Source organism: Pelagibacterium mangrovi, assembly GCF_036662815.1.
Classification (GTDB): Bacteria; Pseudomonadota; Alphaproteobacteria; order Rhizobiales; family Devosiaceae; genus Pelagibacterium; species Pelagibacterium mangrovi.
Map to the genome: position 1 here is coordinate 343083 of NZ_JBAFXA010000001.1, position 57671 is coordinate 400753.

Consider the following 57671-nt stretch of genomic DNA (forward strand, 5'->3'; position numbering starts at 1 on the left):
GAATGGCGATCAGGGCGACATAGAGAATACTTGTCCCAATCACCACGCCCCATGTGGCGGCGGCACCGAAGAAATCCCGGGTCCAGCCCAGGAGCACGCCGACCAGCCAGGAGAAGATGACGATCCCCGCCGCGGTCATGCCGAACAAGGCGGCGCTCATCAGCTTGGAGCGATATTGCTTGCGCGGCAAGCCTTTGAGGTTGTGCTTACGAGCTTCGATATCGACGACGTAAAACAGCGAGATATAGGTGAGCAATGCCGGAATGATGGCGTGCTGGACGACCTGGGCATAGGAGATGCCGACATATTCGGCGATAAGGAAGGCCGCCGCGCCCATGACGGGAGGCAGGATCTGGCCGTTGACCGAGGCGGAAACCTCGATGGCGCCTGCCTTAACCGCGGGATAGCCGACCCGTTTCATCAAGGGGATGGTAAAGGTGCCGGTGGTCACCACATTGGCGACCGAGGACCCCGAAATCAGCCCCGTCGCGGCCGAACCCAGTACGGCCGCTTTTGCCGGGCCGCCGCGGAAATGGCCGAGCATGGCGAAGGCCACCTTGATAAAATAATTTCCAGCTCCAGCCTTCTCAAGAAGCGAGCCGAAAAGAACAAACAAGAAGACAAACGCGGTGGATACACCCAGCGCGACACCAAACACGCCTTCAGAGGTCAGCCAGTATTGCGTCGCGGCGCGGGAGACCGACGCGCCCCGGTGGGCCAGAAGATCGGGAAGATAGGGGCCGAAAAAGGCGTAGCCCAAAAACAGGATGCCCACGATGGGCAGGGCGAGGCCCAGCGAGCGGCGGGCGGCTTCCAAAAGCAGCAGCATCCCCACCACGGCGACGCCGAGATCGAGCGGCGTGGGCAAGCCGGGGCGGCGGGCCAGGTCGGCCTGGAAAACGAAGATATAGGCCGAACAGGCCGCCGCGATCAGGCCCAATGTCCATTCATACCAGGGCACGTAGTCGCGCGGAGACTTCTTGGTTGCCGGATAGGCGGCAAAGACCAAGAACAGCGCAAAGGCCAAATGGATGGCACGCGCTTCGGTGGCGTTGAAAACCCCGATGCGAAGCTGATAGGGCAGGGGCGAAGCGTACCAGAGTTGGAACAGCGCCCAGAGCAGGGGCACCACGAACAGTACGATCTGTGCCGGACGGCTGCGCGGGGCGCGGCCACCGGTGTCGGACTCGGCGACGAGTCTGGCAAGTTCATCGGAACTGGCAGCACTTATCGCTTCTGGAGATGATGCCGCGTTGGTCATAAATTGCCCCGTATGCCCCGAAATCATTCAAGTTGTTTGGTTTGGCAAAAACGCGGCGCCCAATTTTCGGACGCCGCGCATGTTCAGATAATCGGAATAGCCGTTAGAGCCAGCCGCGTTCCTGATAGTAGCGTTCGGCGCCCGGATGCAGCGGAGCCGAAAGCCCGTCGACAATCATGTTTTCTTCGGAGAGATTGGCGAGGGCAGGGTGGAGCGCTTTGAAGGCGTCGAAGTTTTCAAATACAGCGCTGACCAGCGCGTAAACGGCATCTTCGGATGTGTCTTCGGACACGGCCAGAGCCGCGAGAACGCCGAAGGTTTGGACGTCGTTCTCATTGTTCTGATAGGTGCCGCCCGGAATGGTGGCCGCTGCGTAGTAGGGGTTTTCCTCGATCAAGGCGTCGATGTAATCGCCCTCGATGGAAACGATCTGCGCGCCGCAGGTCGTGGTGGGATCGGCGATATTGGCCGAAGGGTGACCAACGCCATAGAAGAACGCGTCGATCTGGTTGTCGCAGAGCGCCGGGCCATGCTCGTCGGGGCGCAGTTCGGAGGTCAGGGCAAAATCGTCGCGCGACATGCCGGCCCCTTCAAGGATGATGTCCATCGACGTCTGGGTGCCGGAACCGGGGGCTCCGATATTGACGCGTTTCCCGGCGAGGTCCTCGAAGCTTTCGATGCCCGCATCAGCGCGCGCGACGAGCGTAAAGGGCTCGGGGTGCAGCGAGAACACGGCCCGCATGCCATCCCAGGCGCCCTGATCGGCGAAATCGACTTCACCATTGACCGCGTAATACATGACGTCGGATTGGGTTACGCCGAAATCGAGCTCGCCCTGGCGGATGGCGTTGAGGTTATAGACCGAAGCGGCAGTGGATTCGACCGAGCAGCGGAAGCCGTGTTCGCTGCGGGTTTCATTCATGAGACGGCAGATCGCGCCTCCGGCTGCGTAGTAAACGCCGGTCACGCCGCCTGTGCCGATGGTGATGAACTGGTTTTGAGCCGATGCGGTTGCCGGTAGCGCCATGATGGCCAGCGAAGCGAGAAGCAGTTTTTTCATAATGGAGTTCCCTTTTTCTGCTTGGTTTGGTTTTGAGGTGAGCTTTGTGCCCTGTTTTTGTTGATTGTCTTGGGCGGAGAGTACGGCGTCGAGCGAGATTGGGGCGGGCGGGAAGCCGCGCTCATCTCAGACATTGTACTCCAGAGACGCGACAGGGCAGGATTGATATTTGTCCGGTCGCGAATGGCAATTATCGACAATGGAATCGCCCATGCCGCCCCACCGATGGGCACCAGATCGGAGTGTTGTGCATCCACCGTACTTTGGGGCAGCCAGGCAACGCCATGCCCGGCCGCTGCCATGTTGGCCAAAGCGTCGGCCATGTCGTTTTCCATGATCACCTTGCGATTGCCTATGCCGCCGGCCCGCTCGATAACCATTTCGACCAGACGGGCAAAATAAACGCCGTTGGTGTACATCAGAAGCGGAAGGGCGGCGCTGTCATGCCAGGGCAGAGCGTAGCCTTCGTTCTCGGCGAGCGACCGGTCGACGTAAGGGCGCAGTACGTCCGCCCCAATGGCCACCGATTCCAGATGGTCGAGATCGCCCAATATGGGCTGATGGTCGGCCTGAAAGCAGATCATGAGGTCGTTCGCGCCCGAAAGCATGCTCAGTCCCAGATCGTGCACATTGCCAACGGTGATAGCGGCCTCGAGCGGCAATCGGCCGGTCCAGTCCGCCCACCATCCCGGCAGTCGCGAGGTCACCAGGGCGTAGGGCATTGCGAGACGGATGCGATCGGTTCGCCCGATCGGGGAAAATTCGGCCACATTGCTGCGCAACTGCAACATGTCGGACAGGACACGGCTGGCGGTGAGTTTGAAGTCCTCCCCGGCCGGCGTCAGGCGCGTAGGCAGGATGGTCCTGTCGATAAGCGACACGCCGAGCCAGGCTTCGAGCTGCTGGATACGACGACTGAAGGCGGCCTGCGAGGTGTTGCGAACAGCGGCGGCACGGGTGAAATTTCCCGTTTCCGCGACCGCAAGAAAGTCCTCTAGCCACTTCAGTTCCAATCCCCCACCTCTCGGCTCCTCCCGCTGCCTCCGCAGCCGATACGGGTACCGTAAGGGTACCCGCTCCTCAATTGCAAATAATAGGTGCTCTTTTCACCATATTGTCCAATGCAAAAAACGCATTGGACAATATGGTGTGGCTGTCCCACCCTCCAGCGTGTCTTTTGCGCGCCGGGGGAGAACGCAATTGTGCAAGTCGCCAGTCTATACACCGCCGTAACTTTATATGGGCGAACGCGCCGGGGCGGTTTCACAGTGTTTTGTTTGAGATGATGAGGAGAAGAACATGATTGTGAAAACAAGCATTCCGGTGGCCGTTCTTACTTGCGCGCTGCTCACATCCACGGCTGGAAGCGCTATTGGCCAGGATAGTGCAAACGCGGCCGTTGATGTGATCATCGAAGGCGGCTTCGTGTTCGACGGAACGGGCGCGCCTTGGATGAGAGCCGATGTGGCGATCGCGGGCGATCGGATCGTGGCCGTGGGGAGGCTTGGCGAGATGGAGGCCGATCGCAGGATCGATGCCAGCGGGCTTTACGTTGCTCCGGGCTTTATCGATGCCCACACCCATGCCGGCGAAGGGTTGGCGACGGCGGAATTATCGCATGGCCAGCCTTTGCTCGCCCAGGGGCTCACGACCGTTTTCGTCAATCCCGATGGCGGCGGGCCGGTCGATCTGGCCGCGCAGCGCAATGATTTCCTTACGCACGGCATCGGGCTCAATATCGGCCAGATGGTGCCGCACAATTCGGTGCGTCGAGCCGTGATGGGCGATGTGGATGCCCACGCCGATGAGGTGCAAATCGAAGATATGCGTGAATTGGTCCGGGCAGGGATGGAGGAGGGCGCCTTCGGGTTGTCGAGCGGGCTGTTTTACGCGCCCGGTTCGTTCGCCGACATATCCGAAGTTGTGGAATTGGCGAAAGTCGCCGGCGAATATGGTGGCCTCTATACCAGCCACATCCGGGACGAAAGCGATTACACCATCGGGCTTATCGCGGCCGTCGAGGAGGTCATCCATGTGGCCCGCGAAGCCGATGTTGCTGGCATCGTCACCCACGTCAAGGCTCTAGGCCCGCGCGTTTGGGGTTATTCGCAGGCGGTGATCCATCGCATCGAAATGGCCCGGGCCGAAGGCGTCGAAATGTGGGTCGATCAATATCCATACGATGCGTCCGCCACCGGGCTTTCCTCGGCGCTGATCCCACGCTGGGCGATGGATGGCGGCACGGATGCAATGCTCGAACGTTTCGACGATGCCGGCGTGATGGCCGATATGGAGCCCGAGATTGCCGAAAATCTCGAACGCCGGGGCGGCGCCGACCGCATCCAGATCCGCACGTTTGCTCCCGACACTTCGGTCGAAGGCATGCTGTTGAGCGATATTGCCGAAGATCGTGGACTTGACCCGATCGACACCACCATTGCGATGCTTCAGGAAGCCGAAGGCAGCGTCGGCATCGTCTCATACAACATGCACGCTTCCGATATCGAAGCTTTCATGGTTCAGCCCTGGCGCATGACGGCGTCGGATGGTGATCTGGTGCCCATGGACGAGGGCGTTCCTCATCCGCGCAGCTATGGCACCTTCCCGCGCATGCTCGCCCACTATTCACGTGATCTCGAGGTCGTTCCCCTTTCGACGGCGATCCATTCGATGACCGGCCTGCCCGCGACAGTCCATAGGCTCGACGATCGCGGCTTCCTATTCCCAGACATGATGGCTGACATCGTGGTGTTCGATCTCGCCGCGCTCGACGACGTTGCCGAGTTCACCGATCCCCACCAGCTTGCCGAAGGAATCGACTATCTCTTCGTCAACGGGGAGATGGCCATAGACGGCGGCGAATTTACCGATGTCCTGAGTGGGCGTGTTCTCAACCGCAACGGCGAGGATTATGTGAGACCGTAAGCTCCGCCGCCGGATCAACATCACCCGCCCGGCTCGTGATGGCCGGGCGGGTTTTTCAATAGGGCCATAGTTACCCCAAAAGCTTTGGAGAAAAACTTGAATATCATCGTTATCGGTGGCGGCGTCGTGGGCATGAGCACGGCCTGGCGACTGGCGCAGGACGGGCATCGGGTCACTGTCGTGGACAAGGCTGACGAACCCGGACGCGGGACCAGCTTCGCCAATGCCGGCCAGTTGAGCTATTCCTACGTCGCGCCGCTGGCCGATGGGACGATCTGGGGTCAGTTGCCCAAGCTTTTGACAGACCCCAACTCTCCGGTGCGGTTCCGTCCGGGCTTCGATGTGTTCCAATATCGCTGGCTTTTGTCCTTTCTTGCCGCCTGCACCAGCACCAAGGCCACCCAGACGATGGATCGATTGGGCGCGCTCGCCAATCTGTCGCGAACCGTCCTGCATGGGTCGCCTGCTCTCAAGGCCAGCGAGTTCGCCTGGACGAGGACCGGCAAGATCGTGGTCTATTCGAGCCAGAAGAGCTTCGATCACGCCCGGGCGCAGGCCGAGCATCAGCGCGAGGAGGGTGTCGACAGACGCATTTTGGGCCCTGCGGAAAGCCTGGAGGTCGAACCCGCCCTCAAATCGATCGCCCATCGCCTCGTGGGCGGGCTTTTTTCGCCCGCCGATGAAGCCGGCGATGCTTACCTCTTTTCGAAGGTCCTCGGCGGGCTCTTGAGCGAGAACGAAGGAGGGTCCCATTTCCTGGGAGAATCCGAGGTGACCGGTTTCTCGCGCCGGAACGGCCGCATCGTTTCGGTGGAGACCAACCGTGGGACGCTCGATGCCGACGCGGTCGTGATCGCAGCGGGCATTCAGGCGAGAGCGCTGGGGCAGATGGTTGGGATCGATCTGCCTATCTATCCGCTCAAGGGCTATAGCGCGACTGCGCCCATTCGCGACGAGCATGCCGCACCCGGCGTCAGCGTCACCGATGCGGCGCGAAAGGTCGTCTATGCACGTATCGGGAATGCGCTCCGCCTTGCGGGGGCGGCCGATCTTGTCGGGCCCTCACTCGATCTCGACAAGCGGAGAGTATCGAGCCTGATCGACGGCGCCATCGCCGATTTTCCAGAGGCTGCGGATTGGCAGGGCGCCCGGCTCTGGGCAGGACTGCGCCCGGCCACACCGACTGGACTTCCCATCATCGGACGCATGGGAGCTGACAATCTTTTCGTCAATGTGGGGCACGGTGCGCTCGGCTTTACACTGGCGCTGGGGGCCGGAGAAGTTCTCGCGGCGGAGATCAGCGGACGGAGTGCGCCGATCGAGCCGGGATAATGCGTTTTAGATGCCCGCGTCATTGCCCCGACAGCAGAATGGCGGTCCGCGTGCGGCTGGTTAAGCCGAGATTTTTGAGCACTTCGGACATGTGATAGATGGTGTTATCTCCGAACCTAGGCAATCCCGCCGGCTTTGGGGCATCAATTTCGACGTCGCAAAGCCTGGCGAACGCCGCTTTAAGCTATCATCGCGAATGCCATGCGGACGCCCCTTTGGCATCGGCTTTGGCACGAGCGATAATGCAACGCATATTGCGTAAGCCAAAACTTCGAACACCGTGCGCAAACCTTGCTCCGATCCTGAGGCAATCCGACTGCGAGCCGGGCAGGCGCGCTCGAGGAGACCATGAACGGACCCGGCCACGCGCGCGGACAATAAATGCGCGGTATCGGTTTCACCAACCCTCGGGGTCCGCGCCTACGTCAAAGTCGTCCGCCGGGCGGTCATCGTCATCCTCCGCCGGATCGCTCTCGAAATTCTGCTCGAAAGCGGTATCGGGCGCGGGGTCGTCGTCATAGCCTGCGTCGCCATCGGACATCTCGACAGAAAAAGGATCGTCGTCGCCAGGAAAGCCGGTCGAGCCATAGGTATCGATGGGCTGGCTGCCCGGCGCGGTGGATCGGTCGGAGCACGGTCCAAGCTCTTCGATCACGCTCGATATGTCGGCGCGCAACAGGTCAGCAAGGGCGTTTTCGCGGGCCAACCCCTCTTCGGGCAGTTTTGCTGCGAACAGATGATCGAGATGGTGGCGATAGAGCGCCACCAGGTCGGCAACGGCCGAAACTTGACCGTGTGTCTCCCCGGAGGCATCCGCATAGCCAAACGCTGTTGCCGAGAAGAAAATACGTTCGTCACCGGCCCCGAGCGCAGCCTGAACGAGGAGGTGCGCCAGGGTGGGTGTCGCCGTGCGGTCGATCAGCAGTGGCGTCCGTCTGCGCTCCCTTCCGCCATAGAGCGGCGCTTGCCGCCCCCAGTGCGGCAGCAAGAGGGTGATCGCGTCGGGTTGCACCTGGTCGTTGCTGCGCCCTTTGCCGCCGACATCCGTCACAGCGCTATCGATCTCCGCGGAACTGCCCACAAGCGTTGTTGGCTGGTCGTGCCCCTGGGCGCGGCGCGCAAAGGCAAGGCGGGCGGCAGCGTCCGCGAAACTGCGCGCATGACCGCGCCCCAAAATGTCTGTCAGCGCACGCAATTCCCGATCAACGGGTGCTTCCCACGACGGGCGAATTGGAAGCAGGCTGGAGGCAAGCGCATGAAGTTTCGCACGGGCCGCAATCCGATCGATGACGGCATTGCGCGCAAACGGCAACGAATGAGGGCGCCGGACCATCAGGATCCGGCAATCCTCCCGCGTGGCAATCTCGAAAAGCGTTTCTAGGTGCTCCAAGCTCAGTTGATCCGGGCGATCGAGAATGACGATCGAACCGGCTTCCACTTTCTTGCGCATCTGGACCGGAATGACAAAGCGCGCTTTCCGCCGTCCGAGTGGCGCCAGTGTCATGGACTGGTGACCGATGTGAATGGGCTGGCAGCCCGCGTGTTCGATGATCTCGTTGAGCGCCGGCAGAATGGACCCGAACTCGCCGGTTTCAACAACGACCAGACGATGGCCGTGAGCGAGGAGATCGGTGATCGGCGGCACGAATTCGGAATCACGCCCGAGACGGATGACGAGTTTTCCGACCGTATCGGCAGCCAGGACCGGTTCGGAACGAGATGCCGTCAGGGTCCGGGCATGGTCATCTATGCGGCGGGCTTGTTCCAGGCGTGCCTGCGTCGAAAACAGCGGCGTTGGTGTGCCGGTCACTGGATCACGTAGCGGGACCGCATCGATGCTGTCGAGAAATTGCTGTGACCGGCTGGCAAGGGCGACCCCCTTGAGATCGAGATAGCGCGATAGGAGATCGGCGACGCCAGCGCGGGTGAAGACAGCTTCCTGCAGCACAGGCGCTTGTTCCAGCGTCCGGGTATTGCGCGCTTCGATCTCAGCGTTGACGCGCGGCCAGCGCTGACCGTTCGGCGCCTCGCCGCGCTCGATATCGCCCTGCAGTAAGGCAAGGGCGCGAGCGGGGCCGATATGGCGTCCGGTATTGGGCGCCTGGAGCCGCACCCTGGTCTCCGCGCCCGCCATGGCCAGGGCGTGGTCGAGAAAGCGGGTCCAGATTTGCCGCCAAGGGGTGGCGCAGATCACTGTTCGGTTTCTGCCGACGCCACGGACAAGTGGTTCGAGGTCGGTACAGCGTTTGGCATCAAGGCCGTTCGGTCCGAGAGTCTTGGGCGTAATCAGGATATGAACATGCGGCCACGATGAGACCGTGTCGATCACCTCGGCGACCGCCGGTCCATCCGCGCTTTCGACTCGGTCGGTTTCCGCGGCTGCGGCGTCTGGATCGTGCGCAGCATGGATCGCATAGGTAGCACCCAGCCCGTTTGAGGCGATCATCGCGTCACAGAAGCACGTCACCAACTGCTCGGCATCCTTGAGCGGTAAAATTGAAAATACCGGAAGTGCCAATACCAGCTCCGCACCGAGGATCGAATCCTTGCGCGGCGCCCGATCCTCGACCTCGCGCCAGAGCGTAAGGTCCCGAAGCCTGTCCGGTGTGCCCAAGGGCGCTATAGTAATCGGTCCGCGGGCAAGATCGGTTCGAGCCGCATAAGCGCCTGCACGCGCGATGTAGCGATATCGCTCGACCGCACTCTGCCCGGCACTACGGCCCAGAAGATGCATGCGAGCAAAGCCGATGGTCATGGGCGCTCCATGTTTCGCAGTTCGATATCTCGTATCGCACTGCAAAGCGAACGAAGCGTAACGGTTTCCCTAAAAACCGAATGACCAATGGCTGACCTGCGAATCGCGATGACTCACGCGGGTAACCCGAAGCCGGTTTTACGCCAACAGTTTAGCAATTGCGATTCGTGATTATTTTCCCTTGTTCGAGCGAGAATCTGAGTCAGCCTAGATGTGCGCCGAATTTTGAGATTCGGAATTTCAACAGGGTTTGGAAGGTTATCCACATGAGTATAAGGTGGGGTTTTGGGGCTCTTCGTCCGAATGAAAACGATGCGGCATCTAAGGCGGACATGCTTGCGGCTAAGGTTGAGGCGAAAGCCCGGAAGCTCGAAATGCAACAGGCTGGTCACAAACGCGCGCGCCGGAATGCCCAATATGAATATCACAACAGCTTGCGGGTGCTGAAAACGCGCGTTGGGGCGTATGCCGTCGAACACGGTCTGGTGGTCCTGAGCGAAGCCGAGTTGGAAGGCGCATTCGTCGATCTCAAGAACCGCATGACGGACGCTGAGATTCTTGCCGACTGGGCCGAAAGTGGTGAGCGCGCTGCTGCCGAGCGCGCTAAAGCCAGCCGCGCTAAGACGAAGTTCTTTGTTGGTTTGCGTGAGCCCGTGTCCGAGAAGTTTCGTGATGGCCTGCTGGCGATGGGCTTCCGTTTTTCGACGCGGTCGGCCCGGTACGCCACGATCGTGGCTGCCGAAATTCCTGACGGGCTGATTGATCTGGCGATGGCTAACGGTCAGGCGGTCTGGACGCTCGATGAGAACGCCGACAAGGCCTTCCTTTACCAGGCCGATGTTGAAGAGCGTGCGAAAGTCATCAACGAAGAGGGCCGACAGACGACTGAAGCGGCTCAGCCCACGATGTTCAGTGGCCGCATGCGCAATACCAAGACGCCGCTCCGGCCGGCATCGTGCGAAGATGAGGATCCGGACGTGGACATTCAGACTTCGGAACGGGCAAGTTAGCCGCCTTTGCGACGTCACCTCGACGCGAACTATTGAAGAAGAGACAGGCTTGGGCGAAGCATGCGGGCGCGGCACGGCGGACCCTAACGGGTCCGCCTTCCTTTTGTTAGAATCGAGTGGCGGGGATTAGCCGCCACCCAGCGGGTAGAAGTGGCTTGGCGGACGGTGCAATTGCGGCACAGCACGATCCCTAACCAGAACCGTATGGGGTCGCGCGGATGGCAACATAAATAAGGTCAGCGTTGAGCATCTTTGATGCGTATCGCGATCACTGCGGCGATCTTTCTTGCAACCATCGGTCTCAGGCCATATTCGCATCCCACATCGGGTCTACTGGACTATGATCCAACGATATGGTTGGAGGGACTGGTGACCAAATCGTTCGCCGTTCCTTCATCAGTCTGGATTGATCTCATATGACACCAATATCCCCGGCTTTGCCAGAGACTCTGAAAGACGCCACCATAGCGGTGATCGGTTTAGGCTATGTCGGACTTCCGCTGGCTGTCGAATTCGGCAAGCGCCGGAATGTCATCGGATTTGATATCAACTCTCGGCGTATCGAGGAGTTGAGCGCCGGTGAGGATCGGACGCTTGAGGTGGAGGAACACGAACTGCGCAGCGCGAAAGCGTTGACGTTTTCATCGGACCCCGCCGAACTAATGAAGGCCAGCGTCTTCATCGTCACCGTGCCGACCCCAATTGATGTCACTAAGCGCCCCGACCTCACGCCGCTCATTAAGGCCAGCGAGACGGTCGGTAAGGTTCTCAAAAGCGGCGACATCGTAATTTATGAGTCGACCGTCTATCCCGGAGCCACAGAGGAAGATTGCGTTCCCGTGCTTGAACGGGTCTCCGGCCTTGCCTTCAATCGAGACTTTTTCGCTGGCTATAGCCCCGAGCGGATCAACCCGGGCGACAAGGCGCACCGATTGCCCGATATAAAAAAGGTCACGTCCGGCTCGCTCCCCCAAATAGGAAAGCTGGTCGACGGCCTCTATGCCGAGATCATCACCGCCGGCACGCATATGGCCCCTTCGATAAAGGTGGCCGAGGCCGCCAAGGTAATTGAAAACACACAGCGCGACCTTAACATCGCGCTTGTGAACGAACTGGCGATCATCTTCAACCGACTCGATATCGATACCCAGGCCGTGCTCGAGGCGGCCGGCACCAAGTGGAATTTCCTGCCCTTCCGTCCCGGCCTGGTGGGAGGCCATTGCATCGGGGTCGACCCCTATTATCTCACGCAGAAGGCCCAATCAGTCGGCTATCATCCGGAAGTGATTCTCGCAGGCCGCCGGCTCAACGACGGGATGGGCGCTTATGTCGTCTCTCAACTGGTCAAGAAGATGCTCAAGGAGCGCATTCACGTCGAAGGCTCCCGCATTCTAGTAATGGGCTTCACCTTCAAGGAAAATTGCCCTGACGTGCGAAATACCCGGGTGATAGACATCTTGCGCGAATTGGGCGACTACAACGCCCTCGTGGATGTCTACGACCCTTGGATCTCAGCTGCTGAGGCGGAGCACGAATACAGCATCAAGCCCATCAGCCAGCCCGACGCCGGGACCTATGACGCCATCATCGTTGCCGTCGGGCATCACCAGTTCGTCGAGATGGGGACTGAGGCGATAAGGCGTCTGGGCAAGCCCAATCATGTGCTCTACGACATCAAGTACATTCTGCCCCAAGATCAGAGCGATCTGCGCCTCTAACCCGCACGGAGAGTACCGTCCTCATGAAAATTCTCGTCACTGGCACGGCCGGCTTCATCGGGTTCCACGTCGCGCAAAAGCTCATCGCGCGCGGCGACGAGGTGGTGGGTTTCGATGTCGTCAACGATTATTACGACGTCGACCTTAAGGAAAAACGCCTCGCCATTCTCGATGAACTGGGTGCACGACAAGGGGCCAGCTACACCTTCATCCGCGCCGATCTCGCCGATCAGGCGGCAGTCAACGCTGTTTTCGCCCAGCACAAATTCGATCGCGTGATCCACTTGGCGGCTCAGGCCGGGGTGCGGTATTCGCTCGAGAATCCGCACTCCTATGTGCAGTCCAACATCGTCGCCTTCACCAATATCATCGAAGCGTGCCGCTATCATTCCGTCAGGCATCTCACCTATGCTTCGACGTCCTCGGTTTATGGCGCCAACACCAAAATGCCGTTTTCCGAGCGTCAAGGTGTGGATCACCCGCTGCAGTTCTATGCAGCCACCAAGCGCGCAAACGAATTGATGGCCCACTCCTACTCACACCTCTTCGGCCTGCCCACCACGGGTTTGCGGTTCTTCACCGTCTATGGCCCCTGGGGGCGGCCCGACATGGCGCTGTTCAAGTTCACGCGCAACATTCTGGCGGGCGAGCCGATCGATGTGTTCAACCACGGCAATCACACCCGCGATTTCACCTATGTCGATGATATCGCCGAGGGGGTGATCAGAACCTCCGACCACGTGGCCGGGCCCAACCCCGATTGGGATTCGGGCACCCCCGATCCGGCGACATCCAACGCACCGTTCCGGATTTTCAACATCGGCAATTCCTCGCCAGTCAAGCTCTCGCAATATATCGAGGCGTTGGAAGAGGCGCTGGGCAAGAAAGCTATCCGCAACCTGCTGCCCCTTCAGCCCGGCGATGTGCCCGATACCTTCTCGGATACGACCGAGCTGATCAAAGCTACCGGCTATGCCCCCCAAACCCCCGTGAAAGAGGGCGTCGCGCGGTTCGTGGAATGGTATCTTCATCATTATGAAGGGAACTCGACGTCCCGCTAGGGATATTCGTTCAGTCGACGCCCCTTCTAGCCCCATTTGCTTCAGGGTTCATCGGCATTGGCCCCACAACCAAGGATACTCAGCTATGTCGTTAATTGGCGGCGAGGGCGAGAACTTATTCTGTCAGGCAGAAGAAAATGCATTCCGACTCTGATGAATCGGCTCGAGTACATGACTGGAGACACCGGTGCATAAATTTGTTCGTTCCGCCTCGTTGCTCATTCTGTCGGGATTTGTCGCCCAAGTGCTGCAGTTTGTCGGGACAATCTTTTTGGCGCAGATTTACGACCCCAATGCTTACGGCAATCTAACTCTTGTTGTGAACTGGGCCTCTGTGTTCGCCGTTGCCTGCAGCCTCCAATTGCACATAGCATTGCATATCGCCCAGTCCGATAGTAAAGCGCGCGAGATTATGGGGACTGTGCTGATCACTGTCCCTGCAGTGGCTGTTCCTACAGGAATCGCTGCACATCTTTTTGCGCAGGACGTTCTTGTGCTCGCCATCATTATGGGAGCCGCATTGGCGCTTTCAAACATTGGTCGTTCAGCACAGTCAAGAAGGTCAGCAAACCTGAGTATCGCCGGCCTGTCTATCGGACGCGCGGCCGTCGCTGTAGTGGCGCAGTTTTGTTTTCGCTCGATTGGCCAGGGGGGGCTTGTACTGGGATTGCTTGTGGCAGAAGTTACTGCTGCATTCGTGTTTATTACACTATCGCTGAAGGGGGGGGGGCGCCCAGGTCGAGCACCTATTGCGAGGGTAATACTGCAAAACCGAAACTTCACGATTTGGGGAGTGATGCAGGAGCTTGTTTCGATAGGCGTAGTTCTTCTGCCATTCCTCATCTGCAGTCTTATTTATGACACAGATATAGTTGGGCACTACGGTATCACCTATCGCCTGTTATGGGCCCCGGCGGTAATACTCTCCTTTGGCTTCGGCCTTGTTTTCCTAACGGAAGTAGGCCGGCGTCCCGAACGATTTCGCGAGATTCTCGCCGAACTGCATTTCCGTAAGCTAGTGCTATTGATGATTGTGGCAGCGTTATCGTCTATTTTATGGATGCCGTTATTGTTTCATTTAATCCTTGGTAGCAAATGGGATCTTGCCGCGAGCATGAGCCCGGCGGTGACGATCGCCGCAACTAGCTTTCTCGCTTCAGCCCCTTATCGGCAATTGTATCGCGTTCATGAGAAGCAGCGACTTCAGCTGTGCATTGACATAGGAACCATGATGCTGATTGCAATGACCTGGATACTGCAGACGCTAGATCCTGTTGCGTGGGTAAATGTGATCTGTGGAATTGTCGTCATGCAGAATTCATTGATGATCGCTTTTGCACGCAGCTTTCAACGGGGATGACGCTTCACTTCCCGTTTAAGAACCGCGATCAGATTGGAGAAGCGTTCTGAATGATCACCGTATTTGCGAAGCATTGCCCGCCCGGAGGTGATCAGACTTTGGCGCAACCCTTCGTCAAAGGCCAGCGCCTGGATTGCACGAACTACCGAATTAGGATCATGTGCATCGACATAAAGAGCGGCCTCTCCGCTAATCTCTCTCGCCCACGGCCGATCCGCAGAGATATGAGGCCGTCCCGTTGCGAACGCCTCAAGCGACGTTACTGAAAACGTCTCAAGTACGCTCAGTGAGAGGACAATATCACTCTGGGCGAATACCTTCGCCGCATCTGCGTAGTTATAGGTTCCCAGTGTCCTCACTCGCTCAGCAATCCCAAGTCGGCTCGCCTTCTCTGCGATCGCCGCCCATTCAGGGCTACCCGGATCTAAGGTCAGGAGAAATTCTACCCTGCGCTCATCCGGCATGTCACCGCAAGCCAACGCGATTGTCGGCACGTGATCTAATAGCTTGTGTGGATAGGCCATAGCCGGAACCAACACCTTCAGTGGATTGCTGAAGAATGGGGGGGCGACGTTTAAGAAGCTCTCTGAATCAAACGCGTTCGAAACCACTGCTGTGTGATCTATCGGATAGCGCAGCCGACGACAAAAACAGTCTCGGGCGGTAAGCGTTTGAAAGATGAGCCGGTCAGCCTTCCGGGCATAATATGATTGATAAACAATCTTTAACGCATCAGGCAGCCATCGACTGGGTGAACGAGTGGATAAGAATGTACCAAGATCCACATGCGAGATATATCCATTACTGATACCCATCACGTGCGGACAACTGAATTCCACATATGCCGGACCGGCCATTGTATATACTAAATCGAAGTCGTCCGACTTCTGAAGCTTCAATAAGGCCCTACGCGCCGTCAGCGAGTGTGCAGGAGAATCAAAAATGGTGACCCGTGATTGCGGTACATTCCAAGCACTTATAATCGCGGCAACCTGCGGCGAGATCGCAAAATGCCACTCATGATCATTCGACATGACCGCCTGCCTAAGGAAGGCAGCGGAATTTTTGGCTCCGCCGCCGCCAACATTTGTTGACGCATTGAAAAGAAACTTCACGAGACGATGTCGTTCATACTGGAAACATAGGTATCCACTTGATGGTGATCGTTCACAAGCTGCAGCGCGGCGGCAGACAACTTATTCAGATAATCCTCATCGAAGTAGATTTTCCAAAGCTCCCGTTCCAAGGATTCAATTGGGTCAGATGCCTCAATTACGGCTGCGGCGCCATATTCTCTCGCGCGCATGGCAAAACGGGAATGGGACATGACAAGTACCGGAACGCCGAGGCTCCAACCTTCCACAGATTTAGTGGGGAAACCCGCCCACTCATAGCGGGCATCATCGCGAATTATAGCCATAACATGACAATTTTGGTAGTGTTTGAACACCGTCCGGCGATCGACTGGGCCAAGCGCGACGATTTGTAACTTGTTCAATTGCGCGGAGGTGGTGACAACTTGATCTGCCTTTGGCCCCGCCAGTATGAGTTGGATCGGAAAGGGAAGGCTAACCTTGTTAAGCCAGTTAACTAGGAGGTCGATGCGATCCTTCTTTCCAGGAAAGCCGGCGTAGAAGATCTTCAATGGCTCGGGCTCTACTGGATGACGCGAATGTTTGACTGCAAATGCCTCCGTCATTAAAGGTGGTATAACCCTGCCAATCTTCGGATTATAACTTGATTCCAAGTAATCGCTGATAAATATCATCCGCGAGAAAAGCCTGTACGTTATATTCATTCTAACAAACACCTCCGCTTTAGCCAGCCATGACGACAGATGGCTATATTCGTACCATTCTGTAATATCAAGCGCCGCGTGAATACCACGAATTTTTGTCGCTATTCTGAGCATCAATGCCAAAGTGTTTGAGGGATTATATAATATAACCGCGTGATACTTTTCAGCGGCACACACCTCGCGCAACAATCGCAGCCACGCAAACTTCGCGCCGCTGGACAGCTCTTGATCGTAGTCGGTGTGCTCATCGAATTCCATCGTGTTAGCTGGTGTTTGACCTAAGCGTGGCGCCAGAAGTACGCAGTGCCCCGTTTGACGAAGTGCCAGAGCTAGCTGCAGAACTCGTCTGCCTGCGGCATCTGCCGGAAAAAGTCGGTAATTTCCGGTATATAGAATTTTCTTCATGACTCCCTACTCCCAAGCCAACGCCTTCTGTTGCGAAAGCATGTTACGGATAAGATAACCAAAGGAAGTAATATTGTAAAATACCTTCCATTTATTTGCGGGTTAAGCAAAATGCACGAGAAAGCACTGACTTGGGCAATAAATAATATAGAAAAACTCGAATTCCTCGTGCAGGATCTAATTGATTTGAATTTTAGAAAGTTTGGAAGGTTGATCAAAAGATAAATGAGAGCGGGTATTCGAAGTGCCTGGGCCACGTCAATAACGCCAGATCTAAAGAAGAAAAAACTTGAATACATGTCATATATGTAAAGTAGAAGGCGCGCAGGTACTGTAAGGGGAGCTATGGCAGGTGATGCGGTCGCGATTTCCATAAGCCTCCCTGTCACGCCGCCCGCCAGCGTTGCCATCGAAACGAAGCTGCCTTCTCTTAAGGCTATCGCCCCTGCTATCGAGGCGGTAGCCAGAATGCCTACCGAGATGGTCGAAACCCGCACCAATCCGACGCGCCGTGTGAGCGATATGAGCAGGGAAGAAGCAAGGAGTGCAGAAACAAAAAAGACGAGCTGTTGCCTCACAACAAATGCCGGAATCAAAAGCAACAGCAATAGAAAATATCGTTTTTTTAATGCGAGCAGGGTAGATATAAGAAAAATTGAAATACTAATAACATCTTTATTTATTAGAATAGAAAAATATAATATAGATGTATTTAAAAAAAACGTCATATAGGATGAAAGCGGTAGATTAAAATGTTGGCATATTCTGAAATAAGATGAAGCTGATATTATTATGAATATTAGATTTACTAAATGTGCGTATAGTTGCTTTTCTGGTGGGCTGAAGCTTCTATATATCCAGTACATACCATAGTTATTGTCCAGAAGCGTGAACCTGATATTGTCGTTAGTGAGTCCATAGTTTGCATAAACGAAATGATCATGTATGTTTCCCGGACGATTCCAAAGGGCATCCTCGGGATAGGTCGCTACGTCGCCGATTACCGTAAAATATGCTACGCAGAGGATCGCGAAGCAGATTGTTGCGAGGTAAGCGACCATTGTTTTTTTTGAGGTCATTAAGCCCAATTCTCGTCGCTCCTGCGGCAATCGCTGTAAGCCTGCAAATCGCACAACCTCCCGTCATCTCCCACATGCACTGAAAGAGGGTGCGCGTTATGCCGCTGCCAAGGCTTGTAGTGGCTGCGAGCCTCTACGTACAATTCATGCCAACGAAAGCTCAACGATATGATTCCTAGTTCGGTTCTTATCACAGGTGGAACAGGTTCCTTCGGCAAAACGATGGTGCTGGATCTCTTACAACGCGGTTGCCAAGAAATCCGGATCTTGTCACGCGACGAAGAAAAGCAGGATGCCCTGCGGAATAAACTATCCAATCCGAATGTTCGCTACCTTATCGGTGACATTCGTGATCGAGAGAGTGTGGATCGCGCTATGGCAGATGTGGATTGCGTATTCCATGCCGCTGCGCTGAAGCAGGTGCCGTCGTGTGAGTTTTTTCCATTGGAAGCCGTTCGGACCAACATCTTAGGTTCTGAAAATGTCATTCGGTCGGCAGTAGCGCATGGTGTCCGCTCGATCGTTTGTCTCTCCACGGATAAAGCGGTGCAACCGGTCAATGCCATGGGAATGACTAAAGCGATGATGGAGAAGCTAGCTCAGGCCCAGGCTAGAACAATCGGTCCAGATGCCAAAACAAAGATCTCCATGGTGCGCTATGGAAATGTGATGTACTCGCGAGGCTCGGTGATTCCGCTCTTCGTTCAGCAGATCAAGTCTGGGCGCCCCATCACGATCACCGAGCCGAGGATGACCCGATTTTTGATGCCTCTTCGAGACTCGGTTGAGTTGGTGCACCACGCTTTCGCTCATGCACGGCAGGGCGACCTTTTCGTGCGCAAGGCCCCAGCGGCGACCATCGCGGATCTGGTACAAGCGCTGCTTGAGCTTTTTGACCGTCCTGACCATCCCGTTGAGCTAATTGGATGGCGACACGCTGAGAAGCTCTACGAAACCCTTGCATCGGCGCAAGAACTGGCGCAGTCCGAAGATATGGGGCAGCATTATCGCATTCGCATGGACGCACGCGACCTGAACTATTCGGCGTATTTTAGCGAAGGGGAGCGTGAGACAGCGCAGCAAGAAGACTATCATTCGCACAATGCTGAACGACTCGATGTTGAAGGCGTCAAAGCCCTACTTCTATCACTGGATGAGATTCGAGCTGAAATGGACCTTAGGGCATGAAGGTCGTCGTAACCGGAGCGGCGGGGCTCCTCGGCTGGCACACAGCCGTCCGCCTGCATGCCGCCAACTGTGCGGCGCGCTTCCGCAAAGAAACGCCACCATTTGAGATTGTGGCATTGGATCATGGGGCCTTCGCGGACGACAAGAAGCTGTCTAATGCGCTTCGTAATGCGCATTCTGTATTGCATTTCGCGGGTGTGAATCGGGGTAAAGAAGAGGACATTCGCGATGGCAACCCGCTCATCGCCAAGCGGCTTGCGGACGCTTGCAAGCGTTTGGGAGTTCAACCTCATATTACTTACGCAAATTCGACCCACGCGCGATTTGACAGTGTTTACGGGATATCCAAACGTCGAGCCGGCGAGATTTTATCTAGTATAGGTGGCGGTTTAGCAAATCTAGTCCTGCCTCATATCTTCGGCGAGGGAGCTCGGCCGCGTTACAATAATGTTACGGCCACGTTTATCGAGGCGGTGATCGGGGACGAGACACCAGACGTTGACTCGAATGGCCAAGTGCACCTACTTCATTCTGGGGCGGCATCTGATGCTGCTATCAAAGCGTCGGTGGCGCTCTACGACGGTGAAATTTCGCCCACTCCCGTGTCGACCAAAGTACCGGAACTCTTGGAGCTGATTCAACGTTTCCACGTCGACTACGCCTCTAATCTCTTTCCAGATCTCTCAGATACGCACACTCGTGACCTCTTTAACTGCTATCGTGCTGCCCTCTTTCCCAAGGGGTATCCTAAGCATTTCGAGTTGAATTCCGACTCTCGTGGCACACTGTTTGAAATAGTTCGCGGTGGCGGGGGGGGGCAAACCTTTGCCAGCTGGACGGAGCCCAGCGTTACGCGAGGAGATCACTTCCACCTTAATAAGGTCGAGCGCTTTGTTGTGCTTGAAGGTGATGCGCTGATACGCATCAGGCGAGCGCTGGGTGGACCGGTTCGGGAATATCGCGTCACTGGAGACATTCCGGTTGCTATTGACATGCCAACTCTACACACGCATTCAATCGAAAATGTTGGCAACCGCCCATTGTTAACTCTGTTTTGGACCCACGAACTATTCGATCCTATGGCCCCCGATACTTATTTCGACCCGGTATTGCAGGAAAACGCATGACAAAGATCAAACTAATGACGATTCTGGGAACTCGTCCTGAGATAATCCGACTGTCGCGCGTCATGGCTAAACTTGACGAACTTTGCAGCCATAGAATCGTGCATACTGGACAGAACTACGATTATGAACTCAATGAGGTGTTTTTCGAAGATCTTGGGGTGCGCCGGCCTGACCATTTCCTGGGTACCGGCGGAGGTTCACTGGGCGAAACTTTAGGGAATATCTTAGCGAAGAGCGAAAAGGTGCTGCACGACGAAAAGCCAGAGGCGGTGTTGGTGCTCGGGGATACAAACTCGGCAATCGCGGCTATTATGGCGCGCCGGCTAAAAATTCCAGTCTATCACATGGAGGCAGGAAATCGATCGTACGACCGAAACGTGCCTGAGGAGACGAACCGGAAAATTGTCGACCATATCTCTGATTTCAACCTCGTCTATACTGAGCATGCGCGGAGACATCTGCTGTCAGAAGGCATCCAGCATCGCCGCATCTATCTGACGGGCTCTCCCATGCGAGAGGTTCTCGAATATTATCGGCCGCGCATTGAGGCGTCCGACGTATTGCAAAGGTTAGGTCTTGCTACCCGAGGTTATTTCATCGTTTCGCTTCATCGGGAGGAGAATGTCGACAACAGCGAGCGCCTAGGGGCATTGGTCGATGTCCTCAACGCATTGGCTAAACGGCATGACATGCCGATCATCGTGTCAACCCATCCTCGTACGCGAAAGCGGCTCGATACGCTCAGCGCTGAAGTGTTAGACCCGCGCGTGCGTTATATGAAACCCTTTGGTTTCCACGACTACAACCGGCTACAAATGGAGGCATTCTGCGCAATTTCGGATAGTGGCACGATCGCTGAAGAGGCGTCTATTCTAGGTTTCCCAGCCGTTACTCCCCGCGATGCGATCGAGCGGCCGGAAGCATTAGATACGGGCAGCCTGATCATGTCGGGACTAGACAAAGACATTATTTTGAACGGCGTTGATGCCGTGACTAGCATGTTCGCCGCGCGTATCGCTGCTGGTGTACCGCACCCAGTCCCTGTCGATTATGAGATTACGAATACCTCCGAGCGCGTCGTTAACCTCATTTTAGGCACCGCCCGGCTGTCCAATAGCTGGGATGGCATACGGAGTAACGATCTGACGTAAGGGTAATTCGGCATGACAGCAGGGCAGGCGTTCTTCGTCTTGCGTGCTTGCAGCTATACAGCCGAGTTTTAAGGCATCGTAGCTCAATCGCAGACTTTGGCCAGGCGGTGTTCTCCAATCTTATGTCTGCGAAACGTTGGGCTTCTTACGTGTGCTGCCAGCACATCATTGAGGTCGTTATCCGCCAAACCCCGAATGTCGGGGCGCCGTCAACGGACGCTTGTGATCGACGGCAGTTTTAGGGCAATTCTACAATTGCAGGAGACCGGTGCGAAGCATAAATAGAAGTGTAATGTCGCTAACCAATCCGAGCTCTCGGCAAATATTCTACACTCCTCGGTTGGCCATGTTTGAAGCTCCGGTTTTCCTGTCGTCCTGTCGATGGCTCTTGAACCGCCTAGTTCTGGTCTGAAGACATTCGAATGCGCATCGCTTTTATATCACAGTACTTTTACCCTGAGCAATTTTCGAACAACGCCCTTTCCCGCGAACTCGTCAGACGCGGACACGAAGTGCATGCTTTTCCATGTGTTCCCAACTATCCAGAAGGCACCTTTCACAAGGGCTATTCCAACACCCAGAGGCGGGAAGACGAGTGGAAGGGCATCAGGATTAGCCGAAGCTTTACTGTGCCTCGTGGACGCACAGCGGTTACCCTTCTTCTTAATTACCTCGTATATCCGTTCGCGGCATCATGGACCATGTTCCGCCGCATGGATCATCCTGCAGACGTGTCCTTCGTCTCGATGCCGTCTCCCCTGTTTCAAGCGTTCGCCGGCGTTGTGCTACGGTGGCGAACAAAGGCACCCTGCGTCTATTGGGTGCAGGATATTTGGCCCGAAAGTGCGACTTTTACACTAGGTATAACGAATCGATTTGCCGTGGCCTTGCTCAATGGCATATGCGGTTGGCTCTATCGTCGCGCGGATTTGGTAATGGTCCAAAGCGCAGCTTTCCGGCCGATGATCATGCGATTTGGCGTTAGACCTGAGAAAATAGCCGTGCTGCCCAATACGGCGCCGGATTCATATCGTCCCGTCCTCCCGCAGGAAGCGCCCGAGGAAGGCAGACTAGTGCCAACCGAAGGCTTTCGCCTGATGTTTGCAGGCAATATAGGGGAGAGCCAAGATTTCGATACGTTGATCGAAGCGGCCGAACTGCTGCGAGAGCAAAAGGACCTACATTGGATAATCATCGGTAGTGGGCGCGACGAGCCACGCGTACGTCAAGTCGTTGAAGACCGCGGACTAAGCACTCGCTTCCGATTCCTGGGACGACACCCAGAAGAGGCTATGCCTCGCTTCTTCGCGCACGCCGATGCCATGATCGTTAGCCTCAAGGATGCGCCAATCTTCGGCCTAACCGTACCCTACAAAGTGCAGTGCTATTTGGCTTGCGGTAAACCCATTATCGCTTCGCTTAGTGGAGAAGGCGCTCGTATCGTCGAAGAGTCTGGAGCCGGGATTGCGGTTCCGGCCGGTCAACCGCGGATGTTGGCCAATAGTATCTTGGCCATGATGCAGGCGACACGGCAGACACGAGACGCCCACGCAACCAATGCTCGGCAATATTTTGAGGATACATATTCGGCCGATAAGATTTATAACAATCTGGAGCGGGCATTAATCAAAGTTGTAGCCAGCCGGAAGCCGCCTATCAATTAGTGGATTTGCGGGCAGCTACCTAGTGTGGCGCCGTCTGACTTGCCACTGATTTTTTCGTCCAATTGGGATTAGGGTCCGGGCCTTGATTGAGAGACGGACAGATGAAGCGAATGCGATGGCTCCAGCGACGCTTGGCATTGACGCCGCAGGCAACCGCGACGGTGTTCGTCGCGCTGATCGAGAATGGATGGTTATCCGTACTTGCTAACCAAATTGGCTTCGGATTTGTCTTGGCTTTGGCAATGACCGGCCCCTGGGCAACCTATAAACATATCCCGGCTACTGACGTCCTTATTCCAACAGCATTAGCCGGACATTTAGTGGTGGTGTTCTCATGGCTAATTGTTTCAAAGACCCGCATCGTGATCGGTTTAGCGGGATACACTTTCGCAGCGTTGTGCGCCGTCGTGGCCTTAAGTTATTTCTGGTCGATTCGCCCGCACATGTGGGGTGTCCATATGGCGTGGTGGGGTATATGTTTCGTGTGCTTTCTCGCCGCGCTGAACTTCGTCAAAGGCGAAGGGCGCATCAAACTTTTTGCCTTTGCGTGCGGGGTAGGGGCGCTGCTCACGCTGCCGCAGTTGAATATGGAAGAGTTCCATCGCTTGGGTGGTGCTTGGCGCTACACAGTCTCGGCGCACAACGCGAATTTCACCGCCTACGTTTTGACGGCTTATGCCTATGTGGCCATTGCCGTCTTAAGGCTTTTCAAGACCAGCACAGTAGAGAAGATCGGACTCGGGGTGACCATTCTGCCCGTGTGCGTGGGACTCTACTTTCTCAATAGCCGAGGGGCACAGATCGCGCTGATGTTGACTGCAACCGCTGCGTTGGCCTCGATTTGGCTCCCGAGAGGCTGGCAAACGGTTGCTGTGATTGCCATGTTGATAGTTGCGGTGATTGTTCCTTCCGGCCTTTTGTCGCCGCTACTCAGCATTGTCGATACATTTTCGGCTAAAGGAACGGGCGATCTGTCGAGCCGACTAGTACTGTGGGAAGAGGCTCGTCAGCGTATACTAGACAATCCCATGCTCGGGATTGGAGCGGCGGGCTTCCCTGTGACCAGCGTTGTCGAAAAGGACGTGCACAACTTCTTCCTGGGTATCATGGTAGAGTTCGGCTTGCTGGGATTCGTCTGTGTTGTGGCTATGGGGCGCGCTCTGTGGTTGGCTGTGCGGCATCGAGGAGTGCCAGGGATGGCTTTGTTGCTTATGTTTACCAGCTTCTTTCTACCAATAGCTTCGACTGGCCAAATCCTTGTCATGTCTCAGCTTTGGATTGTGCTCGGAATCACGTTCAGCATCGCGGCGTGCCTGAACGAATCCCTTGCATTGCAGAGTATAGACGCAGCGAATACTGGGGTCTAGGTGGCATTAGACGTGTGCGCGGGATGCATTCTTCTCTCTTAGCCAGCAATAGATTGCCATTGCTGGTGCCCTTTGGCGTGATGCAAGGTGCCATTTTGTTGCCCGCCGAGGGATAGGAAGGTAAGCTTCTGTTGAGGACCGCGGCGTCACCAGTGGCCACCTGATTGGTCTTCTTCGATGAGATTTCGGAGGCACTCGACGCCATCTTCAATAAAGGCGACCTTGCCGTCGTCGTTGTCGAGACTGTCGGCCCAGATCCCGCCGTCCTCGGTTTCCATTTCGATGGCGAACTTCAAGATGCGGTCGACCGTCTCGCCGAGATCAGCAGCGGGAAGCGACTAGCAGGGGCCGCTACTGGTTGAAGCTCCAGGGCATGAGGTCGACGATCTGTAATCGGCCGGTTTGTACCGCCTTCCGCCTAGCGTGTTCTGCCGTGTAATGACCGTCGTTATTGGCGTCGTTATTGACGTGAGCAACGCAAGCGGCGGGGATTTTATGCGCTATGAGGTGATGACAGGGGTTGAGCGCCGGCGGCGCTGGTCGGACGAGGAGAAGCTCTCGGTTTTGGCTCAAGTGGGCGTGGACGGCGAGAGCGTTTCTGGGGTCGCGCGACGCCACGATATCACCCGTCAGCACATTTATCAGTGGCGGCGGGAGATGCGTCGCAAGGGTCTCATGATCCCGCGTGATCCGATGCTGGTCCCGGTCGAAGTCGCCGAGGAAGCGGTTGCCGATACCGGGGATGATCGGTAAGCGGTGTCGCGCCCGCACCTTCCGGCACGTTGTTAATCATGAGATCCGGCACGGATTGAGATTAGCGCGGGAGTTTCTCCATGGACGCTCCAATGGAGCTTCTCACAAATGGCGGGAGGTGGCGTCGCAACCGGCAGTGGCCCGATGAGGTGAAGGCGCGGATTGTTGCCGAGACGCTGCGGCCGGAGGTGACCGTGAGTGAAGTTGCGCAGCGGCATGGGTTGAAGGCCAACCATGTCTCTTCGTGGCGAACTCTTGCTCGGAAGGGGAAGCTTGTGCTGCCAGCACCAGAGGATCCGGTGAAGTTTACGGCTCTGATGGTCGCTCCGGTTGAGGAGGTGACGGCAGTGGAGCCGGTGGCGTTGGTTGGACCGGAGATCCTTTTGGGATCGGTGACCATCCGATTGGAGCGCGGCGCTTCTGCAGCCAGGATTGCGTCGGTCGTCCGGGCACTGACGGCGGCCTCATGATCCTCCCCTCCAACCGGGTGCGGATCATGGTGGCGACCAAGCCCATCGACTTCCGCAAAGGGCACGACAGCCTTGCGGCGCTGGTCAAGAACGAGCTGCATAGGGACCCGTTCACCGGCACGGTCTTTGTGTTCCGTACCAAGAAAACCGACCGGCTGAAGCTGCTCTACTGGGACGGCACCGGACTGGTCATGGCCTACAAGCGGCTGGAAGAGCATAGCTTCACCTGGCCTGCGGTGAAGGACGGGCTGATGACGCTGAGTCACGCGCAGTTCGAGGCCCTGTTCGCCGGGCTCGATTGGCGCCGGGTTCTGGCAGTGGAGGCGCGGGCTCCAGACGCCGTGGAATGACTGCGGCAGGATGACTCAGGGCTTGTCTTTCTGCGGGAATGACGGCGCCTGATCTGGTAGATTCCGGTCATGCTCGATACCGCCGAACTTCCCGACGACATTGCCGCCCTCGAGGCGATGCTTGTCGCTGCGGCGTTGCGTGATCAGCGCAAGGACGAGCGGATCGCCCAGCTGGAAAAGTTGGTCGCAGCGTTCAAGCAGGCGGCCTTCGGGCGCCGGTCGGAAAAGAGTGATCCGGACCAGTTCGAGCTGGCGCTGGAGGATCTGGAAACGGCCATCGCGGCGATCCATGCCGAGGAAGATGCAGAAAACCGCGCGGCCAAGCGACCAGCCAAACCGCGCAGCGCCAATCGTGGCTCACTCCCCAGGCATCTGCCGCGGATCGAGGAGATCATCGAACCCGAGAGCCTGGTCTGTGGCTGCGGCGGCGGTCTGCACTGCATTGGTGAGGATGTCTCCGAGCGGCTCAATGTAATCCCCGCACAGTTCCGTGTGATCGTCACTCGTCGCCCCAAATATGCCTGCCGGTCCTGCACCGACGGGGTGGCGCAGGCGCCAGCGCCGGCCCGGCTGATCTCTGGTGGGCTGCCGACCGAGGCCATGGTCGCTCATGTCCTGGTTAGCAAATACGCCGATCACCTTCCGCTCTATCGTCAGGCGCAGATTTACAGCCGTCAGGGTGTTGATCTGGATCGCTCAACGCTGGCCGACTGGGTTGGCCGGGCCGCCTTCGAGCTGCGTCCGGTCTATGACGCCCTGATGGCGGACCTGAAAAGGTCATCAAAGCTGTTCATGGACGAAACCCGCGCTCCGGTGCTCGATCCTGGAGCCAGAAAGACCAAGACCGGATACTTCTGGGCCCTGGCGCGCGATGATCGACCTTGGAATGGTGCCGCACCACCTGGTGTTGCCTTCACCTATGCCCCGGGCGGAGGCGGCCTTCATGCCGAACGGATATTGCAGGGTTTTGGCGGAATTCTGCAGGTGGACGGCTATGCCGGCTACAACCGGCTGGTCGCGCCAGGTCGCGTCGGTTCGGATATCAGGCTCGCCTATTGCTGGGCTCATGCCCGCCGTAAGCTGATCGATATCACCCGCACTGGTCCTGCGCCGATCGCCGAAGAGGGTGTGCGCCTGATCCGCGGGATCTATGCCATTGAAGCCGATATCCGAGGTCTCGGTCCGGATGACCGCCTTGCCGCGCGTCAGGAGCGGTCAGCTCCAGCCGTAGCGCAAATAAAAGACTGGCTTGATCACCATCGCAGCCGTGTCTCGGCGAAAGCACCGCTCGGGGAAGCATTGAGCTACATCGCCAGATACTGGGCTGGGCTCGAGTTGTTCCTGGCCGATGGTCGTATCGAGCTCGACAACAATGCCGTCGAGCGGACCATCCGTCCCATTGCGCTGAACCGGAAGAACGCGCTCTTTGCCGGTCATGATGCTGGCGCCGAGAACTGGGCCATCATCGCCTCGCTTATCGAAACCTGCAAGCTCAACGGCATCGATCCCTACAGCTGGCTAAGCTCCACCCTTCAAGCCATCGTCGCCGACCACAAGCAAAGCCGCATCAACGATATGCTCCCATGGAACTACTCCACCGACGTGTGATCGGCACAGCGCTTACTTTCCATTTGTAGATGCTGGCATTGCTCACGCCGTGCTTCCGGCACAAATCGGCGACCGGAACGCCCGCCTCGTGCTCCTTGACGATGCCGATAATCTGTTCTTCGCTGAACCTGTTGCGCTTCATCTCTGGTCCTTTTCGATGGGCCAGAGTCTATTTCAAACTGGATTAGCTCCAAGGGGCAACGTCATACTTCGCAAACGCAGGATACGCTTTCGTCATAACGCGGGATCAAACAACTAGGCACCCAACTGGAGCTCATTCAGGGGATGCACGAGTGTGGGTCAGCACTACTTAGTCCTATCGCCGGCACCCTTGCCCAACGCTGTCTTTAGTATGATCTCGAGATCAAATAACAGGGATTGCAGTTTGAGGTAGCGCTCGTCCCAAAGCGCGAGCGTTTTTGGCTCACTCATGTCGATGCCGTTTACCTGGGCGAGCCCTGTAATTCCGGGCTTGACCGAAAGCACACCGCGAGCGTGCCTTTCGTCAATGAGTTGAGCCTGGATTGGAAGGCATGGTCTGGGACCGACGAGGCTGATGTCGTTTCTTATGATGTTCCAGACCTGAGGCAACTCATCGAGCTTGGACGAGCGCATGAACTTGCCGATCGGGGTAATCGCGTCCACGGGCGCGTCGTGCGACCCCACATTTGGCGTACCTAAACGCATCGTTCTGAACTTGTAGCAGATGAACGTTCTGCCATCACGGCCCACGCGCTCCTGGGCAAATATGGCAGGGCCGGGAGACTGCAACTTGATGGCGATGCCCACAATCAACAGCAGCCACCAGAAGAAAACCAACACTACCAGAGCAAAGGCTAAATCTATGGCGCGCTTTGCCGTCCTGAACCAAACATTGCGCGCCTGACCATCGCTGACGATCCGGTCTTCGGCCTCGGGCTGGACGGCGGTCTGCCAAATCGCTTGAGCAAGTGTCCCGATCTGCAAGGTGGGCTTGAGAGCGGAAAGTGCCGAAAGAGCAATCCCGCGAAGTGGGGTGGGCAGCTTGTTCAATGCCGCGAGCGTGCCGGCCAGTTTGGCGCCGATGACGGTGGGCAGAAAGAACTGCACGACATCAAGATTTTCGATATGTGCCAATTCACGCGCGGCACGCCGCTTGGTTTCAGCGTATGGCGTATGATTGTTTTCATCGAGCGCATGGGTACTCGAAATATTGAGCATTCGCGTGATGCCGGCCGCCCTGGCGAGCTTAGCCACGCGGAGCGTCAGATCGACATTGACGCGTTCAAATTCCGCCTGTGATGCTTCTACGTCGTTATTCAGCACGGCCAGGTGAACAAGCAGGTCGGCGCCTGCAGCATATTGAGGAATTTCCTCATAGTTGCATGCAACGTCGCTGGGAAACATTTCGTGGAGTTTCTGCGGATCTCGCCCGGTCACTATGACGATAGCGTCCGACTGTTTGAGCAAGGGGACAAGCTGCTGACCGAGACGGCCCGAAGCACCGGTTACGACAATGCGGGGCTGGGCGATAGGGAGATTGGTCTGGATCATTCGTTCAGTTTGTCTTGCTGGCAATTAAGAGGTGGGGGGTGGCGGGCGTAGGTTCTACCCCAGCGCCATGCCGAGAATCGCGTTCGGCGATCAGCTTGAACAGCACCGTTCTGGCTCCCCTTTCGTTTTGGTCTGCAACCATACTCGCGAGTTCGTCAGTACGACGGACGATGCTGCCCGGTTCACCGAGTTGGCTGAGCCCACGCAAAATTCTGGGGTGTTTGGTGGGCGTGGCGCTGGTGGCGTCGTAGAAGAGCTCCTCGTAGAGTTTTTCTCCGGGACGCTTGCCGATCTCAACGATTTCTATATCGCCTTGGAGATTTTCCTTGCTCCGCACCGAAAAGCCGGCGAGCCGGATCATGTTCTCGGCAAGGTCGGATACGAGAACGGGCTCACCCATATCGAGCAAGAACACATCACCGCCTTCCGAAAGAGCACCGGCTTGAACGATCAATTCGGCGGCCTCGGCAATGGACATAAAATAACGAGTCATTGCGCGGTCGGTGAGCGTCAGCGGTCCACCTTGAGCAATCTGTTCCTTAAAGAGGGGAACGACCGAGCCGTTGGACCCCAAAACATTGCCGAAACGCACGGCGCAGAATTTCTGGCCCGTATTGTTGCTAAGCGCCTCAGCGGCCTTTTCGCGTACAATAAGTTCTGCCCAGCGCTTGGTTGCACCCATCACATTCGTCGGACGCACGGCTTTATCCGTCGAGATCAGGACGAAGTTCTGGACTCCCAGACGGTAGGCGGCATCGACCACTGTCTTTGTTCCGAATACGTTGTTCTTGATACCTTCGAGCGCATTGGCTTCAACGAGCGGCACATGCTTGTGGGCAGCGGCGTGGAAAAGCACATCCACGCCGTGCTCCTTGATCGCCGCCTCGACACGCTGCGCATCGGTGACCGACCCCAAGACCGAGACGACGGCAAGGTCCTTGTCGGCCAGCTCCCTGTCGATGCGATAGAGGGCGAATTCATTGGCCTCGAACAGAACCAGGCGTTGGGGGCTCCACTGGGCAATCTTGCGGCACAACTCGGACCCGATCGATCCGCCGGCGCCGGTGACCATTATGGTGCGGCCCACGATCATTGATTTGATAAGGCCGAGATCGGGGGGAACTGAGGACCGTCCGAGCAGGTCGTCGATCTCGATCTCGCGGATTTGGCTAACGAGATATTTGCCGGTTGCCAGATCCGTGAGCGCGGGTAACGACTGAACCTTGACGTGATGTTGGCTCATGCTTTCGACAATTTCCCGGCGCCGCGCCGTTGTCAGCGAAGGGATTGATAGGATCACTTGCTTGACGTCGTAGTCGCGGACAAGTGTGGGAAGATGTGAAGGGGTATACACCCTGACGCCGGAAACCTCACGGCGGTGCAGGTTCGGATCGTCGTCTAGAAAGCCAACCACAAGGTGACTTGAGCGCAGGCTGATGGCAAGTTGCGTGCCGGCCTCACCTGCCCCATAGATGACAACAGTCGGCCGCTTGCTCTTTCCTCGGCCTGTGGCGGGCCAGAAAAGCCATTTAGCGGTGAAGCGGCTGCTCGTAATGACGAGTGTTCCAATTACCCAATATATGATGGGTACAGAACGCGGAACATAGCCGCGTCCGGCCATTGCTGAAAGGAACGCTACGACAACCCAAAGGATTGTTGCAATAGCCATGGCCTGGAAAATGGTCCAGATCATACGCTCGGGCATATACCGCACGACTGCACGATAAAGCCCCATTCGCACGAATACTGGAATGGCTATCAAGGGAGCGGATGCAATTATCACCCACTCATCGAGGGACGCGGGGAGCATCCATCTATCAAAACGCAACGAAAAGCTGACCCAGAGCGCCGTTGCCAAAGCCAGGAAGTCAAAACTGACGAGAAGCGCGCGTTTCCAGAGCCGTGGCAGAGACAGTAGGCGCTTGCGGATATACGACAGCATTGTAAGCTCGAGGATTAGTGTTGATCTTCACTGCCGTTCCACGAAAGTGTGGGCCGGTCAAGCTACAGAAATACCAAGGTCGGCCGCTCGCGCTAATTTTGTTGCCAGACGTTCATCTCCACATTTTCGACGTAACGGGCCACGATATTCATCGATTTCCAGCCGCCTGCGGCCATGATGGGCAACAGGCCGTAGCCCATGACCGTCAAGGTCTGGGCCGCGCCGACCCGGAGCGAGTGGCCGCTCACGGCAGCGGCATCGGCGGACGGATAGCCCGCGGCTTTGCTCAAGCGTTTAAGCGTTGCGCCGACAAAGGAGGGATGGAGGAAACGGGCGCCGAGGGTGCGGCCATAGACCGGGCGGAGCAGGGGGCCTTTTTCAATCTTCGCCCCCGCTCGCCATTGATCCACCAGTTTGCTGGTCGTCAGAGAAAGGCGAGCGATGCGGCCCTGGCCTTCCTGGTCATTCTTGGCGCGCCGAACGAGCACGGTATAAGTGGCGTCGGTCGCGCGCGTGAAATCATCGATCCGAAGTGCGACCAGCTCGGCCCGGCGGCAAAGGCTGTCGAAGCCGACGGCGATCATGACCTGGTCGCGCAGACCGGCCAAGTCATCGGTGCAGGCGCCCATCAGGCGGTCCCGGCGTTCTGCGGTCACCCCCAAAGCCTGTCGTGGACGCGAGGGTTGAGACCGTTTGGCTCGGCGCATCGCGAGGTTGACGGCTTCGTCTTCCGTCGGGGAGGCGTGGCCTGCCAGACGATGCAGCTTGGTAATGGCCGCGAGACGGCGCTTCAACGTGCTGGGTTTTACCTTCTCCGCACTCGTCTCGATATAGGCCGCGAGCGTTTCGGGCTTGGCGGGAAGCGCGCGAAAGCGCTTCCTCCTGCACCAGGCGGCAAAGTCGGCGAAATCGCTGCGATAGCTCTTAATGGTGTTGTCCGAATACGCACCCTCGAGCCGCTGGAAGTGAAAATCAAAGCTCGTCATGATCGTCATTCCCCACAAGGGTCAGATAGCTTGGCCTCATCCCGACGGGTTGAGTGTCGCCCTCGCGTTTCTCTGCCAAGAGCGCGGTGACACGCGCCCCGCTCACCACCCGTTCGGCGATCAGGATGCGTGCGAGCAGTTCCACTTTCTCATGCCGGTGCTCGATGATGGCCATGGCATCTTCGAGTCGCGCGTCGAGTTCGGACGCGATCAACGCTTCGATCTTGTCGCCGCGCTCGAAGCCTTCTCGCCTCCAACGAAGCGAGCCAAACAGGCCATATCGGCCGATCCCGTCCTCGAGCAGCCGGGTCGCGGACATAAGATCGGCGACAGCGCCGGCGTTAGCGCCTTCGCCCAGGATAATATCCGCCGCCCGGCCGCCGAGCGCGATGGTGACGTGCTTTGCCAGTTCATACTTGGTGAGCAGTTTCTCGCCAGGCCGGGTGGTGACGGATCCGCCGACGTCGCCGCGACTGATCACCGAGATTTCCTCGATCTCGATGCCGAGTTCGAAGGCGACGATGGCATGACCGGCCTCGTGCAGGGCGATGGCGCGTTGGCGGGCCAGACTCATTTCAGAGGGTGGAGCGACGGTCGCGACAAGATCGGCGAGCTTAAGCTGCGCTCCGACCTCACGTGCTGCGGAGCGGGCGGTGTCGATCTGGCTTTCGATCGCGGCGGGCGTCGCCCCGGGCGACAGGCGCGCGAGGATTTCAGCGTCGGCGCGGGTGATGGTCCCTCTAAGCAACGTCTCGAACAGATCTGCGCGTTCACCAAAGTTAGGCAGCAACACCGGCACATGGACTTCGAGACGTCCGGGCCGGATCAGCGCGCCGTCGAGCTTTTCGAAATGGTTTGTTGCGCCCACCAGAAGGATGGGCTTTCCGGCCTGGCGCACGAGATCAATCTGCAAGAGCACATGCGTGACCACCGGCGTCCACCATTGCGTGTCGCGCGCGGTAAGTGCAGCCCGGTCGGGCAGACCGTCCAACTCGTCGAGGAAGCCGATGATCGGGCCCTCCGCGGCCTTCAAAGCGTCGAAGAAGTGCGATGCAGCCTTGACGACCCCACCGAGGTGGCCATCGCTGGTCGCAAACCATCCGGCGACCGAGTCGGTGTGGAAGCGCCAACCGGCTGATCGGGCGAGAGCCGCCGCGATCGTCGTCTTCCCGGTGCCCGGAGGCCCCTGAAGCAGAACATGGCGCAGGTTTTCGGGCGGGGAGGTGCCCTCAGCGATCGCCCGCATCGTGCCAAGGGTACGGTCGCTCCAGGCACGGACTGCGCGGGTCAGCGCCAACTGTTCGAGCAGGGGACCGGGTTCAGCGGTGTCGGAGATGCGCCGGTACTGTGCTGTCTTCTTAAGATTGGCGACGCATTGAGCAGCAGTGGTGCCCGGGCGGATGGCACTGATGAGGTCGCGGCTGCTCAACCGTGCAAGGTTCTCGTCGGTCAAGCCGCGCGCGATCGATCCGGTCACGCTCCTGATCGTCTTGCGCACGATCCTGGCAGTGGGACGACGTATCATGATATGGCAATCGGCAGCGGCGTGAACCTCCGGCGCCAGGCTGGCGGCGGCATCGCTGGTGACAAACGCGACGCTGGTGCCGCGTTCAAGCACCAGCAGGTCGTCGGCCCCTCCGGGTCTGTTGCGCGTGCCGGATTTGGGCTTGGCGATCGCCACGGCCATCGGTCCGTCTTCGAGCTTGCGCAAATGATGCAGGATCAACTCGACGCTGTCTTCATCAAACGTTTCGACGATAATGACCTTGGCCGAGCTCTTGAGCGTTTCACGATGCCGGCGGGTGAGGACGGCATCCAGCAGATGTTCGGCCAGAGCGGCAGTGGGCGGGACGAGAACCGCAGTACCATCGGCTTCGGCGTCATCGCCCATGACCGTCGTGAAGTCGTAATCATTGCGCGGCATTGCGGTTCTCCAGCTTTTCGATGGCGTCGAGGAGGCGTGCTTCACGCCAATCGAGGAGGGTGGTGGCCGCGGCGTGACCGTCGCGAGCGGCATGGCAGAGGTCAGTGTGCAGACCCTCGGGCAGCGCCGACTGGTCGATTTCGCAGAGCAACGCGAGACGGAGAGCGAGGCCAAGTTGCACGCCTTCGCAGTCGTTCTTGGCTTCGGTGAGGTGAAGGGATTTAGGACAAGTCATTACCGAACTCCCCCATGCGAGGGACGCTCGTAGAACCGGATCAGCGGCTCGAACTCTTCGGGCTCGGGCACCAACCCGTCGCGATCGGCGAGATGTATGCCGAAATCGCTCCGGAGCGCCGCCTGGGCGTGACGCCCGAAACACTGGCGGTAGTGCAGCATCATCGATGCAAAATTCTGGTGGTTCAAAAGCTCGCCAAACAGGGACAGATCGACCAGAACGTTGCGCTTGTCGCGGCCGGCGCAGTCAACGACGGCAAGATCGACCTTGCGAATCTCGACGCTCTTGTAGGTGCGGCGCAACTCGCCCATGGCAAGCGGCGCGATGGCCTCGAGCTTGGTGCGGATCGAGTCGATCTCGGCCCGGTTGACCGAGGTGCCCGAGCGTTTGAATTCGGCGATCACCAGATGCCCGCGTTCGGCATCGAGAACGATCAGATCGGGCGCATAGCAGCTGCGCATCTGGGTGCGGCGGCCATTGCGGGCGATCAGCGCCTCGGGCAGGGAGAACTGGGCACCCGGCTGGGCAACGAGATAGTGCGGCTCGTCGCGAAGGATGAGACGCGCCGCGGTTTCGAGCGTCAGGCCTTCGGCGGTCTCGATGGCGCGCATTGCCTTCGAGATGCCGGTCAGCGGGCCGAAGCTCAAATCTTCGAAATCGGTGTCAAAGGGGATAGCGGCAATCGTCTTGCCGGCGAGCGCGTCGAGCCTTTCGGGTAGCCCAGCGGTCTGCTCAGGCGTGGTGATCTTGGTCATTGATAGGTTTCCTCTTCCGGATCGGGATGGGAAGAGGCGCAAGGGGAGCCGGGGCCATGGCGCAGCGGGCACGAGCGGAAGACGCAATCGGACGCGTCGGCAACCGCCCGAGCAAAGGCGCGCAGGACGACCATGCGCGCGATCCGACCCTCTCGTCTTGGAGGTGAAGGATCATCGGCAAACGGCCGGCTCGTTGCGCCTCTTAACCCTCGGCGTGCACCAGGTGCAGGGCGATAGCGGCGCCAGCGAGCGCGGTGCGATCGACGTTCTGGAAAAGGAAATTGGGGGATTCCCGCCGGGCGCGGGTCTTGATATGCATATGCATAGCCGTTCAGCCTTCTTCTACAAGGATGTGCGGTCAGGCCTTGGATCGGTGTTCCACCACCGGTCCTTGGCCGCCCTAATCGGGCGCCGCGTTGTCGCACTCACCATGACTGCGATGATGCCAATATAGGGCGGCTTTCGCACCCGTCCACTTTGGACAAGAATTATGCTTAACGCTTGTCGATCGCGTTTTCGGACCCGGCAGCAAAATCGTCTATCGGCACGAACCGGGCTTCGTACAGGAGGGTTTCAGTGTCGGATTTGGTGCCTTGGAGGGTCCGATTTGCCCGGGAATCTGCGATAACGCCTCTGGGCGGCAATGAATTATCGCAATGTCATCTTTGCGCCCTCGTTCCGGCCGCTCGACTGACAATTGAGACTTCCCGAAAGCCGACATTGTTTGTGGAGCAACCGAGCGCTAGCAGATTTCTTCGGCGTATGTGTTCGATCCCACGCGGTCCTTCGGAGGAGATTCGAACCGGCATGTTTCGAACGGACTGCGGATGTGTGCGTTATCGACCTTGCTCTTCGGAGCCAGACCGACAGCTCCACGGCCTCAGGGAAGCCGGCAAAAGATCGATCCGTGCCGGTTCGCGAAGCGTAGCCGTATATTATATAGGCCAAGCAGCAATTCCCTATGCATCTAAGCGCCGGCTAAATCAGCAGCTTGTGCAATTGCCGATGCTTAGGGTTAGCGTCTTTCTCATGCGCCGTCGCGATATCTGGAGGGACCGAGGTCCCTCCTGCCAGAACCTTTCAAACCGGTCCCGTGCTGCCGACGGGCCAGACGCTGCGGAGCTTTTCGCCGGCCAGGATACGGGCGCGGCAGCTTGCTTCTGCCTTGCCGTTCTCATCGGCGGCATCCGCAATGGTCTTGACCAGTTCGCGCGGGATGACGACCACGCCACTGATATCGCCGAAGATCACATCGCCGGGCCGGACGCGCACGCCATCGATGTCGAGATCGATATGCGCCTTGGTCGGCTCCATGCGGCCCGACACCCCGACCGGGCTCGTGCCGCGGGCAAAGAGCGGGTAGTCGAGGTGGCGCACCTCGGCCAGATCGCGAACCGTGCCATGGACGACAGTGGCTGCGGCGCCGGCCATCTTGGCGCCGGTGGACATCAATTCGCCGGTGCCCGAGCCCTCCGCGCGGGAGGAATCCACCATCATGATGCCGCCCTTGACCACCCCGTCGATGGCGCCGTGATAGACGTCCTGGGGCTGGCCGATGCGGGTGCTGGGCTCATAAAGCACAGTGACGGCGGGGCCGCAGACCACCTGGCCGGGGGCCAGGGCGCCGAAAAGGGAGATGCCTTTGAGGTGGCCATAAGCGCCGTGCTTGTCCATCACGTCATGGATGTCGCCCGAATACCATTTCGATAGCCGCTCTATCGAGTACCAATCGGTGTCAGCGTAGTCGTAAGTCATAGTTTTTTCCCTTAAAATACGACGTCACCAGGCGGTGAAGCCGCCATCGACCACCACGTTGGAGCCCGTCATGTAGGAGGAGGCATCCGAAAGCAGGAAGCGCACGACGCCGTTATACTCGTCGATTTCGGCCTGTCGGCCCATGGGAACGCGGTCGAGAAAGGCGTCTATAAACTCCTTGTCGAAGCTGGCGGTTTTCACGCCGCCAAAGGAGATGAGATTGACGCGCACCTTTTTCGGCGCCCAGTAGGTGCCCAGATAGCGAGTGAAATTGACCAGGCCGGATTTGGACGCGGCGTAGGACGCAGCCTTGATGAAGGGCACGCCATCGCGCTTTTCGCGATAGGCATAGAGCGCCTGGTTGGGCGAGACCATGCCGTAGATCGAGCCCACATTGATGATTGAGCCGCGCTGTTCGGCGGCCATTACACTGCCGACCACCTGGCTAGTGAGCATGACGCCGGTCAGGTTGGTTTCGATGATCTCGTCCCAGTAATGTTGGGGATAGACCTCGAAGGGGGCGTTCTGTTCAGCCGAGCCGTCAGGCTTGGAATCAATGCCGGCATTGTTGACCAACCCGTGCGGGGCGCCCCAATCGGAAATGACTTTCTGGGTGGCGGCGATGAGCGCCGCCTTGTCGGTAACGCTCGCTTCATAGACGCGGATGTTGTCCGCAACGCCAGGAAACTTGTCGGCGAGCTGCTCGTCCGAGAAGGGGCGGCGCGAGAAGATGGCCACCTTGGCGCCTGCCTGGGCGAGGGATTTGGAAAATTGGGTGCCCAACTGGCCCAAGCCGCCGGTGACGACGATGACGCGGCCTTCTACTGAAAATGGATCATGCATGGAAAAGCTTATCCTATGTGGAGGAGGAGATATCGGGCTGCCGAGACTGGGGCCGACGCCGGGAAATGATGCGGATGAGCGTCCGCACGAGCGGGATCAGAATGACGACACAGACGATGACGCCGAGCCCGGCCGCAACGGGCCGACTAAAAAAGCCGAGAAGATTGCCGTCGGCGATCTGCATTGACATGATGAAGTTGCGCTCAAGGATGGGGCCGAGCACCAGCCCGAGAATGATCGGCGCAAGCGGAAACCGGTTGGCTTCGAGCACATAGGCCACGAGCCCGGCAGCCAGCATCACGCCGATATCGAACAGGGTGTTGTTGATGGCAAACGATCCCACCACGCAGAACACCAGAATGGTGGGAACGATCAGACTGCGCGGAATGGAAAGCACGTAGCGCGCGCCCTTGATGGCGAAATAGCCGATGGGAAGGAGCAAAAGATTGGCCAGGCCGAAGGTGAGGATCACCGCCGTCAGCATTGTGGGGTTATCCACGAAGAGCTGGGGACCGGGATTGAGTCCCTTCATGAACAGGACGCCGATGGCAATGGCGGTCACCGCGTCGCCGGGGATGCCAAAGACCAGAGCCGGCACCCATGCGCTGGAGAGGCCGGCATTGTTCGACGAGCTGGCTTCGACCAAGCCCTCCTCATGACCCGTGCCGAATTTTTCGGGGGTCTTGGAGAACCGCTTGCTCATCCCATAGGAGATCCAGGCGGCCAGATCGCCTCCAATGCCGGGAAGTGCGCCCACCGCTGAGCCTAACGCGGATCCCCGGATGAAACTCCAGGGATATTTGCGGAACATGCCCCACACGCCGGCAAAGGAATTGCTCCAGAAGCTCCCTTTTTCGGGAACAGGCGGAATTGTGCCTGCCGCCGAAAGGCCCCGGAGCAGCTCGGCAAAGGCGAACATGCCGATCATGGTCGGGATGAAGCTCACCCCGCCATATAGGTCGATCACCCCGAAGGTAAAGCGCGGTTGGCCTGAGGTGACATCGAGCCCGACCGTGCTGATGAGCAGACCCAGACACAGCGAGAACAAGCCGCGCGCCGGGGCATTGGTGCTCACCAGAGCCGAGGTCAAGAGCCCCAGCAGAGCCATCCAGAAGAACTCGAAGCTCGAAAAGCTTAATGAGGCGCGCGCCAGGATGGGCGCGCTGAGGAGCAGGACCGCCGCGCCCACCAAACCGCCTGCCGCCGAAAAGACGATGCCGATGCCCATCGCCAATTGCGCCTTGCCCTTTAGGTTGAGTGCGTACGCTTCTTCGACATACGCCGCCGAGGCCGGCGTTCCGGGAATACGCAGCAGCACGCCGGGGATATCGCCAGCGGTGATGGCCATCGCCGTGGTGGCCACAATGGCCGCGATGGCGGCGACCGGGTCCATGTAATAGGTAAGCGGGATCAGCAGCGCCGTTGCCATGGTGGCGCTGAGGCCAGGTATCGCCCCGATAAAAAGGCCATAGATGGAGGCCAGCAGCACGACGATGAGCACTTGGGGCTGAACGACGACCCACAGCGCGGAGACCAGAACGTCAAAACTCATGGGGCTAACCAAGGAATGTCAGAGGGCCGGCGGGCAAGGGCACGTAAAGCAGCCGCTTGAAGGCGAAATAGGCGGCCAGCACCACCACGAGCGCGACGGGCACGGCCGCAACAAGCCGGGCGCCCATGAGCAGCATGAGCGGAACCGCGTATAAAAGTCCGAAGACCGGGAACCCAATGATCGGCATGAGAACGATGCCGAGCACCACCCCAAGGATGGACCATGCCGCAGTTATCAGCGCCCGAGGTCGGCCCTTCCACACTGAAACGTCCACGAGCGGAACACTGCCGGCGGCGCGCAGGCCGCCGATGAAAACGGTCATCCCACACGCGGCCATGAGCAGGCCCAGCAGAATAGGCATCAAGGAGGGACCAAATGTCGTCCCCGGCACCGATGGGATCTGCTGGCCCTGCCAGATCACGAAAAGGGCAAGGAGCACCAAGGCGGCACCAACAATGCGGTCATCGAAACGCATGGCGCTCCTCCCTTTCGAACCTTACTGCGCCAGGCCGACGGCCTGCATGGCGCTCACCAGATCGTCGCGCGAACGCATCACGGTCTGGGTGAAGGTTTCCGCATCCTGATAGGCGACCGAGAAGCCCCGCGATTCCATCATGGCGATGAATTCTTCATCCTGAGTGATCTCGGCCAGAGCCTCGGAGACTTTAGTCACCACTTCCTCGGGGAGGCCTGCCGGACCCGCCACACCGCGGAAGGGCAGCGGCGACCAATCCACGCCCAAGGCTTCCTCTACCGTCGGAATGTCGGGGTAGAGCGAGCTGCGCTCATCGGCCATCAGCATCAGGGTTTTTGCCTCACCGGCGTCGACGAGCGATTGCGCTTCGGCCGGAGAGGTAGAGACGATGGCGATCGCGTTCGCGGCAAGCTGCTGCATTGCAGGAGCCGAGCCATCGGAGGCGACCCAAGGGCCCGCCTGCGGATCGATTTCCAGCCGGTTGAGCAAGCCGGCCCATGCCAGATGGCTCAAGCCGCCCTGATTGGCGCCGGATGCCTTGAGCTGGCCGGGATTGGCCTCGACGGCGTCGATCAGGTCCTGCGTGTTCTCATAGGGCGCATCGGCCCTGACATTGATGCCGATGGCATCGGCATTGAAGCGGCCCAGCAAGGTGAAATTCTCGGGCGCAGCCCCGGGCAGACCCTGAGCTTCGAACATCGTGGTTTCGATGGTGATCACGCCCAGGGTGTAGCCGTCGGGCGCGGAATTGGCGATGGTGATGTGTCCGACCAGACCACCGCCGCCGGTGCGGTTGACGACATTGAACGGCTGGCCGAAGCGTTCCTCGAGTTCCTGCGCTACCGCACGTGCCGTAGCGTCGGTACCGCCGCCGGCCGCCCAGGGCACGATAACCGTAACCGCGCGCTCGGGCCATTCTGCCAAGGCTTGGCCGGCCATTGCGAAGGCGCCGCCCAAGAACAAGGAAGCGGCAAGCGCTGCTTTGAAAGCTTTCATAGAAAATTCCTCCCAAGCTGCCCAGGCTGGCGCGCAGCAATCGATTTTTAAATTAGCCAGCGGAAATGGCTATCTCATGACATAAGTCATATGTCAACTCTTGTCACATGGTTCTGCTCCCCTTATGAGAGACTGGATAGCTCCGGATTCGAAGGCCTCAGATGACCTCGACGAATGCTCAAACACGGGACAAACTGCACACAGCGGTCGCCGCGGCGGTCGAGGAACGCATTTTGGGCGGCGAGCTGCCGGTCGGCGAAAAGCTGCCTTCAGAAAGCGAGTTGGCCCGCGAGTTCGGCGTTTCGACGCGCACCGTGCGCGAGGCAGTGCAAATTCTCGAAACCAAGGGGCTGGTCCGGCGTCGGCACGGGGAACGGACTTCTGTGGTGCGCGCCGATGTGGGGGAATTCCTCGAAACGCTGGCGGTGACGGTTCGACAATTGCTGCGGACCAATCCCCAATATCTGATGGAGGTCATGATCGTTCGGCGCATGATCGAATCCGATGTGATCGATCTCCTGCTCTCGGGTGATAATCTCGATCTTTCTAAGGCCGAGGCCGCGCTGGCGGACATGCGGCGTGCCGGAGACATGCGGGACTATGCGCGCTTTACCGAAGCCGACGCCGCATTCCATCAGGCCCTGGTGGATGCCGCCGGCAACGGGGTCCTTTCGATCGTCTACAACAATCTCCATGGTCTAGTAACCGAAGTCATCCGGGTGACATCGAGCGTTCCCACGAAGTCCTATGATGCGGCTTATGCCGAGCATGTGGATATCTACAACAAGATCAGGGCCGGTGATCTTGAGAGGGCGAAATCGCTGATGCGGGCGCATATCGATAACAGTGCCGAATACCTCAAGGTGGCGATCGAAAAAAGCAAGGCAGAGGCCCGATCCTGATCGAATTAGCTAGGCCAAACGACGGGGTTTTGCGGTTGCAGACCGCATTGCCAAAATGAGATGAGAGGGGAACGAGCTTCCGGCAGGATAAGCAACGCGCCCTCATTTCGGACGTTCCGAGATCCATGCCGCTTTCCAAAAGCGGACCCTGATCCGGTAGCCGGCTCACATCTAGTTTTGATGTGGATTGCTGACGGCAGGTTCCAGGCTCAAGGACGAACGCGGTCACTCGCGACCAATCTCGGTTACCATCGTTCATAGCCTTCGGCAGGTCGCTCTACCCCGGCCAAGCTGGGGCGGAGTGGTTTTTGAAAAGTGCAACGGATCAGGTGGCGCTCTTGTGCGCTAGCCAGTTCAGGATCGTCTGATTGGTTTCCTCCGGCTTTTCCTCCTGGATCCAATGGCCGCAATCGAGGCTGACCACGTCCACATTGGGCACGAAGTCTACCAGTTTTTCAGATTTCGGGATCACATCTCGCTCGCCATAGATCATGAGCGTGGGCTGATGGATGATCGGATCCACGTCCGCCAGCAGATGCCAGTTGCGGTCAAGGTTCCGATACCAGTTGATGCTTCCTGTGAACCCGGTCTTCTCGAAGGCAGAAACGAAAACGGCCAATTCACGGTCGCTCATAACGGGTTCGCCGAGCGGCGCTTCCGCTCTGGCTAGGTTGATCATAGCCATGCCCGGCTCGGGCGCCTGGAGGGGCAGGTTTTTCCGGTACAAATTGCACAGGAAGCGGAACGTATTCCCGTCCAGTATGGCGTCCGCGACACCTGGTTGCCGATTGAAATGGACGAAATAATAATCGCCGCCCAAGATTAGCTCGAGAACCTCGATCCAGGGCCTGTCGCCACGTTCCTGGTAAGGCAGGCTCAGGTTGATTACTTTGTTGACGCGGCCGGGATGCAGCAGGGTCAGTCCCCAGACCACCATCGCACCCCAATCATGACCGATGAAGGTGGCATCCTGGTATCGGTAGTGATCGAGCAGCCCGACGAGATCGCCCGTCAGATGTTCGATGTCGTAGGCCGTGACGTCGGCCGGACGGGACGAATTGCCATAACCGCGCTGATTGGGGACGATGACGTGGTAGCCCGCTGCGACAAGGGCGGGCAGCTGATGGCGCCAGGAAAAGGCGTACCCTGGCCAGCCGTGACAAAGTACAATAGGTTTTCCCTTGTTCTCTTTGCCTGCCTCGAAGACTTCGAGTTCTACATTATTGACTGCGACGAGGTTGGGTTCGGGAAAGTCGATTGTATCAAGCATTGATTATCCGCCTTGGAACATGTGCAGCAGTTGACTAAGAGCGAATGGTGCCAGGATTTGACACCATTGAATGGCAACGTTGCCCAATGACAGCTCGCCTCCGACAAGACGCCATAGTGCGCAGCCTTCGCCGCAACGGCACTTCCACGATTGCTGCTTTAGCGGCGGACGTTGGCGCGTCGAGGCGCACGGTGTTGCGTGACATCGTCGCCCTGCGCGAGGAGGGCTTCGTCATTCACTCTGAACCCGGTCGCGGCGGCGGCCTGAAACTCGACCCCCGATCGATCCAGACCACGGCGCGGCTCTCGGTCGCCGAGGTCTTTGCGCTGCTGATCAGCGTTACATCAATGTGGGCCGCCAGGAATTTTCCCTTTTCGGGTCTCGCAGATGCTGGACTTGCCAAGATCGAAAGGGCATTGCCTTCTGACAAGTTGCGCGACCTGCGCCGGCTTCTCGATTGCCTTTATATCGGGCAACTTTCACCTCAGGTGGACATCTCGAACATGGGGGAGATGGACTCGGCTCTGCTTCCCGCATTCGAGGCGACATTTCTGCAAAGGCGATATTTGCGCATCCAATACAAAGACGCAAATGGCGCTGTATCCAACCGAAATGTTGAACCACAAGCCATGCTGATCTTGCCGCCTCTCTGGTATTTAGTGGCCTGGGATCCGGCGCGCCAGGACTTCCGGCATTTTCGGATGGACCGGATCAGCCAGCCGGCAGTCGACGAGGGCGCAACTTTTCAGCGGCGACACGTGCCGTTCGAGGATCACGTTCACCCGGTTCATGATTTATCGCGCTAAACGTCGCATCATGGGACGGCAGCTTGAAGCCATCTCACCGGCAGATTGCACCCCTTAAATTTTTGCGCGCCCGTCTCTAGGCCTAGGCACAGCTTCGTCACCCCAAACGCCATGCGCCGTTTGACATTTCCAAGAGTTCTAGAATACTAGCACTTTGAAGAATTGGGAGGTGGAAGTGGTTGGGTCGAATCCCTCGGCGGAGCGGCGGGAGCGATCAGGTGTTTCGGTCGTCAGCGACCGGGCGCGCGATGAGGGGTGCGAGCGCTGCATCGTCATCGGCTCGTTCCTCGCCGCGCTTTCGGCGTCGGCGCTGGGCGTTGCCCTTCACCTTCTCGGAATGACCGATCATGGATGGAGTGGCCTGGCGCTGTCGTGCTCGGCCACCGCAATCGTCGGCATTTTCACGCTTTTTTATCTCCGTGCCGAAGGCCGCAAGAGCGGGAAGAACCGCTCATCGGCCGAAGGCACGGGCAGCTTGCAAGATTGGCAGGACCAGCGATGGCAATGATTGAACCCCTCGCCGCCGACACACGGCCGTCAAATATTCGGGAGACGTCGGGCGATAGCCATGCGGTGACCGTGAGGCAGCAGAATTTTTCCGTGGCCTATAATTTCCCGGTGGTGTTCTATCGTGGCATTTTCAAGCCGGACAACACCGCGCTGGTCGAAACCCTGCGGCGCCTCGAACCCCATCGTCGCCACAAGGTGTTGATTTTCGCCGATCAGGGCGTTCTGGCTTCGCGCGATACGCTTGCTGACGAGATCGGACGATATGCCGAGCGTCACCGGGCTCATATCGAACTCGTTACCGCTCCCGTGCCGGTCGAGGGCGGGGAAAGCATCAAGGGCGGAATCGAAAAGATCGTCGAGATGCAGCGCCTGATGGTCGAGCACCATATCGACAGGCATTCTTATGTCATCGCCATCGGCGGGGGCGCCGTCCTCGATGCGGTGGGGCTGGCGGCGGCGACCGCGCATCGGGGAATTCGGCACATTCGCATTCCCACCACCGTCTTGTCGCAAAACGATTCCGGCGTGGGCGTGAAAAACGGCGTCAATCTCTTCGGCTCCAAGAACTTTTTCGGCACCTTCGCGCCGCCCTTCGCGGTCTTCAACGATTACGATTTCATCGAGAGCCTGCCCGAGCGCGAAAAGCGTTCGGGCATCGCCGAGGCGGTCAAGGTGGCGCTGATCCGCGATGGCGTGTTCTTCGAATGGCTCGAAGCATCGGTTGGCGAACTTGCCCGGTTCGATGCGCAGGCCATGGCCTATATGATCCAGCGTTGCGCCGAATTGCACATGCGCCAGATCGGGCAGGGCGGGGATCCGTTTGAAACGGGCACGGCGCGGCCGCTCGATTTCGGGCATTGGGCCGCCCATCGTCTCGAAATGCTGACCGGCTTTTCGGTGCGCCATGGCGAGGCTGTCGCGATCGGCATCGCGCTCGATACCGAATATGCGGTTCTCGCCGGCCTTCTGCCGCCCCAGGCCAATGAGCGGGTTCGCAACGTGCTGCTCGGGCTGGGCTTTTCGCTCTGGCATCCCATGCTCGAAAAGGAAGAAGGCGGCCAAAGCCGGCTGCTCGAGGGGCTGCGCGAATTTAGGGAGCATCTGGGGGGCGAACTCACCATCACCCTCATCGAGGCGCTCGGCACCGGGCTCGAAGTCCATGAGATCGACGCCGAAAAGATGGTTCAGGCCATCGCCAATCTCAAGTCGCGGGCAGGTGCGTGATGAAGCTTTCCGGCTCGCAGGATCTGGGGCAGTTGACCTATTGCACCAACATTCACAAAGGCGAAACCTGGCCCGAAACGCTCGCCGCGTTGCGGGAAAACGTCCCAAGCATCAGGGCCGAGGTCGCGGGCGAAGTGCCGTTCGGCATCGGGCTCCGCCTCTCCGCGGCGGCAACGCGCGATCTGGCCGATGGCGCGGCGCTCGATGAGCTCAAGGCGTTCCTCGCCGAGAACAACGCCTATGTCTTCACCATCAACGGCTTCCCTTTCGGGGATTTCCACGGCGTTCGGGTCAAGGAAAACGTCTATAGCCCTGATTGGGCCGATCCCGATCGCCTCGACTATACCAATTGGTTGGCCGACCTTCTCGCCGAGCTCCTGCCCGATGGAATGACCGGCAGCATCAGCACGGTGCCGGGCACGTTTGCGCCCTGGGCCGAAAATGGTGTCGAGGGCATCGTTTCCAACCTCGTGCGCAACGCCGCCCATCTGGTCGAGCTTCGCCGGCGGACGGGCCGGCACATCACGCTGGCGCTCGAACCCGAGCCCTGCTGCATGCTTGAAACCATCGCAGAGGCCATCGATTTTTTCACCGCCCATCTCTATTCGGATGCGGCGGCGCGCCAGCTTGCCGAGTTGACGGGCCTGTCGCACGAGGATGCGGCCAGGGCGCTGCGCGAGCATCTTGGGCTTTGCTACGATGTCTGTCACGCGGCGATCGAATTTGAGGACCCGCAGGGCTCGATTGCGGCCCTTCGCGCCGCCGGCATCCCCATTTTCAAGCTGCAACTCAGCTCCGCGCTGCGCTTTGCCTCGGTGGATTCCGACACGGCGGCGCTGCTGGCGCCCTTTGCCGAGCCCACCTATCTCCATCAGGTGGTTGGACAAAAGGGCGCGTCGCTCGACAAATGGCTCGATCTGGGCCCGGCGCTCGAAGATATCGACAAGGCCATCGGCAGCGAGTGGCGTGTGCATTTCCACGTGCCGGTTTTCCTTGAGGATATGGGCGCATTCGGTACGACGCAGGCTTTTCTGCGCGAGATATTGGCGCTCCACAGGCAGCATCCGATTTCCGGACATCTGGAGGTCGAAACCTACACCTGGGATGTCCTGCCCGAGCAATATCGCGGCCAGCCCATGAGCAAGGCGATTGCGCGCGAGCTCAACTGGGTGCGCAAAGAGTTGCAGCAATGAGGGTTGCGACGGCCTTGCGGCTGGGGCGGGTTTCCAATTTGCCCACGGTCCTCACCAACGCGATGGCCGGAATGGCGCTCGCCGGGGCAGGGGTCGCGCCCACATCGCTCGCGCTCGTCACCTGTGGCGCTGGGCTTGCCTATGTGGCCGGCATGTTCCTCAACGATGCTTTCGACGCCCCGTTCGATGCGGTCAGCCAACCCTTCCGGCCGATCCCCGCCGGTCTGGTGGGCCGAGGCGAAGTGTTCGCCTGGGGTTATGGAATGTTGGGCGCGGCGCTCGTGCTTCTCGTTTTGGCGGGAGCCATGGCTGGCACCGCCTGGCAGGTGGGGATCGCCGGGCTGGCGCTCGTGGCAACCATTGTCGCCTACAACAGCAACCACAAGGAAAACGCCTTTGGCCCCGTGCTGATGGGGCTGTGCCGGGTGATGGTCTATGTCGCTGCCGCCCTGTCGGTCGTCGCTTCGCCCAGCCCGGCGCTCTGGCTGGGGGCCGTGCTCCTCATGGCCCATGTGATGGGGTTGACCTTCATCGCCAAGCAGGAGGGCGCTGGTCTTGTCGGCCGGCTATGGCCGCTCCTCGCCCTGGCGGTGGCGCCCATTTACGGGGTGTTCCTCGGTCTCGGCCAACCGGCCTTGCTGCTGATCGTCGCCGCGCTCATCGCCGCCGATATCGTGGCCATCGGCTACACAAGGGCCCGTCCAAAGCCGCAATTCGGCCGCGCCATACCGCTGCTCATCGCCGCCATTCCGCTGCTCGATGCGATGCTGATCGCCAGCCAGGGGCATATGGAACTGGCGCTGCTGGCGTGCCTGGGCTTTCCGCTGACGCTGATGCTGCAAAAATGGGTGCGCGGAACCTAGAGCGTTTCCGCGCAATCCCTCGTCAGCCGAACACGTGGTCGAGCACCAGTTTCTTGAAGCCGGTCGCGGCGACCGGGCCTTCGGGCAGCAGGTCGGGGCGGGTGGAAATCACCAGCGGCCCATCCTCTTCCCGGTCGGTGATACGGCCATGCGAGCCTTTGACCAGATCGGTGCGGTTGACCGAGATGATATCGAGCAGCCCCCGGAAGCCGAGCTTGCGCTTGCCGATTTTCCAGATGGTCTGCAGCTTGGGAAGCGCCAGGTCGGGGTCGATGAACAGTTCGACCGGGTCGTATCCGGGCTTGCGGTGGATATCAACGGTCGCCGCGTAGTCGGGCGCCTTGGCGTCGTCGAGCCAATAGTAATAGGAAAACCAGCGGTCGGCCTTGGAGATGGCCACCAGCTCTCCCGAGCGCGGGTGATCGAGGCCGGCGGCCCGCTTGCCTTCGTCATCGAGCACGGTTTCCACCCCATCCAGCCCGGCGATGAGGCGCGAGACCGTTTCGATATCGTTGGGATCGCGGACATAGACATGGGCCAATTGGTGATCGGGCACCGCGAAGGCGCGCGAGGCACCGTGGTCGATCACTTCCCGCCCCATTTCATCGCGCCAGGCGATAAGTCCGGCTTCGCGCAGGGCGCGATTGATGTGCACGGCGTCGGTCACCGGGGTGATGCCATATTCGGAGACGATGATCACCTCGCGCCCCTCGCGCTCGGCCTGTTCGATCAGGGGCGCGATGGCGGCGTCGACATCGCGGAGCGATTGCTGGACGCGCGGGTGGGCGAGGTCGGGGCCGAAGCGCTGGATGTCGTAATCGAGGTGGGGGATATACACGAGGGTCAGCGTCGGGACGCGGCTCTCGTTGACATATTGGGTCGCCCCCACGATCCAGTCGGTGGATTTGAGGCTTGCCGTGGGTCCCCAATAGTTGAACAGCGGGAAGGTGCCCAGGCGGGCGTTCAGTTCATCACGCAGGCTGCCGGGCTGGGTGTAGTGATCGGGCACCTTACGCCCGTCGGCCGGATACATGGGGCGAGGCGTCGCTGTCCAGTCGGCGCTCGAATACATATTGTACCACCAGAACATCTTGGCGCAGGTGAAATCGGGGTCGATCTTGCGCCCTGCGTCCCAGATCATCTCGCCATCCAGCAGATGGTCGGATTGTTTCCACAGCGCCACATCCGAGGTTTCGCGGAAATACCAGCCATTGGCGACGGCGCCGTGGCCGGATGGGGTAAGCCCCGTCATCAGCGTCGCCTGAACCGAGCAGGTGACGGCCGGTGTGATCGTTGTAAGCGGCCGCTGGCCCCCGCGACGGGCGAGGCTTGCGATATTGGGCGTGTGTTCGCCCACGAGTGAAGGCGTGAGGCCGACGACGAGGATGACGAGTGTTTTTTTCATGGGGGCCTAAGGACGTCATGGACGGGTGTGATTGGTTATACTAGTATACAAATACGGAGGAGGTCCAATGGGTTCGACTGAAAATATTGCGGGAAACAGCGCGGATCTGATCGTGCGCTGGCTCGAACGGTCCGTTGATCGTCCGGTTGCCGAATGGCTGGCCGAGGCGCGGTCCAAGGCGCCTGGCATGACCTTCAGCCAGATCGAGCAGGCGCTGGCGCTGGCCGGTCGTAAGGTGGGTAAAAGCGCTCTGGCGCCGAGCGAAAGCGACCTTGCGGAGGCCGATGCAGTTCGTCCCGGCTGGAACCCGCGCTCATGGACCCTGGCCGACGCGGCACGCACCTCGATCCTTCTGTCGCTGGTCGGCGATCAGGAAGCTTTCGGCGACATTTACAAGAATTTGTGCCGCACCGCCGATCTGGCGACCCTGCTCGGTCTCTACAGGGCGCTGCCCTTGTTCCCGGTCAGCCAGACACTCGATTGGCAGATCGGGGAGGGGCTCCGCACCTCGATCCAGGCGGTCTTTGAAGCCATCGCCCATGATAATCCCGTGCCGGCCGAGATTTTTTCGGAACACCGCTGGAATCACATGGTGCTCAAGGCGCTGTTCATCGATTCCACTCTTGGCCCCATCGTCGGGCTGGACGAGCGGCGCAACGTCGCGCTGGCGGCGACGCTTGTCGATCATGTGCATGAACGCCGCGCCGCCGGTCGCGCCGTCGATCTCCAGGTCTGGCGGTGCATCGCTCCGTTCGCGGAAGGTGCGGTTCTCGACGATATCGTCCCGCTGATCGAAAGCGCCGATCGCGGCGAACGGTTTGCCGCCACCCTCTGTCTGGTGGAAAGTCCCGATCCTGCGGCACACCGCCTGCTCGACGCGCTGGCGGCCGAGCAGCAGGCCGTCGCATCGGGCTCGGTCACCTGGCAAACGCTCGCCGCCTGAGCTGTCGGCGAGAAAAACTTCAACTTCGGGAATTCAAATGTTTATCGATGCCCACGCCCACATGATTTCGCGCACCACCGACGACTATCAGGCCATGGCCGCCGCGGGCGTCGTTGCGCTGATCGAGCCGTCATTCTGGATTGGGCAGCCGCGCACCTATGTTGGTTCTTACGTCGATTATCTTTCCCACATCGTCGGCTTCGAGCGTTTCCGCGCCTCCCAGTTCGGCATCCGGCACTACTGCACCATCGGGCTCAATTCCAAAGAGGCCAACAATGAAGCGCTGGCCGAAGGGGTGATGGAAATTCTCCCAGGCTTCGCGCTCAAGGAGGGCGTCGTGGCCATCGGCGAGATCGGCTATGACGAGCAGACGCCGCTCGAAGACAAATATTTCCGCGCCCAGCTCGAACTGGCCAAGGAACTCGATCTGCCCGTGATGGTCCACACTCCGCACCGGGACAAGAAAAAGGGTACGATCAAATCCATGGAGGTCTGCCTCGAACATGGGCTGGACCCCACCAAGGTGGTGATCGACCACAACAATGAAGAAACGATCGAGGACGTTCTCGATCGCGGGTTCTGGGCGGCATTCTCGATCTATCCCTCGACCAAGATGGGCAATGTCAGGATGGTCGAACTGCTCAAGACATATGGCGGCGATCAGGTGATCCTGGATTCGGCGACCGATTGGGGTATTTCCGATCCCCTGGCCGTGCCCAAAACCGCGCAATTGGCGCGCGAGAGCGGCGTCTCGGAAGAAGCGATCAAAAAGGCGACATATGCCAATGCGCTGGCGGCCTACGGCCAATCGGGGCAGATGAGCGAAGCCGATTGGGCCGAGGGCATCAGCGTCGATCAGACCCAGCTTCACGAGGGCAATTCAATCCTGAGGGGTGGGCGTCAGCCGGTGATCGGTGATGTGAAGGCCGGCGCCAACAAGCTCATCATCGAGTGATGGCCATCACTTCGCCCGAGTCGTTCGGGGATGCGCTGGACGAGTTGATCACCGGCGTCGATGATCGCGGCAAGTTCTACCCCATCGAAAAGCTTGAGGCCCATCGCGCCAGCATCAGGCATCTGGCCATATCGGTCTTTCTTTTCCAGGGTGGCGGGCTGCTGTTGCAGCAACGCGCGGCGACCAAATATCACGCCCCGCTGCTCTGGGCCAATTCTGCCTGCTCACACCCGCGCTGGCAGGAAAGCCCCGACGCTTGCGTCGTGCGAACCCTCCATCGCGAGCTGGGGATTGAAATCGCGACTCAGGCGGTCGCACGCACTTATTACGAGGCGCAGGTCGGGGCGCTTTTCGAAAACGAGCTCGTCGATTGCTATCGCGGGCAACTGCCCGCCGATTGCGCCTTGGACACTGCCCAGCCGCAGGAAGTTGCGAAACTGAGAATCGTTGGTCTCGACGAGATCGAAAACGACGTGAAAACCCATCCCGAGCGCTATGCGCCCTGGTTCAGGATTTACGTCGAAACCGGGCTCGTGGCTGCCCTGTTCGAAGCCTGATTCCGGGGCAGCCCGCTCGATTGCCGGGCAAATCTTTCCCCGCCATCGCGATATTTATCATTTTCCGGTGATCGAGCCGCTTGCGCGGAACAGGTTCGTACTCTAGTATTCCAGTAACGAAAGCCCAGAGGAGGAAATCATGAAGCTTTCACGTCGCGCATTCGATGCGCTCATCTTGAGTGGTGCTGCCGCTACGGCTCTCTCGCTTGGACTCGCCGCTCCGGCGCTGGCCCAAGACGCGGGCCAGTCGCACCTGGGCATCCCGGTCGAAAAGATCGGTCTTGTCGGGTTCACCGTTCGCTCGCAGATCGGCGAGGACCCCCGCGGCACGCTCCAGGCCGTGACCGAATGCGGTATCGAGAACATCGAGTTCTCGGGCCCCAATTTCGATGGTCCCGTCCCCAGCTTCCAGGGCGTCGAAGTTCCGGCGATCCAGGAATTTGCCGAGGAATTCGGCTTCAACGTGCCCTCGCTCGGCGTCAACGCCGAACACCTCACCGATCAGCTCGATCAGGTGATCGAAGCCGCCCAGACCGTCGGCGCGACCTATGTCCGCATCAGCGGTGGTCCGGACGAAGGTGAAGATGCCACGGCTTACTACACCGACCTGGCCGCCATGCTCAACGAAGCCGGTGCGGGTCTGAGCGAAGCCGGCATCACCGTTGCCTACCACAACCACGGCCACGAGTTCGAAGATCTCGGCAATGGCCAGTCGGGCTACGACATCCTTCTGAGCGAAACCGATCCCGAACTCGTCTCGTTCGAGCTCGACCTCTACTGGGCGATCATCGGCGCAGCCGACGCCGTGGAACTGATCGAAGCAAATCCGGGCCGTTTCCCGCTGCTTCACGTCAAGGATGCCCAGAACGTCACCAATGCCGAGGGCGCCGAAGAAATCACCTTCGCCACTGTTGGCAAGGGCTTCATCAACTTCCAGGAGGTCTTCGATCTCAGCGACGTCGCGGGCGTTGATTACTACTTCATCGAGAATGATCGTCCCGAGCCCGATGGGGTCACCTCGGCCTGTGAAGGTTATGCGTACCTCACTGCCGAAACCGATCCGAACTGATTGACTGGTCTGGCGCGGCTGCCATTAGCCGCCGCGTCAGTCTCAATCATCCGGTTGCCTCCGAACTTCCCCGATAGCCGCCTCTCGCAGGCGGCTATCGTCGTTTGTAGGAGGTGTCGGGTGGCAACCGCTAGATGATATCGAGCGCCGAGCGCACGTGCTTGTCCATGCACTGGACGGCAAGCTCGACATCGCCCGCCTTTATGGCCTCGATAATGTCGAGATGCTCGCGATAGGCGATGCCGGCCCGTCCGGGTATGGCGCTTTGCAGCCGCATTCTTGCCCGGTCCACATGGGTCTTGCTCGACAGCACCAATTGCCACGCCTCGGGAACGCCAGCCACTTCGGCGAGCAGGGCGTGGAATCTTTCGTCGACCTCGAAGAACCCGATATAGTCGTCACGGCTCGAACACTGTTCCTGCAAGGCGAGGACATTGAGGAACGGGCCGATGTCGAACGGGCGCATGCCCGCCAGTCGACGGACGACAGCGGTTTCGAGGGCGCTACGGCAAAAGACGGCGGAAAATATCTTCTTTTGATCGATCGGGGCGACGATGGAGCCGACCTGGGGACGGGTCTCGACGAGCCCTTCCTTGGCCAATTGCTGCATGGCGGCACGAAGCGGGGTCCGGCTGACGCCGATGATCTCGGCAAATTTCGCTTCATAGATCGGCGTGCCCGGGCCAATCCGATTCTGCACGATTATTTTGCGCATCAGATCGTAGATCTGGGGCGCCATCGACCGCGTGAAGTCGATCCTGGCATCGCCGAGCGCTTCGACATAGCGTTCTTCGACCGATCTCCTGTCGTCCATTACCTTGGCCACTGACAATCCTTTCCCCAGCTATAGGTATTCACGTTCCCTCCGGTATTTTCTTGGTCGAAGCAGGGTCGATACAATCGTCCCGCCGGTTCTCCGACTTTGGTCTTATGATCTAGCCCGATGTGTCGTAGTATTCAACTTGCCCATGCCCCGCGCGTGTCCGTTTCCCAGTGGTTTTGGGCAGTGTTCTTGGAAAATTATTTCCGTGCGGGGCGGGTGCCATGGGCTCCAAAGTTTGGGGTTGCGGCTTGAAACTCAGTCGGTGTATGCTAGTATCCTAGTGAGAACGTCGGGGTCTGTCAGCCCCTGACACTACCCGGGAGGAAAAATATGAAGAAATTTTCATTGGTGACCGCAATCGCGGTCGCGGCTATTTCGGCGACCGCCGTGTCGTCCTTCGCCCAGGAGTGGGCGCCCGATCGTCCCATCAACATCATCGTGCCGTGGGGCGCCGGCGGTGCTACCGATCAGGTGACGCGCGTCACCGCGCCGATTCTGGCCGAGCAGCTCGGCACCGACGTCGTCGTGGTCAACCAGCCCGGTGCCTCGGGCGCCGTGGGCACGCAGGAAGTTCTGGCTTCCGAACGTGACGGCTACACGCTGCTCGCGACCGGCGTTGCCGACGCCGCCACCTATGCGGTGACCGGCCTTATCGAAGGCACGACGATCGACGACTGGCACCTTTATCTCAGCGTTGCCAACGTTTCGGTCATCAGCGTGCCCGCCGACAGCCCCTACGAGGATTTCGGCCAGCTTCTGGCTGCGTTCCAGGAAGATGGCGCCGGCATCACCGTTGCCACCGCCGGCATCAGCTCGGCAGGCGGTACGGCTATCGCGACCTTGGGCGAAGCCGGTGGGTTTGAGTACAATCTGGTCGCCTATGAAGGCGGCGGACCGGCCACGATCGCTACGGCATCGGGCGAATCCATGGTCACCACCCAGTTGGCCGGCGAACAGGCCGAACTGATCCGCGGTGGCCGTCTGCGTGCCCTGGCCGTGCTTTCGGACCAGCCGCTGACCATCGAAGGCGTGGCCCCGATTCCGCCGGTGACCGAATGGCTGCCGGAAATCGAAATCTCCTACAACTACTTCGGCGTCCTGGCTCCCAAGGGCATCCCCGAAGACGTGATTGCTACGCTCGATGGAATTTGGGGCGAGTCGGTCGCCAATTCCGAACAGCTCCAGAGCTACGCTGAAACCGCTGGTGCGCTCTTTACGCCGGCTTACGGCGCCGAGGCCCGTGAAATGGTTTCCGCTACTGTCGTCGCGCAGGCTTGCGCGGCTGTCGATCGCGGCGATGCGGTCAACGATCCTTCGACGATCGGTGTGGACTGCGAAGCCGGGACCGAAACCCCGCTGCAGTAAACTCTATCCAGGGCCGGGGGAAACCCCGGCCCACATCTTCCAGAGGAAGCATTATGGAAACCGAAACGGGTGAGCAGGGCGTAAGGGCCCGGGCTGACCTGGTGACTGCCGTCATTCTGGTCGTTATCGGTCTGTTCGTCTTCTACCACTCCTACACAATGCCGCGTCTCGAAGCGCGCGGCGTCCATCCCAGTACGATCCCCGGCCTCGTGCCGATGGTCCTGGGTTTCGCGCTGGCCGTGCTGGGCGCGCTGCTGGGCCTTAACGCCTGGCGTGCCAGGGCCGGAAGCTGGCGGGACCTGTTCCTTCTTTTTGGCACCATGCAGGTCGCGCGCGTCATCGCCGGGCTGGCGCTGATCTTTATTTTCACTCTCGTTCTCGTGGGTTGGCTGCCCTTCTGGGCCTCGGCCATGGTCTTCATCTTTGCGTTCATAGTCACCATGGAAGTGGTGCTCACGCGGGAACCGGTGCCGCTCGTGCGGTCCGTATTCTGGGGGCTGGCGACAGCGGTGGTCTGCGGAGGTGGCATCTACTACCTCTTCGCGCAGATCTTCCTCGTCCGCCTGCCATAGGAATCGTCAATGTTTGATGGATTGATATTGCTGGCGCAGGGGATCGGGTTTTTCCTGACGCCGGAAGGATTGTTCAACGTCGCCTGGGCCACCCTTCTGGGGCTGGCCATCGGGCTTCTGCCCGGCTTGACCGCGACGATGGGCGTCGCGCTGCTCGTTACGCTCACCTACAAGATGGCGCCCGAGCAGGCCATCCTCACTCTGATGTGCGTCTATCTGGGTGCAATTTACGGCGGCAGCCGCACGGCGATCCTGCTCAACATTCCCGGTACGCCGGCCAATGCCGCCGCGACGCTCGATGGACACCCCCTGGCGCTTCAAGGCAAGGCGGGGCTGGCCATGGGGCTGGCGACCAGTGCCTCGACGCTGGGCACCATAGTCGGCATCTTCTTTCTGGGACTGATCGGTCCGCTTCTGTCGGAAGTGGCGCTTCGGTTCGGCTCCTATGAATTTTTCTGGCTCGCGCTGTTCGGCGTGATCATTTCCGGCCAGATGAGCGGAAGCGATACGCCCCTCAAGGGTTATATCGCGGGTATCATCGGCCTACTGGTCGCCATGATCGGCATGGAGAGCCTGCACGCCTACCAGCGGTTCACATTCGGTATTCCGCAATTGTCGGCCGGCATCGATATCATCCCGGCCATGGTCGGCGCGTTCGGGCTGGCCGAGATTCTGAGCCAGATCAAGAGCCGCAGCAAGGCGCGCGTCGCCTCGGTCAACGACCGGGTCGTGCCCCGGCTCAAGGAGATCTTCGTCCACTGGCGCACGATCATTCGTTCGGGGATCATCGGAACCTTCGTCGGCATTATCCCCGGCGTGGGCGAGGACGTGGGTGCGTGGAGCTCCTACGCGGCCGCCAAGCGGCTCTCGAAGAAGCCCGAGGAATACGGCAAGGGCAGCCAGGAAGGCCTCATCGCAGCCGAGACCGGCGACAATGCCGTCGTGTCGGCCGCCATGATCCCCACCCTGACCCTGGCGCTACCGGGTTCGGCCGCTGCTGCCGTGCTGATTGCGGCGATGTACATCCACGGCATCCGCCCCGGGCCGATGCTGATGATCGAAAACGCGGCCTTCCTCTATCAGGTCATCGGCATGTTGCTTCTGGCGACCTTTGCCAACCTCATCTTCGGGCTGTCGCTCACCAAGGTCTTCATCCGGATCGTGACGGTCCCCCAGGAGCGGTTAATGGCGGTCATCGCCGTGCTGTGCGTGGTCGGTTCGTTCGCCGTCACCCAGCGCATGTTCGATGTCTATGTCATGCTCGCCTTCGGCGTCATAGGTTTCCTGCTGCGGGAGATGAAATACCCCATGGCGCCGCTCGTCCTGGGCATCGTGCTGGGCGATCTGCTCGATCTCAACCTGCGTCGCGGCCTTGGCCTCACCAATGGGGATTGGACGCCGTTCTTCACCCGGCCGATCAGCGCCGTGCTGTGTGCGATCGTCGTCCTCACCATCCTGATGAGCATTCCCGCCGTCTCGCGGAAGATGAAGAACCTGTTTGCCGGTCTCTCTTCGGCCCGCTCGGGAACGGCCGAGCGCTAGCAATCCACGCGGGCCGTATGGTCCGCAGTACTCCAGGAGTAAACAATGAAATACGCGATCAAACTGTCTCCCCTTGCGATCGCCATCGGCCTTGGACTCTTCGCGGCCGGCGGCGTGTCGGCTCAGGATGGTGCGAGCGAACTGAGCCCGATCACCTTCACCGCCGCCCAGGCGATCGGCGGCGGCGCCAACTACCAGCGCTCTTGCGCTGCATGCCACGGCGCCGAACTGGAAGGCTTTTCGGCTCCCCAGCTTTCGGGCGCGAACTTTTCGTGGCTCGACCGGCCCGTGTCGGAATTCCACGGCTATATCCAGGACCTGATGCCGGCCGATGCGCCCGGCTCGCTCTCCGACGCGCAGGTCTCCACGATCATCGCCTTCATCGCCCAGAGCAACGGCATGCAGGCTGGTGACGTCGCGCTGCCCACCGATCCAGCCGAGCTCGAAACCATCCGGTTCGGACAGTAGCGACACCATGTTTATTGGCACGATTGGCGATCTCGGTCGCAATCATGAGGAGGAGCAGACTATGACCACCAGGAAAAGAAACCACGGGAACGTGCTGGCGCTCACCGCGCTGACATGCGCCCTGATGACCGGGACGGCGCTCGCGCAGTCCGAACAGGTCTGGCCGCCCGAGTTCCAGCCCCTGCCGGACAATTTCGGCTATATGGAGCCCCAGGACTCGCTGGAAACCTTCACCCTGCCTCCCGGCTACTCCATCGATCTGGTGGCCTCCGAGCCGCTGCTCGGTGACGGCATTGTCATGCAGTGGGACTATCAGGGCCGCCTCTGGGTCGTCGAGACGACCTTCATGCTCAACCTTGAAGATCTCACGGCGGCGACACCATCGAGCTCGGTGGTCATCCTCGAGGATACCGATGGCGACGGCGTCATGGACGACCGCAAGGTGTTCGCCGACGAACTGATCCTGCCGCGTTCGCTGCTGATCCTGGAGCCGGGCAAGGTTCTGCTGGGTGAATCGCCCAATATCTGGCTGCTCGAAGATACCGACGGCGACGATGTTGCCGACAGCAAGACGCCGATCACCGAAGGCAATTATGGCGCCCTGGGCGGCTCGATCGAGCACAACCCCAACGGCATGTTCTGGAACATCGACAACCGTATCTACAACGCCTACCTCGACGAGGTTTACGAGTGGAACGGCGAGGGCTTCGATGTCGCGCGCGGCATCTCCATCTCGCAATGGGGTGTTGCCGCCGACGACCAGGGC

At 59.0% G+C, this 57671-nt stretch carries 52 protein-coding genes and 1 pseudogene (2 of these 53 cut by a window edge); 31 read left to right on the forward strand and 22 right to left on the reverse strand.

Annotation, left to right across the window (positions count from 1 at the left end; genetic code table 11):
• The 3 genes from V4T21_RS01680 to V4T21_RS01690 all read right to left on the reverse strand — a co-directional run.
• Positions 1 to 1261 carry the start of a TRAP transporter permease gene (locus tag V4T21_RS01680; protein WP_332712134.1) on the reverse strand. The gene continues 1370 nt to the left of window position 1, outside the view, so only the first 1261 of its 2631 coding nucleotides appear in the window; it begins with the start codon at positions 1259 to 1261; the stop codon falls past the left edge of the window.
• Positions 1262 to 1364: 103 nt separating this feature from the next.
• Positions 1365 to 2321 (reverse strand): TAXI family TRAP transporter solute-binding subunit, encoded by a 957-nt coding sequence (locus V4T21_RS01685; RefSeq protein ID WP_332712136.1) that lies wholly within the window; start codon positions 2319 to 2321, stop codon positions 1365 to 1367.
• Positions 2318 to 3334, reverse strand: a complete 1017-nt coding sequence (locus tag V4T21_RS01690; RefSeq protein ID WP_332712139.1) for a LysR family transcriptional regulator — start codon at positions 3332 to 3334, stop codon at positions 2318 to 2320. The genes V4T21_RS01685 and V4T21_RS01690 overlap by 4 nt, the downstream gene beginning before the upstream one ends.
• A gap of 286 nt (positions 3335 to 3620) precedes the next feature.
• Between V4T21_RS01690 and V4T21_RS01695 the strand changes: the two genes are divergently transcribed.
• The gene (locus tag V4T21_RS01695) at positions 3621 to 5246 is read left to right on the forward strand and encodes an N-acyl-D-amino-acid deacylase family protein (RefSeq protein WP_332712141.1); all 1626 of its coding nucleotides are present in this window, start codon (positions 3621 to 3623) and stop codon (positions 5244 to 5246) included.
• Positions 5247 to 5342: 96 nt separating this feature from the next.
• Entirely contained in the window at positions 5343 to 6578 is a 1236-nt protein-coding gene (locus V4T21_RS01700) for a D-amino acid dehydrogenase (RefSeq protein WP_332712144.1), read from the forward strand.
• A gap of 397 nt (positions 6579 to 6975) precedes the next feature.
• Here V4T21_RS01700 and V4T21_RS01705 read toward each other — a convergent pair whose 3' ends face one another.
• Positions 6976 to 9333: a MobA/MobL family protein gene (locus tag V4T21_RS01705; protein WP_332712146.1), complete on the reverse strand. Its 2358-nt coding sequence runs from the start codon at positions 9331 to 9333 to the stop codon at positions 6976 to 6978.
• A gap of 374 nt (positions 9334 to 9707) precedes the next feature.
• Here V4T21_RS01705 and V4T21_RS01710 point away from each other — a divergent pair, with 374 nt between their 5' ends.
• From V4T21_RS01710 to V4T21_RS01725, 4 genes are all read left to right on the forward strand, one after another.
• The gene (locus V4T21_RS01710) at positions 9708 to 10343 is read left to right on the forward strand and encodes a hypothetical protein (RefSeq protein WP_332712149.1); all 636 of its coding nucleotides are present in this window, start codon (positions 9708 to 9710) and stop codon (positions 10341 to 10343) included.
• A gap of 416 nt (positions 10344 to 10759) precedes the next feature.
• The gene (gene tviB, locus V4T21_RS01715; protein WP_332712151.1) at positions 10760 to 12061 is read left to right on the forward strand and encodes a Vi polysaccharide biosynthesis UDP-N-acetylglucosamine C-6 dehydrogenase TviB; all 1302 of its coding nucleotides are present in this window, start codon (positions 10760 to 10762) and stop codon (positions 12059 to 12061) included.
• Positions 12062 to 12084: 23 nt separating this feature from the next.
• Positions 12085 to 13122: an NAD-dependent epimerase gene (locus V4T21_RS01720; protein ID WP_332712153.1), complete on the forward strand. Its 1038-nt coding sequence runs from the start codon at positions 12085 to 12087 to the stop codon at positions 13120 to 13122.
• 187 nt (positions 13123 to 13309) lie between these two features.
• Positions 13310 to 14482, forward strand: coding sequence for a lipopolysaccharide biosynthesis protein (locus V4T21_RS01725; RefSeq protein ID WP_332712156.1), 1173 nt, complete (start codon positions 13310 to 13312; stop codon positions 14480 to 14482).
• Here the strand turns inward: V4T21_RS01725 and V4T21_RS01730 are convergent.
• The gene (locus V4T21_RS01730) at positions 14470 to 15597 is read right to left on the reverse strand and encodes a glycosyltransferase (protein WP_332712159.1); all 1128 of its coding nucleotides are present in this window, start codon (positions 15595 to 15597) and stop codon (positions 14470 to 14472) included. The genes V4T21_RS01725 and V4T21_RS01730 overlap by 13 nt on opposite strands.
• Positions 15594 to 16685 (reverse strand): glycosyltransferase, encoded by a 1092-nt coding sequence (locus V4T21_RS01735; RefSeq protein WP_332712162.1) that lies wholly within the window; start codon positions 16683 to 16685, stop codon positions 15594 to 15596. Before V4T21_RS01735 ends, V4T21_RS01730 begins: the two co-directional genes overlap by 4 nt.
• Positions 16686 to 17030: 345 nt before the next feature.
• On the opposite strand from V4T21_RS01735, the gene V4T21_RS01740 reads away from it, so the two are divergent.
• The 6 genes from V4T21_RS01740 (at position 17031) to V4T21_RS01765 (ending at position 24261) form a co-directional block, all read left to right on the forward strand.
• The gene (locus V4T21_RS01740; protein WP_332712165.1) at positions 17031 to 17417 is read left to right on the forward strand and encodes a hypothetical protein; all 387 of its coding nucleotides are present in this window, start codon (positions 17031 to 17033) and stop codon (positions 17415 to 17417) included.
• A 515-nt stretch (positions 17418 to 17932) separates the two neighbouring features.
• On the forward strand, positions 17933 to 18952 hold the full coding sequence (locus V4T21_RS01745; RefSeq protein ID WP_332712168.1) for an SDR family NAD(P)-dependent oxidoreductase: 1020 nt from the start codon (positions 17933 to 17935) through the stop codon (positions 18950 to 18952).
• The gene (locus V4T21_RS01750) at positions 18949 to 20079 is read left to right on the forward strand and encodes a polysaccharide biosynthesis C-terminal domain-containing protein (RefSeq protein ID WP_332712171.1); all 1131 of its coding nucleotides are present in this window, start codon (positions 18949 to 18951) and stop codon (positions 20077 to 20079) included. Before V4T21_RS01745 ends, V4T21_RS01750 begins: the two co-directional genes overlap by 4 nt.
• Positions 20076 to 21230: a non-hydrolyzing UDP-N-acetylglucosamine 2-epimerase gene (wecB, locus tag V4T21_RS01755; protein WP_332712173.1), complete on the forward strand. Its 1155-nt coding sequence runs from the start codon at positions 20076 to 20078 to the stop codon at positions 21228 to 21230. The genes V4T21_RS01750 and wecB overlap by 4 nt, the downstream gene beginning before the upstream one ends.
• A 422-nt stretch (positions 21231 to 21652) precedes the next feature.
• The gene (locus V4T21_RS01760; RefSeq protein WP_332712176.1) at positions 21653 to 22894 is read left to right on the forward strand and encodes a glycosyltransferase family 4 protein; all 1242 of its coding nucleotides are present in this window, start codon (positions 21653 to 21655) and stop codon (positions 22892 to 22894) included.
• Between the two features lie 101 nt (positions 22895 to 22995).
• Complete coding sequence (locus V4T21_RS01765) at positions 22996 to 24261, forward strand: O-antigen ligase family protein (protein WP_332712178.1); 1266 nt, start codon at positions 22996 to 22998, stop codon at positions 24259 to 24261.
• Between the two features lie 146 nt (positions 24262 to 24407).
• Here V4T21_RS01765 and V4T21_RS01770 read toward each other — a convergent pair whose 3' ends face one another.
• Complete coding sequence (locus V4T21_RS01770; protein WP_332712181.1) at positions 24408 to 24557, reverse strand: hypothetical protein; 150 nt, start codon at positions 24555 to 24557, stop codon at positions 24408 to 24410.
• Between the two features lie 142 nt (positions 24558 to 24699).
• Between V4T21_RS01770 and V4T21_RS01775 the strand changes: the two genes are divergently transcribed.
• The 4 genes from V4T21_RS01775 (at position 24700) to tnpC (ending at position 27442) form a co-directional block, all read left to right on the forward strand.
• Positions 24700 to 25014, forward strand: coding sequence for a transposase (locus V4T21_RS01775; RefSeq protein ID WP_332712183.1), 315 nt, complete (start codon positions 24700 to 24702; stop codon positions 25012 to 25014).
• Between the two features lie 92 nt (positions 25015 to 25106).
• A complete protein-coding gene (gene tnpA, locus V4T21_RS01780) occupies positions 25107 to 25484 on the forward strand; it encodes an IS66-like element accessory protein TnpA (protein ID WP_332712186.1) in 378 nt (125 codons plus the stop codon).
• Positions 25481 to 25834, forward strand: a complete 354-nt coding sequence (gene tnpB, locus V4T21_RS01785) for an IS66 family insertion sequence element accessory protein TnpB (protein WP_332712189.1) — start codon at positions 25481 to 25483, stop codon at positions 25832 to 25834. The genes tnpA and tnpB overlap by 4 nt, the downstream gene beginning before the upstream one ends.
• A gap of 69 nt (positions 25835 to 25903) precedes the next feature.
• A complete protein-coding gene (gene tnpC / locus V4T21_RS01790) occupies positions 25904 to 27442 on the forward strand; it encodes an IS66 family transposase (protein WP_332712192.1) in 1539 nt (512 codons plus the stop codon).
• Positions 27443 to 27458: 16 nt separating this feature from the next.
• Here tnpC and V4T21_RS01795 read toward each other — a convergent pair.
• The 12 genes and pseudogenes from V4T21_RS01795 to V4T21_RS01850 form a co-directional block, all read right to left on the reverse strand.
• A pseudogene (locus tag V4T21_RS01795) lies at positions 27459 to 27584 on the reverse strand (transposase); the annotation flags it as partial.
• Positions 27585 to 27748: 164 nt separating this feature from the next.
• Entirely contained in the window at positions 27749 to 28975 is a 1227-nt protein-coding gene (locus tag V4T21_RS01800; protein WP_332712195.1) for a sugar transferase, read from the reverse strand.
• A 4-nt stretch (positions 28976 to 28979) separates the two neighbouring features.
• Entirely contained in the window at positions 28980 to 30917 is a 1938-nt protein-coding gene (locus V4T21_RS01805) for a nucleoside-diphosphate sugar epimerase/dehydratase (protein WP_332712197.1), read from the reverse strand.
• A gap of 92 nt (positions 30918 to 31009) precedes the next feature.
• The gene (locus tag V4T21_RS01810; protein ID WP_332712200.1) at positions 31010 to 31903 is read right to left on the reverse strand and encodes a tyrosine-type recombinase/integrase; all 894 of its coding nucleotides are present in this window, start codon (positions 31901 to 31903) and stop codon (positions 31010 to 31012) included.
• Positions 31890 to 33827: an AAA family ATPase gene (locus tag V4T21_RS01815; protein ID WP_332712203.1), complete on the reverse strand. Its 1938-nt coding sequence runs from the start codon at positions 33825 to 33827 to the stop codon at positions 31890 to 31892. The genes V4T21_RS01810 and V4T21_RS01815 overlap by 14 nt, the downstream gene beginning before the upstream one ends.
• Entirely contained in the window at positions 33814 to 34062 is a 249-nt protein-coding gene (locus V4T21_RS01820; protein ID WP_332712206.1) for a hypothetical protein, read from the reverse strand. Before V4T21_RS01820 ends, V4T21_RS01815 begins: the two co-directional genes overlap by 14 nt.
• Positions 34062 to 34817: a hypothetical protein gene (locus V4T21_RS01825; protein WP_332712207.1), complete on the reverse strand. Its 756-nt coding sequence runs from the start codon at positions 34815 to 34817 to the stop codon at positions 34062 to 34064. The genes V4T21_RS01820 and V4T21_RS01825 overlap by 1 nt, the downstream gene beginning before the upstream one ends.
• A gap of 1080 nt (positions 34818 to 35897) precedes the next feature.
• Positions 35898 to 36572: an RraA family protein gene (locus tag V4T21_RS01830; protein WP_332712210.1), complete on the reverse strand. Its 675-nt coding sequence runs from the start codon at positions 36570 to 36572 to the stop codon at positions 35898 to 35900.
• A 24-nt stretch (positions 36573 to 36596) separates the two neighbouring features.
• Complete coding sequence (locus V4T21_RS01835; RefSeq protein WP_332712213.1) at positions 36597 to 37415, reverse strand: SDR family oxidoreductase; 819 nt, start codon at positions 37413 to 37415, stop codon at positions 36597 to 36599.
• Positions 37416 to 37428: 13 nt separating this feature from the next.
• Positions 37429 to 38967, reverse strand: a complete 1539-nt coding sequence (locus tag V4T21_RS01840; RefSeq protein WP_332712215.1) for a tripartite tricarboxylate transporter permease — start codon at positions 38965 to 38967, stop codon at positions 37429 to 37431.
• A 4-nt stretch (positions 38968 to 38971) separates the two neighbouring features.
• Entirely contained in the window at positions 38972 to 39442 is a 471-nt protein-coding gene (locus V4T21_RS01845; protein ID WP_332712218.1) for a tripartite tricarboxylate transporter TctB family protein, read from the reverse strand.
• A gap of 21 nt (positions 39443 to 39463) precedes the next feature.
• Complete coding sequence (locus tag V4T21_RS01850; RefSeq protein WP_332712220.1) at positions 39464 to 40438, reverse strand: tripartite tricarboxylate transporter substrate binding protein; 975 nt, start codon at positions 40436 to 40438, stop codon at positions 39464 to 39466.
• A gap of 161 nt (positions 40439 to 40599) precedes the next feature.
• Here V4T21_RS01850 and V4T21_RS01855 point away from each other — a divergent pair, with 161 nt between their 5' ends.
• A complete protein-coding gene (locus V4T21_RS01855) occupies positions 40600 to 41340 on the forward strand; it encodes a FadR/GntR family transcriptional regulator (protein ID WP_332712223.1) in 741 nt (246 codons plus the stop codon).
• A 325-nt stretch (positions 41341 to 41665) separates the two neighbouring features.
• Here the strand turns inward: V4T21_RS01855 and V4T21_RS01860 are convergent, their stop codons facing one another.
• Positions 41666 to 42610, reverse strand: coding sequence for an alpha/beta fold hydrolase (locus V4T21_RS01860; RefSeq protein ID WP_332712226.1), 945 nt, complete (start codon positions 42608 to 42610; stop codon positions 41666 to 41668).
• A gap of 86 nt (positions 42611 to 42696) precedes the next feature.
• Here V4T21_RS01860 and V4T21_RS01865 point away from each other — a divergent pair, with 86 nt between their 5' ends.
• The 5 genes from V4T21_RS01865 (at position 42697) to V4T21_RS01885 (ending at position 47206) form a co-directional block, all read left to right on the forward strand.
• Positions 42697 to 43416, forward strand: coding sequence for a helix-turn-helix transcriptional regulator (locus tag V4T21_RS01865; RefSeq protein WP_332712229.1), 720 nt, complete (start codon positions 42697 to 42699; stop codon positions 43414 to 43416).
• Between the two features lie 175 nt (positions 43417 to 43591).
• On the forward strand, positions 43592 to 43924 hold the full coding sequence (locus V4T21_RS01870; protein ID WP_332712232.1) for a hypothetical protein: 333 nt from the start codon (positions 43592 to 43594) through the stop codon (positions 43922 to 43924).
• Positions 43915 to 45150 carry a 3-dehydroquinate synthase gene (locus V4T21_RS01875; protein WP_332712235.1) on the forward strand — a complete coding sequence of 412 codons (1236 nt, stop codon included), beginning with the start codon at positions 43915 to 43917 and terminating at the stop codon, positions 45148 to 45150. The genes V4T21_RS01870 and V4T21_RS01875 overlap by 10 nt, the downstream gene beginning before the upstream one ends.
• On the forward strand, positions 45150 to 46343 hold the full coding sequence (eboE, locus tag V4T21_RS01880; protein ID WP_332712238.1) for a metabolite traffic protein EboE: 1194 nt from the start codon (positions 45150 to 45152) through the stop codon (positions 46341 to 46343). The genes V4T21_RS01875 and eboE overlap by 1 nt, the downstream gene beginning before the upstream one ends.
• A complete protein-coding gene (locus V4T21_RS01885) occupies positions 46340 to 47206 on the forward strand; it encodes a UbiA family prenyltransferase (protein WP_332712241.1) in 867 nt (288 codons plus the stop codon). Before eboE ends, V4T21_RS01885 begins: the two co-directional genes overlap by 4 nt.
• A 22-nt stretch (positions 47207 to 47228) precedes the next feature.
• Here V4T21_RS01885 and V4T21_RS01890 read toward each other — a convergent pair whose 3' ends face one another.
• Entirely contained in the window at positions 47229 to 48611 is a 1383-nt protein-coding gene (locus tag V4T21_RS01890; protein WP_332712244.1) for an alkaline phosphatase family protein, read from the reverse strand.
• 67 nt (positions 48612 to 48678) lie between these two features.
• On the opposite strand from V4T21_RS01890, the gene V4T21_RS01895 reads away from it, so the two are divergent.
• The 4 genes from V4T21_RS01895 (at position 48679) to V4T21_RS01910 (ending at position 52135) form a co-directional block, all read left to right on the forward strand.
• Positions 48679 to 49554: an EboA domain-containing protein gene (locus tag V4T21_RS01895; protein WP_332712246.1), complete on the forward strand. Its 876-nt coding sequence runs from the start codon at positions 48679 to 48681 to the stop codon at positions 49552 to 49554.
• Positions 49555 to 49591: 37 nt separating this feature from the next.
• Positions 49592 to 50509: a TatD family hydrolase gene (locus V4T21_RS01900; RefSeq protein WP_332712248.1), complete on the forward strand. Its 918-nt coding sequence runs from the start codon at positions 49592 to 49594 to the stop codon at positions 50507 to 50509.
• Positions 50509 to 51066 (forward strand): isopentenyl-diphosphate Delta-isomerase, encoded by a 558-nt coding sequence (locus tag V4T21_RS01905; RefSeq protein WP_332712251.1) that lies wholly within the window; start codon positions 50509 to 50511, stop codon positions 51064 to 51066. Before V4T21_RS01900 ends, V4T21_RS01905 begins: the two co-directional genes overlap by 1 nt.
• Before the next feature lie 139 nt (positions 51067 to 51205).
• Positions 51206 to 52135, forward strand: coding sequence for a sugar phosphate isomerase/epimerase family protein (locus tag V4T21_RS01910; RefSeq protein WP_332712253.1), 930 nt, complete (start codon positions 51206 to 51208; stop codon positions 52133 to 52135).
• Between the two features lie 130 nt (positions 52136 to 52265).
• Here the strand turns inward: V4T21_RS01910 and V4T21_RS01915 are convergent, their stop codons facing one another.
• On the reverse strand, positions 52266 to 52961 hold the full coding sequence (locus tag V4T21_RS01915; RefSeq protein ID WP_332712255.1) for a GntR family transcriptional regulator: 696 nt from the start codon (positions 52959 to 52961) through the stop codon (positions 52266 to 52268).
• A gap of 327 nt (positions 52962 to 53288) precedes the next feature.
• Between V4T21_RS01915 and V4T21_RS01920 the strand changes: the two genes are divergently transcribed.
• The 5 genes from V4T21_RS01920 to V4T21_RS01940 all read left to right on the forward strand — a co-directional run.
• Positions 53289 to 54323 (forward strand): Bug family tripartite tricarboxylate transporter substrate binding protein, encoded by a 1035-nt coding sequence (locus V4T21_RS01920; protein ID WP_332712258.1) that lies wholly within the window; start codon positions 53289 to 53291, stop codon positions 54321 to 54323.
• 53 nt (positions 54324 to 54376) lie between these two features.
• The gene (locus V4T21_RS01925) at positions 54377 to 54895 is read left to right on the forward strand and encodes a tripartite tricarboxylate transporter TctB family protein (RefSeq protein ID WP_332712261.1); all 519 of its coding nucleotides are present in this window, start codon (positions 54377 to 54379) and stop codon (positions 54893 to 54895) included.
• Between the two features lie 9 nt (positions 54896 to 54904).
• Positions 54905 to 56437: a tripartite tricarboxylate transporter permease gene (locus V4T21_RS01930; RefSeq protein ID WP_332712263.1), complete on the forward strand. Its 1533-nt coding sequence runs from the start codon at positions 54905 to 54907 to the stop codon at positions 56435 to 56437.
• Between the two features lie 45 nt (positions 56438 to 56482).
• Positions 56483 to 56905 carry a c-type cytochrome gene (locus V4T21_RS01935; protein WP_332712266.1) on the forward strand — a complete coding sequence of 141 codons (423 nt, stop codon included), beginning with the start codon at positions 56483 to 56485 and terminating at the stop codon, positions 56903 to 56905.
• 61 nt (positions 56906 to 56966) lie between these two features.
• A protein-coding gene (locus V4T21_RS01940; protein WP_332712268.1) for a DUF7133 domain-containing protein crosses the window boundary here: on the forward strand, positions 56967 to 57671 show its beginning. Its footprint extends 1629 nt past the window's final position; only the first 705 of its 2334 coding nucleotides appear in the window; the start codon lies at positions 56967 to 56969; its stop codon lies off the right edge, out of view.

Excerpts from the sequence above, each read along its gene's own strand:
- eboE (WP_332712238.1), top strand. The coding sequence starts at position 45,150 with ATGAAGCTTTCCGGCTCGCAGGATCTGGGGCAGTTGACCTATTGCACC.
- V4T21_RS01930 (WP_332712263.1), top strand. The coding sequence starts at position 54,905 with ATGTTTGATGGATTGATATTGCTGGCGCAGGGGATCGGGTTTTTCCTG.
- tnpB (WP_332712189.1), top strand. The coding sequence starts at position 25,481 with ATGATCCTCCCCTCCAACCGGGTGCGGATCATGGTGGCGACCAAGCCC.
- V4T21_RS01935 (WP_332712266.1), top strand. The coding sequence starts at position 56,483 with ATGAAATACGCGATCAAACTGTCTCCCCTTGCGATCGCCATCGGCCTT.
- V4T21_RS01845 (WP_332712218.1), bottom strand. The coding sequence starts at position 39,442 with ATGCGTTTCGATGACCGCATTGTTGGTGCCGCCTTGGTGCTCCTTGCC.
- V4T21_RS01835 (WP_332712213.1), bottom strand. The coding sequence starts at position 37,415 with ATGCATGATCCATTTTCAGTAGAAGGCCGCGTCATCGTCGTCACCGGC.
- V4T21_RS01710 (WP_332712149.1), top strand. The coding sequence starts at position 9,708 with ATGCAACAGGCTGGTCACAAACGCGCGCGCCGGAATGCCCAATATGAA.
- V4T21_RS01925 (WP_332712261.1), top strand. The coding sequence starts at position 54,377 with ATGGAAACCGAAACGGGTGAGCAGGGCGTAAGGGCCCGGGCTGACCTG.
- V4T21_RS01860 (WP_332712226.1), bottom strand. The coding sequence starts at position 42,610 with ATGCTTGATACAATCGACTTTCCCGAACCCAACCTCGTCGCAGTCAAT.
- V4T21_RS01905 (WP_332712251.1), top strand. The coding sequence starts at position 50,509 with ATGGCCATCACTTCGCCCGAGTCGTTCGGGGATGCGCTGGACGAGTTG.
- V4T21_RS01820 (WP_332712206.1), bottom strand. The coding sequence starts at position 34,062 with ATGACTTGTCCTAAATCCCTTCACCTCACCGAAGCCAAGAACGACTGC.
- V4T21_RS01850 (WP_332712220.1), bottom strand. The coding sequence starts at position 40,438 with ATGAAAGCTTTCAAAGCAGCGCTTGCCGCTTCCTTGTTCTTGGGCGGC.
- V4T21_RS01800 (WP_332712195.1), bottom strand. The coding sequence starts at position 28,975 with ATGATCCAGACCAATCTCCCTATCGCCCAGCCCCGCATTGTCGTAACC.
- tviB (WP_332712151.1), top strand. The coding sequence starts at position 10,760 with ATGACACCAATATCCCCGGCTTTGCCAGAGACTCTGAAAGACGCCACC.
- V4T21_RS01735 (WP_332712162.1), bottom strand. The coding sequence starts at position 16,685 with ATGAAGAAAATTCTATATACCGGAAATTACCGACTTTTTCCGGCAGAT.
- wecB (WP_332712173.1), top strand. The coding sequence starts at position 20,076 with ATGACAAAGATCAAACTAATGACGATTCTGGGAACTCGTCCTGAGATA.
- V4T21_RS01890 (WP_332712244.1), bottom strand. The coding sequence starts at position 48,611 with ATGAAAAAAACACTCGTCATCCTCGTCGTCGGCCTCACGCCTTCACTC.
- V4T21_RS01875 (WP_332712235.1), top strand. The coding sequence starts at position 43,915 with ATGGCAATGATTGAACCCCTCGCCGCCGACACACGGCCGTCAAATATT.
- V4T21_RS01745 (WP_332712168.1), top strand. The coding sequence starts at position 17,933 with ATGATTCCTAGTTCGGTTCTTATCACAGGTGGAACAGGTTCCTTCGGC.
- tnpA (WP_332712186.1), top strand. The coding sequence starts at position 25,107 with ATGGAGCTTCTCACAAATGGCGGGAGGTGGCGTCGCAACCGGCAGTGG.
- V4T21_RS01765 (WP_332712178.1), top strand. The coding sequence starts at position 22,996 with ATGAAGCGAATGCGATGGCTCCAGCGACGCTTGGCATTGACGCCGCAG.
- V4T21_RS01720 (WP_332712153.1), top strand. The coding sequence starts at position 12,085 with ATGAAAATTCTCGTCACTGGCACGGCCGGCTTCATCGGGTTCCACGTC.
- tnpC (WP_332712192.1), top strand. The coding sequence starts at position 25,904 with ATGCTCGATACCGCCGAACTTCCCGACGACATTGCCGCCCTCGAGGCG.
- V4T21_RS01705 (WP_332712146.1), bottom strand. The coding sequence starts at position 9,333 with ATGACCATCGGCTTTGCTCGCATGCATCTTCTGGGCCGTAGTGCCGGG.
- V4T21_RS01775 (WP_332712183.1), top strand. The coding sequence starts at position 24,700 with ATGACCGTCGTTATTGGCGTCGTTATTGACGTGAGCAACGCAAGCGGC.
- V4T21_RS01760 (WP_332712176.1), top strand. The coding sequence starts at position 21,653 with ATGCGCATCGCTTTTATATCACAGTACTTTTACCCTGAGCAATTTTCG.
- V4T21_RS01895 (WP_332712246.1), top strand. The coding sequence starts at position 48,679 with ATGGGTTCGACTGAAAATATTGCGGGAAACAGCGCGGATCTGATCGTG.
- V4T21_RS01810 (WP_332712200.1), bottom strand. The coding sequence starts at position 31,903 with ATGACGAGCTTTGATTTTCACTTCCAGCGGCTCGAGGGTGCGTATTCG.
- V4T21_RS01750 (WP_332712171.1), top strand. The coding sequence starts at position 18,949 with ATGAAGGTCGTCGTAACCGGAGCGGCGGGGCTCCTCGGCTGGCACACA.
- V4T21_RS01830 (WP_332712210.1), bottom strand. The coding sequence starts at position 36,572 with ATGACTTACGACTACGCTGACACCGATTGGTACTCGATAGAGCGGCTA.
- V4T21_RS01840 (WP_332712215.1), bottom strand. The coding sequence starts at position 38,967 with ATGAGTTTTGACGTTCTGGTCTCCGCGCTGTGGGTCGTCGTTCAGCCC.
- V4T21_RS01695 (WP_332712141.1), top strand. The coding sequence starts at position 3,621 with ATGATTGTGAAAACAAGCATTCCGGTGGCCGTTCTTACTTGCGCGCTG.
- V4T21_RS01855 (WP_332712223.1), top strand. The coding sequence starts at position 40,600 with ATGACCTCGACGAATGCTCAAACACGGGACAAACTGCACACAGCGGTC.
- V4T21_RS01910 (WP_332712253.1), top strand. The coding sequence starts at position 51,206 with ATGAAGCTTTCACGTCGCGCATTCGATGCGCTCATCTTGAGTGGTGCT.
- V4T21_RS01815 (WP_332712203.1), bottom strand. The coding sequence starts at position 33,827 with ATGCCGCGCAATGATTACGACTTCACGACGGTCATGGGCGATGACGCC.
- V4T21_RS01920 (WP_332712258.1), top strand. The coding sequence starts at position 53,289 with ATGAAGAAATTTTCATTGGTGACCGCAATCGCGGTCGCGGCTATTTCG.
- V4T21_RS01685 (WP_332712136.1), bottom strand. The coding sequence starts at position 2,321 with ATGAAAAAACTGCTTCTCGCTTCGCTGGCCATCATGGCGCTACCGGCA.
- V4T21_RS01885 (WP_332712241.1), top strand. The coding sequence starts at position 46,340 with ATGAGGGTTGCGACGGCCTTGCGGCTGGGGCGGGTTTCCAATTTGCCC.
- V4T21_RS01805 (WP_332712197.1), bottom strand. The coding sequence starts at position 30,917 with ATGCTGTCGTATATCCGCAAGCGCCTACTGTCTCTGCCACGGCTCTGG.
- V4T21_RS01865 (WP_332712229.1), top strand. The coding sequence starts at position 42,697 with ATGACAGCTCGCCTCCGACAAGACGCCATAGTGCGCAGCCTTCGCCGC.
- V4T21_RS01900 (WP_332712248.1), top strand. The coding sequence starts at position 49,592 with ATGTTTATCGATGCCCACGCCCACATGATTTCGCGCACCACCGACGAC.
- V4T21_RS01740 (WP_332712165.1), top strand. The coding sequence starts at position 17,031 with ATGGCAGGTGATGCGGTCGCGATTTCCATAAGCCTCCCTGTCACGCCG.
- V4T21_RS01825 (WP_332712207.1), bottom strand. The coding sequence starts at position 34,817 with ATGACCAAGATCACCACGCCTGAGCAGACCGCTGGGCTACCCGAAAGG.